This is a genomic window from Streptosporangium sp. NPDC000095 (assembly GCF_042899335.1).
GTDB lineage: Bacteria > Actinomycetota > Actinomycetes > Streptosporangiales > Streptosporangiaceae > Streptosporangium.
The window spans coordinates 185,766-243,436 of sequence record NZ_JBIAZS010000005.1 but is presented as its reverse complement, the minus strand read 5'-3'; the positions used below and the strand labels follow the sequence as shown (position 1 = coordinate 243,436).

Here is a 57,671-nt window from a genome sequence, read left to right as displayed (position 1 = left end):
ATCACGCCCTCGGCGCGCTGCTGCGGCTGCCGCACGTGCGGCGGCTGCTGCTGCGCGGCCTGGCCGAGGAGGAGATCCGCGAGTATCTGGGACGGGCGGGCGCCGACCCGGACCTGGCGGCGGAGATGGACAGGCTGACCGCGGGCAACCCGTTCTTCCTGGGGGAGGTGCTGCAACTCGGGGAGACCCCCGAGGCGCTGTCGGACGTCGTGCGCGGCCGGATGGCCGGTCTGCCGCCCGGCACCGAGGAGGTGCTGACCGTCGCGGCACTGCTCGGCAGGGAGGCGGCGACCGACATCCTGACGCGCGTGGCGGAGCTGCCGGAGGAGCGGATCCTCGACATCGTCGACGCCGCCGTGGGCGCCCGGTTGCTGGTGGAGGGGGACGGGCCGAGCTGCCGGTTCGTTCACGACATCGTCCGCGACGTGCTGCGCGAGGCGCTGCCGCCCCTGCGCCGCAGGAAGCTGCACGCGCGGATCGCGGAGGTGCTGGAGGAGCGCAGCGGGACGCGCCTCACCGAGATCGCCCACCACTACCGCGAGGGCCTGCTGAACTCCCGGATGGCGGGTAGGGCGATCGGCTACACCCGGCGCGCGGCGGCCCAGGCGACCGCGCAGTTCGCCCACGAGGACGCGGTGGAGAACCTGGAGCGGGCGATCGCGATGATCGACCGGCTGCCGGGCCCCGACGACGCGCTCCGCTGCGACCTGCTGCTCGACCTGGCCGAGGCGCAGGCCGCGGCGGGGATGAGCGCCGCGGCCCACGCCTCCCTGGAGGCCGCCGCGGAGATCGCCGAACGGTTCGGCGACGACAACCGGCTGGCCAGGGCGGTCCTGGGGTTCTCCGACCCGATCTCTTCCGCCATGTACGAGGAGATGACCGGCATCGCCCGGCTGGCCGAGCGCATCGACCGGGTCCTCGCCTCCGGCCTGGCCGGGGACTCGCCGTGGCGGGCGCGGCTGCTCGCCGCCGCCGCGCTGACCGGCTCCACCGTACGGCCCGTCGAGCGGAGCACGGAGATGGCGGAGGAGGCGGTGCGGATGGCCCGCCTCACCGGTGACGAACGGACCCTGTCCAGGACGCTGATCGCCCTGCAGATCCTGCTGCGCTCCGGCCACGACCACGGGCGCCGTGAGGCGGTCGCCCGCGAGATCGCGGAGATCGGCCGCCGCGGCGGGGACCTGGTCGTCGAGTGGATCGGCAGGGAGAACGAGTACGTCGAGCTGAACGCGAGCGGGGACAGTGGGGACACGGAGCGGGCCGTGGAGCTGCTCGCCTGGCTGCGGGAGACCGCGGAGCGGCTCAGGCTTCCCTCGATGATCAGCCTGGCCGCCTGGCAGACCGCGGTGCACGCCTACCTGTCCGGACGCTTCGACGACGCGCTCGCCGCGGCCGACGCCTCCGGTGCGGCCCACCCGGAGGGGGCGCTGGGGCGGGACGACGCGTCGTTGCGCCGGGAGATGTTCCGCTTCCTGGCCCTGCGGGCGGCGGACAAGGGCGATGGGCCGGATCGGCCGCACGAGGTGGGTGCGGGGCACGGGCCGGGCGGGGCTCACGAGGTGGGGAAGGGGCGCGACCGGGGCAGGGCGGACGAGGCGCTCGCGCTGGCCGACGCGATGCTCGCCCGGCGCCCCGGCCAGAAGCCCTGGCGCGTCCTGCGCTGCCTGGCCCTGATCGACCTGGGCCGCACGGCCGAGGCGCGCGACGCCTTCGCCGAGCTCTCCCGCGACGGGTTCGCGGAGATAGGTCCCGAGTTGTCCTACCGGTTCGTCCCCGACGCGGTGAGCGAGGTCTGCGCGGCGCTGGGCGACGAGGCGGCGGGGAAGATCCTGTACGGCAGGCTCGCCCCGCACGCGGGCCGTCTGCTGGGCTGGTCCCTGACCGACCTGTGCCTGGCCAGGCTCGCCCTGCTCGGCGGTGACGAGGATCAGGCGAAGGCCCACCTACGGGCGGCCGAGGCGTTCGCCGCCGGGGCGGGGACACGCGTCTACGAGCCCGCGATCCGCGCGCTGGGCGAGAGGCTCCGCTCGCCGTGACGTCTCGCGGTCCGCTCGCCGGGCCGGTACGTTTCGCCCGTGACGAGCGGGTTAGGTGATGAAGGTGCGAGGAGGTTCACGGCCGGGCAGAGATCACCGTCACAGGAATGGGAATGTGCGCATGGCCACGCGAACATGGGGCATATCTCTCCACCGCCGAAAGGCGGTGCGTTGACGTCCTCCCCACCGGCCGAGTCCGCTCATACTTTCGAGAGAAACCGCAGTACGGCGATGCGCCGTGTTCCCTCCCCCGCCTGAAGGCGGGGGTCACCACGCTCAAGAGGGACTGATGATCGAGATCTGGCCGGGTGACCCTTATCCTCTCGGGGCCACTTACGACGGCGCGGGAACCAACTTCGCGCTCTACACCGAGGCCGCCGAACGCGTCGAGCTGTGCCTGTTCGACGAGGAGAACAAGGAGACCAGGGTCACCCTCACCGAGTGTGAGGGCTTCGTCTGGCACGGATATCTGCCGGGCGTCGGCCCGGGACAGCGGTACGGCTACCGGGTGCACGGCCCGTACGACCCGCCGAGAGGGCAGCGGTGCAATCCCGCCAAGCTCCTCCTCGACCCGTACGCCAAGGCGGTCGAGGGGGATGTGAAATGGGACGAGGCGGTGTACGGCTACCGCTTCGGCGAGCCCGACAGCCGCAACGACGCCGACTCGGCCGACTTCGTGCCGCGCTCCATCGTGATCAACCCGTTCTTCGGGTGGGGGCACGACCGGCCGCCGAGCACCCCGTACCACGACACGGTGATCTACGAGGCGCACGTCAAGGGCCTGACGATCAACCACCCGAAGATCCCCGAGCGGATCCGCGGCACGTACGCCGCGATCGGCCACCCGGAGATCATCGATCACCTGACCGCGCTCGGGGTGACGGCGATCGAGCTCATGCCGGTGCACCAGTTCGTCACCGACCACGTTCTCGCGGAGCGGGGCCTGACGAACTACTGGGGCTACAACAGCATCGGGTTCTTCGCGCCGCACAACGCCTATTCGAGCACCGGGCAGCGCGGCGGGCAGGTGCTGGAGTTCAAGGCCATGGTCAAGGCCCTGCACGAGGCGAACATCGAGGTCATCCTCGACGTGGTCTACAACCACACGGCCGAGGGCAACCACCTGGGTCCGACGCTGAGCATGCGCGGCATCGACAACGCCGACTACTACCGCCTGGTCGACAACGACAAGCGGTACTACATGGACACCACGGGCACCGGCAACAGCCTGTTCATGCGCTCCCCGCACGTGCTTCAGATGATCATGGACTCGCTCCGCTACTGGGTGATCGAGATGCACGTGGACGGCTTCAGGTTCGACCTGGCCTCCACGCTCGCGCGTGAGCTGCACGAGGTCGACCGGCTGAGCGCCTTCTTCGACCTGGTCCAGCAGGACCCGGTGCTGTCGCAGGTCAAGCTGATCGCCGAGCCGTGGGACGTCGGGCCCGGCGGCTACCAGGTGGGCAACTTCCCCGCCAGGTGGACCGAGTGGAACGGCATGTACCGCGACACGATCCGCGACCTGTGGCGGGGCGAGCCCGCCGCGCTGCCCGAGTTCGCCTCCCGGCTGACCGGCTCCAGCGACCTCTACCAGGACGACAGCCGCCGCCCCGCCGCTTCCATCAACTTCGTCACCTGCCACGACGGGTTCAGCCTGCAGGACCTCGTCTCCTACAACCACAAGCACAACGAGGCCAACGGCGAGGACAACCGGGACGGCGCCGACGACAACCGCTCCTGGAACTGTGGTGAGGAGGGGCCCGCCTCGCTCGCGATCGAGTCCCTGCGCGAGCAGCAGAAACGCAACTTCCTGACCACGCTGTTCCTGTCCCAGGGTGTTCCGATGATCTCCCACGGTGACGAGTTGGGCCGCACCCAGCGGGGCAACAACAACGTGTACTGCCAGGACAACGAGCTGAGCTGGGTCGACTGGTCCGACATCAGGGAGAACTGGCTGCTGCTCGAGTTCACCCGGCGGCTCGCCAAGCTCCGCGCCGACCACCCGGTGTTCCGCCGGCGCCGGTTCTTCTACGGGCGGCCCGTACGCGGTTCCGAGGAGAACCTCAGCGACATCGCCTGGCTCACTCCGAGAGGGGAGAAGATGACCGACGCGGACTGGAACGTGGGGTACGCCAAGTCGCTCGCCGTCTTCCTGAACGGCGACGCCATCACCGAGCCGGACCGCCGGGGCCGGCAGATCGTCGACGACTCGTTCCTGCTGCTGTTCAACGCCCACCACGACGTCATCAAGTTCACGCTTCCGAAGGACTACGGCGAGATGTGGCTGACGGAGATCGACACGGCGATGCCGATCACGGTCGACACCCGGGTCTGCCGGGCCGGAGAGAGCGTGCCGGTGGTCGGCCGCTCGGTGAGGGTGCTGCGCCGTGTCTGAGCCGACGACCCAGCCGGTCCCCGAGCCCGTCCCTGAGCCCGCTCTGCCGCCGGATCCGCTGCCCGAGCCGGTGCCCGAGCCCGCTCTGCCGCCGGATCCGCTACCTGAGCCGATTCCCGGGCCCGGCCTGCCGCCGGACCCCCTGCCCGATGTCCGGCCCGGTTCGGTGCCGCCGCAGGTCGGCCATGACGAACTCCTCGCGGACGCCGCCCTCGGGACCGGCGGGGACGTGACCGACCCCTTCGAGCTCCCCGAGGAGGCGCCCGCGCCTCCACCGTCGCCCGGCTCGTACGAGGTTCCGGTCTCGACCTACCGCTTCCAGCTCACCCCCGACTTCGGGTTCGACAAGGTGGCCGAGCTCGCGCCGTACCTGCGTGATCTGGGAGTGAGCCACGTCTACCTGTCGCCGATCCTGCAGGCCGTGCCGGAGTCGCGGCACGGCTACGACGTGACCGACCACTCGCGCGTGCGCGAGGAGTTCGGCGGCGTCGAGGGCCTGCGGGAGCTGTCGGCGACCATGGCCCTGCACGGGATCGGCATCGTCGTCGACATCGTGCCCAACCACATGACGATCCCGGTGCCCGAGTCGGGCAACGCGCAGCTGTGGTCGGTGCTCAAGGACGGGCCGGGCTCGCCGTACGCGTCGTGGTTCGACATCGACTGGTCCGTCGAGGACGGTGAAGGTGACGGCGACGGCGGGGTCGGCAAGGTGAACATGCCGGTGCTCGGTGACGAGGGCGAGACGGTGGCCGACGGCGACGTGCTGCGCTACCACGACCACGAGTTCCCGCTGCCCGACACGTACTACCGGCTGGTCGACTGGCGGCGCGGCCCCGGCTACCGCCGGTTCTTCGACGTGTCCTCGCTGATCGGGGTGCGGGTCGAGGACCCCGAGGTGTTCGACGCCACGCACGCCGTCATCCTCTCGCTGGTGGAGGAGGGGGTGATCCAGGGGCTGCGGGTGGACCATCCCGACGGGCTCGCCGAGCCGCGCGGCTACCTGTCGCGGCTGCGCGAGAGGTCGGGTGTGTGGACCGTGGCGGAGAAGATCCTGGTCGGCTCCGAGCGGCTGCCCGCCGACTGGGAGTGCGACGGCACCACCGGCTACGAAACGCTCAACCGGATCACCGGCCTGTTCGTCGACCCGGCGGGCAGGGAGCCGCTGGTCGAGCTGTTCACCCGGCTGACCGGGGTCGGCGGCGACTACGCGGCGGTGGTCCGCGAGTCCAAGGCGGAGGTCCTGAACCTGTTCTTCGGCGCCGAGATCGACCGGCTGCACGCCGTCGTCGGCTCCGACCGTCAAACGCTGGTGGAGTTGCTCGCCGCGATGCCGGTCTACCGGGCCTACGCGGTGCCTGGGGAGCCGGTGCCCGAGGTCTCGGCGAGGATCGTCGAGGAGGCGGGGCGGGTCGCCGCCGGACGGCTGCCGGAGGGCGCCCCGGTGGCGGAGGTCGTCGAGCGGGTCCTGACCGGGCCCGCCGACGCGGTCACCCGCTTCCAGCAGACCTGCGGCCCCGTGATGGCCAAGGGGGTCGAGGACACCGCCCTGTACCGCTGGTACCCCCTGTCCTGCCTGAACGAGGTGGGCGGCGAGCCCGACCGCTTCGGCGGGTCCCTCGAGGAGTTCCACGCGTTCTGCCGGGAGATGTCACCGGGCACGATGACGACGCTCTCCACGCACGACACCAAGCGTTCCGAGGACGTACGGGCCAGGCTCGCCGTGCTGTCGGAGATGCCGGAGGAGTGGGCGGCCGCGGTCGGCGAGTGGTCGTCGAAGGTCTCCTTCGACCCGGCCCTCGACTACCTGGCCTGGCAGAACCTGATGGCCTCCTGGCCGATCGGGCCCGACAGGTTCTTCGACTACCTGTTCAAGGCGGCCCGCGAGGCCAAGACCTCGATCTCCTGGGCCACCCCCGACCCGGCCTACGAGCGCGGCATCCGCGATTTCGTCGGCCGGGCCGTCGAGGAGTGCGGCGCCTCGGTCGCGGAGTTCGCCGCGAGGATCGAGCCGTACGCCAGGTCCAATTCGCTCGGCCAGAAGATCGTCCAGCTCATGCTGCCGGGCGTGCCCGACGTGTACTGGGGCAACGAGATCACCGACTTCTCCCTGGTCGACCCGGACAACCGGCGCCCGGTCGACTTCCAGCTGCGCCGCCGGATGCTCTCGGCGGCCCAGGCCCACGCGAGCCAGGAACACCCGGACGAGCCGCACCCGAGCCCCGCCGCCACGGCCGCCCTCAGCTGGGACGAGGCCAAACTGGCGATCACCGCCCGTGCCCTGGACCTGCGCCGGAGGCTGGACCCCGAGGCGCCGTACGTCCCGATCGAGGCCGGGGAGCACGCGATCGCCTTCGCGAGGGGGGAGCGGGCCGTGACGGTGGCCACCCGGCTGCCCGTCGGCCTGGAGCGGCGCGGCGGGTGGGGGAGCACCACGCTCACCCTGCCGCATGGCACCTGGCGGGACCTGCTGTCGGGTACCGAGTACACCGGCCGGATCCCGCTCGCCCACCTGCTCTCCGTTCACCCTGTCGCGCTTCTGGAAAGGGTCTGACCGATGTTCGAGGTATGGGCGCCGTCGGCGACGGCGGTTGACGTGGAGATCGGCGAGGTCCGCTACCCGATGTCGTCGGCGGGCGGCGGCTGGTGGGCGGTGGAGGTCCCCGGCGCGGGGCACGGCACCGACTACCGGTTCCGGCTGGACGGGGGCGAGGCGCTGCCGGACCCCAGGACGAGGTGGCAGCCCGAGGGGATCTTCGGGCCGAGCCGGGTCTACGACCACGGCCGCTTCGAGTGGGGCGACGCGCTGTGGCGGGGGCGTGACCTGCCGGGCGCGGTCATCTACGAGCTGCACATCGGCACCTTCACCCCCGAGGGCACCTTCGACGCGGCGATCGGCAGGCTGGAGCACCTGGCGGAGCTCGGCGTCGACTTCGTGGAGATCATGCCGGTGCCGCCGGTGCCCGGCGGACGCAACTGGGGTTACGACGGCGTGGACCTGTGGGCCGTCACCGAGACCTACGGCGGCCCCGACGGGCTCAAGCGTTTCGTGGACGCCTGCCACCGGCGCGGGCTCGGCGTGATCCTCGACGTCGTCTACAACCACCTCGGCCCCTCTGGCAACTTCCTCGCCCCCTTCGGCCCGTACTTCCACTCCAGTGCCTCCTCCTTCTGGGGGCAGGCCGTGAACCTCGACGGCCCGGGCTCCGACGAGGTGCGCGCCTACTTCGTCGGCAACGCGCTGCAGTGGCTGCGCGACTACCACATCGACGGCCTGCGGCTGGACGCCGTGCACGCCCTGCACGACAACCGGGCCGTGCACCTGCTGGAGGAGATCGCCGTCGAGGCGGAGGCGCTGTCGGCGGCGGTGGGCAGGCCGCTCACCCTCATCGCCGAGTCCGACCTCAACGACCCCCGGCTGATGACCCCCCGCGAGGCCGGGGGGTTCGGCCTCGCGGCGGCCTGGAACGACGACGTCCACCACGCCCTGCACGTGGCGGTGACCGGTGAGCGGCACGGCTACTACGACGACTTCCACGGCGCGCTGCCCAAGGTGCTGGCTCGCGCCTACTACCACGACGGGACCTACTCCTCCTTCAGGGGGCGCTCGCACGGCCGCCCGGCGTCCCACGTGCCCGGCTACCGCTTCGTCTGTTGCGCGCAGAACCACGACCAGATCGGCAACCGGGCCGAGGGCGACCGGATGGCGCCCGAGGCGCTGCGGCTCGCCGCGGGACTCCTGCTGACCTCGCCGTTCACGCCCATGCTGTTCATGGGGGAGGAGTGGGGGACGCGATCGCCGTTCCTGTTCTTCACCGACCATGTCGAGCCGCAGCTGCGCGAGGGCGAGGGGGATCGGCGGCGGCGGGAGTTCGTCGGCTTCGGTTACGACGACTGGGCGGACAAGGCCCCCGATCCCGGTGAGGAGATGACGTTCCTGCGCTCCAAGCTCGACTGGAGCGAGCTGGACGACGACGCCCACCGGGCACACCTCGACTGGTACCGGGCGCTGATCGCGCTGCGTCGCGCTCACCCGGAGCTGACGGACCCGAGGCTGGACCGGGTGCGCGTCGATCACGGCGAGTCCTGGCTGGTCGTGCACCGGGGAGGGCTCAGGGTGGCGGCGAACCTCGGCCCGGTCGCGCTCACGGTGAGGCTCGGGACGGGCAGGGCCGCACCCGGTCACATCCTGCTCGCCTCCGGCCCGTCGGCGACCGTGGAGGGGGAGGAGCTCTTCCTGCCTCCCCGATCCCTCGCGATCGTGCGGCTGGATCCGGTGCTCTGACCGGCCGGTGATCCCCTGATCCGCCTGACCGTCGGGCCGTCGCGTCGGCGGTGACGGTCAGGCGGCCACGTGGTTACGCAGCCGGAGGTCCTCCGGGTACGGGGAGAAGTAGGTCTGGTCCCGTACGTAGTCGGCGGCGAGGCTCTGGGCGTGGTGGCGGATCAGGGTCGCCGGGACGCTCAGCGCCACCTGCCCGGCCCGGTAGGAGGCGATGATCTCCGCCAGGTCGGCCCGGCGTGCCGGGTCGAGCGCGTCGCCCACCATTCCCACGCAGTGCTGCAGGACGTTGACGTGCCGGCCGATGCTCGCCTTGGTGGCGAACGCCGTGTCGAACACCCGGGTGTAGTCGGAGGCCAGCTCCTCACGGGGCCGCGTGCCCGCGCCGGCCACCAGCCGGCCCGCCTCCCTGAAGGCGACGGGGTCGTGGGCGAGTAGCTGCATCTTGTGCCGGGCGTGGAAGGACACCAGGTCGCGAGGGCGCCAGTCGCTCTCCAGCAGGGCGCGGAGCCGGGCGCGGGCGAAGATCCGTTCCACGAAGTTCTCGCGGAGCAGCGCGTCGTTGAGCCGTCCCTCGTCCTCGACGGGCAGCAGTGGATAGGCGTCGAGGACCACGCCCGCGAACACCCCCCTGCCCTTGCGGCCCACGGTCGTGCCACCCGCGTGGACGGGGATGCCGTGCACCCCGCAGCTGGGGCTCTTGGACTTGAGGATGTAGCCGTCCACCTCCAGCAGGGCGGGAACCCGCTGGGCGGCGAGGGCGGTCATCCTGTCGGTGAGGTCCACCCGGCTCTTCCTGGTGACCAGCCGCGTGCCCTCCGGTGAGCGCTCCAGGCGCAGCGTCTCGCGCGGGCTGCCGAGGCCGATCTCCATCTCCGGGCAGATGTGCACCCACTCGACGTGCTTGTCCAGTTCGTTGTTGAGGAACCGGTTGCGGCTGTGTCCGCCGTCGAACCGGACCGGCTCGCCCATCAGGCAACTGGACACCGCGACCCTCGGCCTGACGGCCCGCCGGCCCACCTCGCCGGTTCCATTCATCTCGTCCATCTCGCCCACCTTGTCCATCTCGTCCATCGCGCTCGAACCGCTCGCGCCACGCACGGCGGACACTTTCTCCCGGTGTGGTACGGCGTCCCGGTCGCGCGTCGTGGCGGTGCCGAGGATGCCGGACAGGCGGCGCAGACCGCGTGCCGTACGGGCCTTGATCGTGCCGAGTGGGATGCTCAGCTTCTCGGAGATCTCCCGCTGGGTCAGGTCGTCGTAGTAGGCCAGCTCGATCGCCTGGCGCTGCGGCTCGGGCAGCCTGGCGAGTGCCCGTCGCACCTGGTCGCGCTCCGCCAGCTGCTCGCCGTCGTCCCGGCCGTCGTCGCCGACGGGGTCCGCGATCACATCCAGCGGCACCGTTTGGAAGGTGCGTACCCGCAGCTGGTCGACCGCGCGCTTGTGGGCGATCCCGAGCATCCAGGCGGGGAGGCTGCGTTCCGGGTCGAAGCGGTGCCGGGAACGCCAGACCTCCGCGAACACGACCTGCTGAAGATCCTCCACATCCTGTGGCCGAACGAATCGCCGCAGGTAGGAGCGGATGAGGGGCCCGTGGGTGCGGAGGCACTCGGTCAGGGCCGCCTCGTCGCCCTCGGCGAACCGGGTGTTCAGGTGGTCTGTCATGATGCCCCCCTTGCCTCAATAACCTACTCAAAACTTATTCATAGCCGCTCGACGGCGGTGATCGCAAGTGGGGGCAGGGAGATATCCGCAGGTCCGGCGGGTCCGGCGGGGAGTTCGGTGAGGAGAGGACGACACCACGCGACCGGGAGCGAAGAAGGCGGGACGTTTCCGAAAGGTGGCCCCGCGTGACAGGAGGAGGCGACGCGGGACGGTCAGGAGAGGGCGGGCCGAGGGAGCCGAGGGCGGAGGACGGCGTGCCGGGAAGGGGTCAGGCGAGGGCCGCGGTGGTGACGCGGGTGAGGGCGTCCTGGAACGACGTGACCCGGGGGACGGACGCGGGCAGGCTGTCCCACCAGCCGGGGCCGCCGGCGACGATCAGGCTCGACGGGCGGAGCGTGGGCAGAGAGGCGAGGGGGGCGGGGTCGCCGGTCTCGAGCTGCTGGGACCAGACGAAGACCACCGAGGGACGCAGCCGCCGCATCGCGTCCGCCAGCGCCGGGTACGGGGTCCTGGCGCCCAGCACCCTGGTCTCCACGCGGTGGTCGGTGGTGAGCGCCGCGGCGAGCGCGTAGAGCGGCAGGCTGTGCAGGTCGTTCTCGGCGCAGGCGAGCAGGACGGGGCGGTCACCCGCCGGCCGGGCGGGGCGCTCGGTGAGGGCGATCAGCGCGGCGAGCAGCCGGTCGGAGAACAGGTGCTCGATCTCGATGCTCGCCCCGTTCTCCAGCTGGCGCCTGCAGATCGTCTCGAAGACCGGCAGGGCCAGGCACTCCCAGGTCCACCGCACGCCGTGTCTGGCCAGCGCCGCGCCGATCCACTCCTGGACGGCCCCGCTGTCCAGCGTCATCGCCGCCCGCGTCAGCATCGCCACCGTCGGCACGCTCGGCGGCCGCGCCGCAGGGAGGGACGGGATCTTTTCGCGGGCGGGCCGCCCGGACTCCCGCTCCGCCGGAGGCGGTGGAACGGTCTCGATCTTCAGGACCTCCCGTGCCGCGTCGGAGGCGGGCACCCCGCTCCTGATGAGCCGGTTCATCTCCTCCAGGCGCCACAGGTCGCGGGCGTCGTAACGACGGTGCCCCCCCGGGCTCCGGCGGCTCGGACCCACGCCGTAGCGTAGGTTCCAGGTCCGCAGTGTGGGGGCGGGTACTCCAAGGCGTCGAGCTACGGCCCCGATGCCGTAGCTCGGTTCCTCTACGGTCGCCACCTGACGCTGCTCATCCATCCCGTCCCATTTTAGGCCTGCTACCTGTCGTACCAGCCTGACAGGCGGCGCGAGCGGTCGCTCCATGAACACCTATTCGATTTCCGGGCCCCTGGTGGATGCAACCAGCGGAGTGTGACCGGGCGAAAGGAAATCGTGACCGATACTGTGATCGTTTTGTTCAGCCGCGATCTCCGGGTGCACGACCACCCGGCGCTCGCCGCGGCGTGCGAGCACGCACGTCATGTCGTCCCCCTCTTCGTCGCGGATCCCTCCGTGCCCGGGGGCGACCGCCGGGGATTTCTCGCCGAGTGCCTCGCCGACCTGCGCGAGTCGCTCCGTGAGCGGGGTGGTGAGCTGATCGTGCGCCGCGGTGATCCGATCGCCGAGACGATGCGCCTGGCGCGGGAGACGGGGGCACGGGCCGTCCACGTCAGCATGGACGTCAGCACCCTCGCGCGACGCAGGCAGCGGCGCCTGGCCGAGGAGTGCGAGCGCGCCAGGACGGCGTTCCACATGTTCCCCGGTCTGACGATCGTGCCCCCCGACGCGCTCAGGCCGTCGGGCGGAGGCGACCACTACCGGGTCTTCACGCCCTACTGGCGGGCCTGGGCCCGGCAGCCGCGCAGGGAGGTGCTCAAGGCCCCCGGTGTGGTGCGCGTTCCCGACGGCGTGTGGGCCGGGAGGCCGCCCGAGCCGGGGCGCGCGTCGCGCGAGCTGTTCAGGGGCGGTGAGACGGTCGGGCGCCGGAGGATGAGGCAGTGGCTGAAGCACTGCGTGGACGACTACGCCGACGGCCACGACGACATGGCCGGTAACCGCACCTCCAGGCTCAGCCCCTACCTGCGCTTTGGCTGCGTCTCGCCGCTGGAGCTGGAGGCGCTCGCGAGGGAGGTGGGAGGCGTGGGAGAGGGCGAAGGCGGGGGTGCCGAGGAGTTCGTCAGGCAGCTGTGCTGGCGTGACTTCTTCTACCAGGTGACGCGGGCCTTCCCGCGCATCAACCGCGACGACTACCGGCCGCGCGGGCACGAGTGGCGCGACGACGACCATGCGGCGCAGGCGTGGAAGGAGGGCATGACCGGGGTCCCGATCGTGGACGCGGGGATGCGGCAGTTGCTCAGCGAGGGATGGATGCACAACCGGGCCCGCATGATCGTGGGCTCGTTCCTCGTCCGGCGGCTCGGCGTCGACTGGCGCGTCGGCGCCGACCACTTCTTCGATCTGCTGCTCGACGGCGATGTCGCCAACAACTACGGCAACTGGCAGTGGGTCGCCGGGACGGGCAACGACACCCGGCCCAACCGGCCCGTCAACCACATCCGGCAGGCCAAAAGGTACGACCCGGAGGGCGAGTACGTCCGCCGTCACGTCCCCGAGCTCGGCACCGTGCCCACGAGGATGATCCACGAGCCCTGGAGGCTCCCCTCGGGTGTCCCGGGCTATCCGGCGCCCCTGGTGGCCATGGACTGAGCCGGCCGGGTCGTCGCCCGCCGAGGCGCGAGCCCTCGCGACGGAGCCTCACGATGAGAAGCCCCGGCGGCAGTGGGCTTTCCCGGCCGAGGCGCCTGGCCGGGAAAGCCCACCACCGCCGGGGTGGCGGGGTCGTTCTCAGTGCTTGTGGTCGTGACCCGCGTGGTCGTGGTCTGCGTCCTCGTCGTCGTCCTCGTCCGAGGGGCCGTCGGAGGGCTCGACGCCCAGCACGGCCTCGCGGGGCTCGATCTGGTCGACGTGCTCGATCAGCCCAAGGACGTGGTCCGGCTCGATCAGCCACTGCAGTGCGGTGGCGCCGGTGTCGTCGGCCGAGACCAGCTCGGCCTGCTCCTTGCGCTCGTCGTCGTCCAGGTCGGCGTCAGGGTGGCTGATCTCCTTCAGCGCGGCGGCCTGCAGGGCGGCGATGTCCTGCACCTCCACGGTCAGCTCAACGGTCAGACGCAGGTAGCGTTCGGTGCCCGATACATCACTCATGGTGTGAATCCTAGTGCCTGGGTGGGGTGGGCCGGCCTAAGGGAGTTTCCACTCCACGGGGGCGGTGCCCTGCTTCTCGAGAAGTTCGTTCGTCTTGCTGAACGGGCGGGAGCCGAAGAAGCCGCTGCGGGCCGACAGGGGACTGGGGTGCGCCGACTCGATGGCCGGGACGGAGCCGAGCATCGGGCGCAGGTTGCGGGCGTCGCGTCCCCACAGGATCGCCACCATCGGCTTGTCGCGGGCGACGAGGGCCTTGATGGCCTGCTCGGTGACCTCCTCCCAGCCCTTGCCCCGGTGTGAGGCGGGCTTGCCCGGCATGACGGTGAGCACCCTGTTGAGCAGGAGTACGCCCTGCTCGGTCCAGGGGGTGAGGTCGCCGTTGCTCGGCATCGGCAGCCCGAGGTCCTCGGTGAGCTCCTTGTAGATGTTGCGCAGGCTGCCCGGGATCGGGCGCACGTCCGCGGCGACGGAGAAGCTCAGGCCGATCGGGTGACCCGGCGTGGGGTACGGGTCCTGGCCCACGATCAGCACTTTGACCTGGTCAAACGGCTGTTGGAAGGCGCGGAGCACATTGGCGCCCGAGGGGAGGTACTGCCTGCCTTCCGCCACCTCCCTCCGGAGGAACTCGCCCATCTCGGCGATCTTCTCGGCGACGGGTTCGAGGGCCTCGGCCCACCCGGCTTCCACGACTTCGTTCAAGGGACGTGCGGCCATGTGCAGGACCCTATCGAGGTTTTAGGCCCGGTACGGCGCGTGCTGGGAATCAGCGCGTGCCGCACCGGGCCTGCCCCTGTTAACTATTTCACCGAGCCAGCCATCATCCCCTGGACGAAATACCGCTGGAAGGCGAAAAAGAGGATCAACGGGATAATCAGCGACAGGAAAGCACCCGGCGCAAGAATGTCCACGTTGGTCCCGAATTGCCGCATTTGGGACTGTAGGGCCTTGGTCATCGGCTGGTTCTCGGTGTTGGCGAAGACCAGCGAGACGAGCAGGTCGTTCCAGACCCAGAGGAACTGGAAGATGCCGAGCGAGGCGACCGCCGGTTTGGCCAGCGGGAACACCACGGTCGAGAAGATCTTCCATTCCCCGGCGCCGTCCATCCGCGCCGCCTCCAGCAGCGAGCGTGAGATGCCCGCGAAGAAGTTGCGGAGCAGGAAGATGGCGAAGGGGAGGCCGAAGGCGACGTGGAAGAGCACCACGCTCGCGATGGAGCCGAAGATCCCGGCCGAGCCGTACAGTTTCGCGATCGGGATCAGCGCGATCTGGGTCGGCACCACCAGCAGGCCGACCACCACCAGGAACAGCGCGTCCCTGCCGGGAAACTCCATCCAGGCGAACGCGTACGCCGCCATGGCGGCGATGCCGATCACCAGGATGGTCGAGGGCACCGTGATGAACACGGTGTTCCAGAACGACGCGGTGAACCCGGTGGCGAGCAGGTTGGAGTAGTTCTCCAGGGTCAGCTCGGCCGGCTTGGTGAGGATCGTCCACCAGCCGCTGGAGTTGTTGGCCGCCTCCTCGCGGATCGAGACCACGAACAGGCCCAGGGTGGGAACCAGCCAGAACAGGCCGACCAGCACCAGTACCGCCTGGACCAGGCCGTTGCCCAGCCGGTCCACGATCCTGCCGAGGACGCCGCGAGGTGGGGTGCCAAGGGTGGAGGTCGTCACTGGTTGTCCCTCCTGAACCGGCGGATGTTGAGAATCATGAAGGGAAGGACGAGGAGCAGCAGGAAGATGGCGAGCGCGCTGCCGAGCCCCTGGTTGCTGCCTCCGCCGAACGAGACCCGCCACATCTCCAGCGCGATCACATTGGCCTGCGGCTGCACCGATCCCGGTGCTATGACGAAGACCAGGTCGAAGACCTTCAGGGTATTAATGATCATCGTGACGAACACGACGAGCAGTACCGGGGAGAGCAGCGGAACGGTGATCTTGCGGAACACCTGCCATTCGGTGGCCCCGTCGATGCGGGCCGCCTCCAGCGCGTCGCGCGGGATGGCCGCGAGCCCTGCCGCGATCAGTACCATCGCGAATCCGGCCCATACCCAGACGAACGCGCCGATGATCGCCGGAGTGATCAGTGTCGGGCCCAGCCAGGGGATCCCGCCGAACGCCGCCTCGAAGTTCGACTGCGGCAGTCGCACCTGGTAGTCGCCCGGAGCGAGCCCGGTGAAGCGGAAGGTGCCGTCGGCCCCGCTGGTGGCGGTGGCCTTGACGGCGCCGTCCTGCACCGCCTCGACCGTCATCCCGGCCAGGGCCTTCTCGGTGCCGTCCACCTCGTTGGCCGCGCCGCCACCACCCTGGGTGAAGTCGACCCAGACGGTCCCCGCCAGCTCGCCGGGACCCGGCTGGACCGCCTTCGCCGTGGAGGCCGAGGCGAGGGTGTCGGGCTTCACGCCCACGAGCGGCAGGAGCACCGCCTGCCCCGGCTGCGCGGGCTGCTTGGTGACCACCCCGCCGCCCTGTTCCGCGGTGACGGGGGACTGGTCGTTCTCCCTGGGGCGGGCGTCCGGGTAGCCGTTGCCGGAGCCGAAGAGACCGGTCACCGAGGTGATCACCGCGTTGGCCACACCCCGGTCGGGGGCCTGCTCGTAGACGAGGCGGAAGATGACGCCGGAGGCCATCAGGGAGACGGCCATCGGCATGAACACGACCAGCTTGAACGCGGTGGCCCAGCGGATCCGCTCGGTCAGCACCGCGAAGACGAGGCCGATCACGGTGACCAGGGCGGGAGCCACCGCGACCCAGATCAGGTTGTTCCTGATCGTGGTCAGGGTGGAGGAGTCGCTGAAGATCGTCGCGTAGTTCTCCGCCCCGACGAAGGTGCTGCCGCCGGCGTCGTAGAGGCTACGGAAGATCGAGTAGATGATCGGGTAGATCACCATCACGCCGAGTACGAGCGCGCCCGGCAGCAGGAACCAGATCGCCATCCTCGGCGGCGGCCCCAGCCGGGTGGCCCCGGCGGGCACCTTCGCGGGCGTGGCCGCCGGGGCGGCCGCCCCCGCCGTGGCGAGCTCCGGCTCGGCGGCCGGTGCGGCCGGGTCGTCCGACCTGACGTCGGCGAGGGCCGGGTGACCGTCCCCGCCGTCCGTCTTCTCCGAGGTCTCCGAGGTCTCCGGGGTCTCAGGGGTCCCGGAGGTCTTCGAGGGCTCGTCGGCGGACGGGGTGGCGTCAGAGGTGTGGGGGGAGCCGGCGCCTCGCGCCGGCCGCTGGGTGTCGTCAGGTCCGGAGGAGGGACCGCGGGCGGCGTCGTCGTCGCCGCCACGCGAACCCTGCGGGCCGTCTAACCGGTCGGTCACGGCCTTACTCCCCTACTTCCAGGCCTTCTTGGCCTCGGCCTCAAGCTTGTCCTGGATGCCCTTGATGTCCGAGGGGGTGCGCACGAAGTCCTGCAGGTACTTCCACAGGGCCTTGCCGTCGGTGCCACCGAAGGCGCTGGGCGCGAGGTCGGACATGTCGTAGCGGACCGTGTCACCGGCGGCGATGATCGTCTCGGCGAGCTTCTTGGTCATGTCGTCCGGGTAGTTGTCCGGCGAGACGTTGCGGTTGGGAGAGAGGTAGCCGGGAAGCTTCGCCCAGACCTCGCCGCCCTCCTTGGAGGCGAGGAACTCCAGCAGCGCCATCGAGCCCTCGGACTCCTTCAGCGCCACCGCGATGTCGCCGCCCAGCACGACCGGCTCGGTGTCGCCGACCTTGGGGAACGGGAAGTACTTGGCCTCCTCGCCGAGCTTCGCGCCCGACTGCTCGGCCGTGACGCCCACGAAGTCCGCCTCGATGACCATCGCCGACTTGTCCTGGCCGTAGACCTGGGTCACGCAGGTCGGGAAGTCGGTCTGCAGGGCGCCGGCGGAGCCGCCGAGCAGGAACTCCTTCTTGCCGACGAGCTGCGCGATCTTCTCCAGCGCGGTGGTCACGCTGGGGTCGGTCCACGGGATCTCGTGCTTGGAGAGCTTGGTGTAGTTCTCCGGGCCCGCGGAGGACAGGTAGACGTTCTCGAACAGGTCGGTCAGGGTCCAGCCGGAGGCGCCGCAGAGGGAGAACGGCGGGGTGCCCGAGTCGGCGATCGTCTGGGCGGCCTTGATCAGGTCGTCCCAGGTGGCGGGGGGCGTCACACCGGCGTCCTGGAAGGCCTGGTCGCGATACCAGATGAGCGACTTGTGGGCCGCCTTCACCAGCACGCCGTAGGCCTGGCCGTCGGCGGAGCCGAGCTCCTTCCAGTACGGGGTGTAGTTGTCGTCGATCTGCTTCTGGACCTCGGCGGTGAGCGGCTTGAGCGCCTTCTGGTCCGCGTACTGCTGGACCAGGCCGGGCTGGGGCAGGATCGCGACGTCCGGCGGGTTGCCGCCCTCGATGCGCGGCCCAAGGTAGGCGCCGGTGTCCTCACCGGTGGAGGCATAGGTGACCTTGGCGCCGGTCTTCTCCTCGAACGCCTTGAGCACCTGCTCGAAGTTGGTCTGCTCGGCGCCGGTCCACTTGGCGGCGACCTCGACGGTCACCCCTTCGAGGTTCTTGGCGGCCGGGGCCGACGCGGGCGCGCTGTCACTCGTGGCCGGTGCGGGGGCGGCCGATTCGCCGCCGCCGCACGCGGCGAGTGCCAGGGCGAGTCCCGCCGTCGTCACCGCTGCGATGGTTTTGCGCATACTGAACAGACCTCCTGAGACATTGAGGCTTGAAATCGGGATATGTAGGACGAACAACCAGCCGAAATGGGGATGACGGCTTCTGCCGGGGGATGCCCCGGCCTCATTGGGCCCGGATTATCTCTTCGAGTTGGCCCTTCATGGAGGAGACGACGTCGTCGCCGTCGCCGTCCTTCGCGAAAGGCGGTGTGAGGGCGTTGGAGACCGCGCTGGCGATCACCAGGCTCACCTGGTTGTAGTTGGCGCCGGCGGGCCTGGGCCGAGCGGAGAGAATGCTCTGCTTCAGGACCGGCAGGTAGGGAAAACGCCTGATCAGATCGGGATCGTCGTACAGTTCGGCCCACACGGGCGGGAACGAGCCGTCGGCGAGCACCCGCCGCTGGTTCTCAAGGCCGGTGAAGTAGCGGATGAACTCGGTGGCCGACTTCTGCCGCTTGGAGAAGGCGCTCACCGCGAGGTTGTAGCCGCCGAGCGAACCGGTGCCGGGGCCGTCGAGACCGGGCAGCCGGGTCACCCCGAACTTGCCGGCGACCGCCGAGGTGGTGGCCGGTCCGTAGGCGTGCGGCCAGTTGCGGGCGAAGGCGAGCCGTCCCTCCTCGAAGGCGAGCTGCGCCTCGTCCTCCTTGTAGGAGAGCGACTCCTCCGGGATCCAACCCTCCCGGAACCCGTCCATCAGGAAGTCAAGGCCGGCCTTCGCCTTGGCCACGTCCATGGTCACCTTGGTGCCGTCCAGGCTGAGAATCTGCCCGCCCGCCGACTGCACGGCCTCGGTGAAGTTGACGGTCAGGCCCTCGTAGGCCAGGAACTGCCCCGCGTAGCCGCCGATGCCGTACTTGTCGTGCAGGGCGCGCGCCTGGGTGCGCAACTCCTGCCAGGTCCTCGGCGGCTTGAAGCCCTCCTTGGCCAGCAGGTCCCTGCGGTAGTAGAGGAGGCCGGCGTTGCTGGTGTAGGGAACCGCCCAGAGCTTTCCCCGGTAGACCGCCGTGTCGACGACCGGCGGCAGGAACCGGTCGAGCGGGAACATCGTGCGCTCCAGCGGCAGGATCCAGCCGGCCTCGGCGAACTCGGCGGTCCAGATCACGTCCAATCCGATCACGTCGTATCGGTCGCTTTTGGCCTGGAGGTTGGCGACCATCTGCGCCCGCTGCTCGTCGGCGGCCTCGGGGAGTTCGAGCAGGGTCGCCCGCTCCCCGGGGTGGGCCTGGTTCCAGCGGTCGAGCAGTGGCTGCAGGTAGGCGGTCGCGGGGCGTCCGATCACCAGGGTGAACGGACCGGTCCCGCCGAACCGCTCATCCTCCTGGGCACCGGCCGCCGAACATCCCGCCAACCCCGCCACGAGAAGCACGGCGAGCGCGACGGGGATGAGTCGGCGCACCATGACCTCCCGATTTCCAGTTGGTTACATACGTGTTAGGTAGATGCATGCATGTTATGCATAGCGGTATCATCACCGTCAACGGATAACCCCGTAACGCTCACGTAACGAGCTCTCCGAGGAGGTGGGGCGTGCGGCTGACGCTGCTGGCGCTCCTCGCGAAGGAACCTGCCCACGGCTACGAGCTCAAACAGGCACTTGAACAGATCTTCGGCAGCGCCTACCCTTCACCGAACATCGGGCAGATCTACGTCACGCTCGGCCGTCTGGAGAAGGACGGTCTGGTGCGCGCCGTGGACGTCGAGCAGTCCAACCGGCCGAACAAGAAGGTCTACTACCTGACGGCCGCCGGCCGCGAGATCCTCGACACGTGGGTGGACGAGCCCACCGAGGGCCCCAGGGTCCGGGACGAGTTCTTCATGAAGCTCGTGCTGGCCCCGATGACCGGCATCGCCGACAGAATGGCGATGATCAATCGCCAGCGCCGTCACTACCTCGGACTCATGCGTGACCTCAACGAACTCGCCGAGCGGACCGACCCGGAGAACCAGGTCGCGCTCCTGCTGGTCGAGGGGGCCATGCTGCACCTCCAGGCCGACCTCGACTGGCTCGAACGCTGCCAGGAGGAGCTGAGTTGACCTCTCCCGTGGTTCCCGTGGTCGAAACCGTCAACCTCGTCAAGATCTACCAGGACGGCGGGGTGCCGGTGCCCGCGGTGCGAGGGGTCGACCTGCGGGTGAGCCCGGGGGAGTTCGTGGCGGTCATGGGCCCCTCCGGCTCGGGAAAGTCCACGCTGGTCCACATGATCGGTGGTCTTGAGGCGAGGACCAGCGGCGAGATCTGGCTCGACGGGCAGCGGGCCGACACGCTCAGCGAGAGCGCCTGGGCGCTGCTTCGCCGCCGGAGGATCGGTTTCGTCTTCCAGTTCTTCAATCTCGTCGCCAACATGACCGTGGCCGACAACGTCGAGCTGCCCGCGCTGCTGGCGGGGGCCTCCACGCGCGAGGCCCGCCGCCGCCGCGAATACCTCCTCGGCGAGCTCGGCCTCACCGCCCGCGCCGACGCCGCCCCCTCGCAGCTCGCCGGGGGCGAGCAGCAGCGGGTCGCGCTCGCCCGCGCGCTGGCCAACGAGCCGAGCCTGCTGCTCGCGGACGAGCCCACCGGCAACCTCGACAGCCGCAACACCCGCGACGTCCTGCGCCTGATCGGCGAGGTCCACCGCGAGGGCCAGGCCATCATCCTGGTCACCCACGACGCCAGGGTCGCCAGCCTGGCCGACCGGGTGGTCTCCCTCCTGGACGGCCAGGTCGTCGACGACGGGGGCGCCGGGCTGGTCCGCCGCCGCCCCAAGGGCAGTGCCGGCGACGTCGTCGAGCTGAGAGGCTGACGGTGCGCCTTCTGCCCTCCCCGTCCGAGGGGCCGCTCCGTCCCGTGCTCCCCAGGCTCTTCCGGGTCGGTGACGTCGTCGCTCGCGGCATCACGGGTTCGCCTCCGCCGGTGCCTTCGGGGCTCGCCGGTCCGACGGCCCCGCGGGCTCCGGGGGCCCCGCGGGTTTCGCGAATCATGCGAAAGGCATCGCGGTGAGCACCGTCCGCGCCTCCGTGAGGTGGATCCGCGCCGACATCAGGGCCCGCAGGGGCCAGGCGCTGCTCACGCTGCTCGCCGTCGCCGGGATCGTCACGGCGCTGATCACCTCCGCGACCCTCCTGGAGGACGGCACCAACCCGTGGCGGGGGCTGTTCGCCGAGTCCAGGGGCGCGCACGTGTGGATACACACCAAGGACGCCCCCGACCCGGCCGCGCTGTCGAGGCTGCCCGGCGTGGTCCAGGTCGCGGGCCCCTACCGGTCGGCTCCGGTCACCCTCACGCTGGACGGCAAAAGGTCGCCGGTGGCGCTGCGGGAGATGTCCGCGACGCCGCCCCGGGTCGCCGCCCCGCTGATCCGCGAGGGGCGCCCGCTGCGCTCCGGCGACACCGACGGCGTGGTCGTCGAGCGCTCCTTCGCCAAAGCGCTCGGCCTGAGGGTGGGCGGAGCCTTCCCGGTGACCGCGCTCAACGGCGCCACCCACCCGCTCATCGTGGTCGGCCTGGCCGACACCGCCGACCAGGGGTTCTACCCCGAGTGGACGCCCGGCCTCGCCTGGACGCTCGCGCCCGTGCTGGCCAGGGTCGAGCCCGCGCTGGGGCGCAGCGAGTCGGTCACCGGGCTGCGCCTGGCCGACGGGGAGGCCACGCTGCCCGCCGTCCACGGCGCCGTCACCCTCCTGGACGAGCAGATCCAGCGGATGTCCACCTGGCGTGAGGTCCGCGCCTCGATGGAGCTGGACAACCGGTTGCTCGGCCTGCTGCTCGCGCTGTTCGGAATCACCGGGCTGGTGGCCGCCGCGCTCGCCATCGCCAACGCGGTGGGCGGCCGGGTGCTGAGCCAGACGCGCGACATCGCCACCCTCAAGTCCCTCGGCTACACCCGGGGCCAGGTGTTCGGCGTGCTCATGGCCGAGCACGGCGCGCTCGGGCTGCTCGGCATCGCCCTCGGACTGGTCTGCGGGCAGATCGCGGCCTCGTTCGTCCTGGACGGGGTGCCGATACTTCCGCTCTCCCCGGTCCCGCTGCTCGCCATCACCGGCGGCACCGCCGCCGTGGTCCTGATCGCGGTGGCACTGCCCGCCTGGCGGGGCGGCCGTACCCCTCCCGTCCCCGCGGCGCCCGTCGCGCCGCCCAGGAGGCACCTGTCCCGGCTGGCGCGCCTGGCGCTCCTCGTACGGCTGCCTCCCGCCCTGGTTCTGGGCACCCGGGACGCCTTCACCCGTCGCGTCCCGGCGTTCCTGAGCATCTTCGGCGTCGCGATCCCGATGATGATGATCACTATTGGGCTCGGCTGCTGGGCCACCCTGGACGACTTCCTGCGGCACCCGGAGCGGGTCGGTCAGGCGGCGGCGCTCACGGTGCGCCCGGACAAGCTCTCGGCCGACGACGCCCTGCGGATCGCGAGGGCCGACCCCGGGGTGCTGGCGGTCTACCCCGGCACCGAGGTGCCCGCGCTGGAGCCCGAGCAGACCAGGAGCGTGCTGGCCCGCGCCGCCGGAACCTCCGCCGAGCCGTACCCCTTCTCGGTCGTCGAGGGGCGGATGTACGCCGCCAGGGGGGAGGCCGTCGCGGGGCAGGGGCTGCTCGACCTGCTGGGCGTGAAGATCGGAGACCGGATCCGGCTCACCGTCGGCGGCACCCCGCTGATCGTGCACCTCGTGGGCCGGGTGGTGGAGCCCGACCAGGACGGCGAGGTGCTCTCCTTCGGGATCGACAGCCTCGCGGCCAAGGACGCGGTGCCGCCGCAGTTCTACAGTCTGGTGCTCAAGCCGGGCGCCGACCCGGCGGAGGTGAGGGCACGGCTGATGGTCGCCTCGGGAGAGGCCCTCGAGGTCCGGCGGGTGGTGAATCCGGCGGAACGGCTCGCGATCATCCGCGTGGTGATCGTGGCGCTGATCGTCGTGCTCGCCCTGCTCGGCCTGGCGAACCTCCTGACGGCGAGCGCCCTCGGCCTGCGCGACCACGCCCTCGACCTCGCGGTGCTCAAGGCGATGGGCCTCACCCCCCGGCAGGTGGCGGCCACCCTGGTCACCGGGACCGGCCTGCTGATCGTGCTGGGGGTGGTCGCGGGCACCGCGGCCGGGGCCTCACTCGTCGGCGGGCTGATCGACCTGCAGGGGCACACCAGCGGCGTCGGCGCGGGCATCGGCCGTACGCCCTCGGCCCTGACGCTCGCCGTCGCGGTGCTCGTCGCGGTGGGGAGCGCCCTGCTGGTGACGCTGATCCCGGCGGGGTACGCGGCCCGCGCCCAGGTCCCGGTCACCGCGAGATGACCCTGAACCGTCGGCGTTCACCCTGGACGGCCCCGGGACGATGACCGTCCCGGGGCCGTCCAGGAAAAGGGGGGTTCAGCCGTCGATGCCGGGGACGTCGGCGTTCTTGAGCGAGAACCAGTAGAAACCATGGCCGGGCAGGGTGAGCAGGTACGGCAGGGTGCCCACGGGGGGGAACCGCACCCCGCCCCTCGCCTCGACGGGGATCATGCCCGCGAAGCGGCGCAGGTCGAGCTCGACCGGCTGCGGATACTTCGAGAGGTTGTTGACGCACAGCATCAGGTCCTCGCCGTCCTCGCGGACGAAGCTGAGCACCGCCGGGTTGCTCGACCACAGCTCGTTGTAGACGCCGGTGCCGAAGACCTGGTGGCTGCGGCGGATCGCCAGCATGTTCCTGGTGAAGTGGAGCAGCGAGGCGGGGTTCTTCTGCTGCGCCTCCACGTTGACCGCCTGGTATCCGTGGATCGGGTCCATGACGACGGGCAGGTACAGGCGTCCGGGGTCGGCCGTGGAGAAGCCCGCGTTGCGGTCGGGGCTCCACTGCATCGGGGTGCGGACCGCGTCGCGGTCCTCCAGCCAGATGTTGTCGCCCATGCCGATCTCGTCGCCGTAGTACATGACCGGGGAGCCGGGCAGCGAGAGCAGCAGCGCGGTGAACAGCTCGATCTGGTCGCGGTCGTTCTCCAGCAGCGGGGCGAGGCGGCGCCGGATGCCGAGGTAGGCCCGCATGCGCGGGTCCTTGGCGTACTCGGCGTGCATGTAGTCGCGCTCCTCCTCGGTGACCGTCTCGAGCGTCAGCTCGTCGTGGTTGCGAAGGAAGATGCCCCACTGGCCGCTGTCGGGGAGCTTCGGGGTCCGCGACATGATCTCGGAGATCGGCTCGCGGCTGCCCCGTCGCACCCCCATGAAGATGCGCGGCATGAGCGGGAAGTGGAAGGCCATGTGGCACTCGTCGCCGCCGGTCGCGGGGTCGCCGAAGTACTCGACCACGTCCTCGGGCCAGCCGTTGGCCTCGGCGAGCAGCACCCGGTCCGGGTAGAGACGGTCGACCTCGGCGCGGATCTTCTTCAGGTAGGCGTGGGTCTCCGGCAGCCCCGAGCAGTCGGTGCCCTCGCGCTCGAAGAGGTAGGGCACCGCGTCGAGCCTGAAACCGTCGATGCCCAGGTCCAGCCAGAACCGCAGGACCTCCAGCATCGCCTCCTGGACCGCCGGGTTCTCGTAGTTCAGGTCCGGCTGGTGGTGGAAGAAGCGGTGCCAGTAGTACTGCTTGCGGACCGGGTCGTAGGTCCAGTTGGACTCCTCGGCACCGATGAAGATGATCGGCGCGTCGGGATACCCGGTCGGGGTGTCCGACCATACATAGAAGTCGCCGTACGGCCCCTCGGGGTCGTGCCGGGACGCCTGGAACCAGGGGTGTTTGTCGCTGGTGTGGTTCATCACCAGGTCGGTGATGATGCGCAGGCCCCGCTGGTGCGCCGACTCGATCAGCTCCACGAAGTCCCCGAGGTCCCCGAAGTCCGGAAGGATCTTCATGTAGTCGGAGATGTCGTATCCGCCGTCACGTAGGGGAGATTCGTACAGCGGAAGGAGCCACAGGCAGTCGACGCCGAGCCACTCGACGTAGTCCAGCTTCTCGATGAGACCGCGCAGGTCACCGGTGCCGTCGCCGTTGGAGTCCTTGAACCCGCGGACCAGCACCTCGTAGAAGACCGCGCGCTTGTACCACTGGGGATCCGCCGAGACGAAGTCCTCGGCCACGGACTCCTGGGAAGGGGAGGGGAGGGGGGATGGGGTCATCGTGTTCTCGCTCACGGTGATGAAGGGCAGGACGAAGTCACCGGATGCTCCGGCTGATGATGTTTGGTGACCGCGCCGGCGGGAGCCGTCATCCCCACGAGCTCCATGGCCGCGGACAGGACGAATTTGTGATTCAGGGCTGTCCGTTGTGGCGCTTTCTGGGCCGAACACTACCAGCCACCTGGGACCCCCGAAGCCCTCTTGGCGTGGTACATCGCCCCCGCCCCACGGAATTTTCGCGCGCATCGCGCCACGACCGCGTAATCGTCGCGTCGCTGATTGTTTTCCTGCCTGAAACACGACACGCCGTAGAGGGGTGACCTCGTCCTATGCCCGGGGATCCGGCCGATACACGGACCCTCCCGCGCGGCCAGGAGCCGGTCCTTTGCGCGGATGTTGCGCATCGGGTCCCCGAAGCATTCCCGAAAGCATTCTCAGGGCACTCCGGGGGCACTCCGGGGCACGGAGAAACCCTCACGGAACGGACGCCTCGGAAAGGGCCGGGGCGGGCACGGGACGGACGGAGACCGCTCCCGACGCGGAAGGGGAGGGGATCAGTTCCAGGGCGGGGTGAGGTCGGGAAGGTGGTCCCGGTAGTCGCCGAGCCAGGCGCCGAACAGCACCAGGCCGCGCACCCAGAATCGGTCGTTCCAGCCGTTGAACCGCGCCAGCGCGTCGGGGCCCTCGGCGACCACGGCGTGGAGCTGCTCCGACAGCAGCGAGGGCACGGCGCCGGCGACCCGGGTGAGCATCAGGTGGCCGTACTCCCTGGCGGGTGCGGCGGCCGAGCGGAGCGGGACCCGCTGGAGCGGCTGCTTGACCACGTTGGTGGAGGGCAGCGCGGCCACGCGCGGGTTGGCCGCGTACAGGACCTCGCGGTAGAAGCGCCCCTGGTCCTTGCGGTGCACGCCGACCGAGAGCGCCGCGTCGAAGAAGGCGGGGTGGATGAACGGTGCCGCGAAGGACGCCTCGGGGCCGACCAGGTTGACCGGGGAGCGGGCGATGCCCCGCGCGGTCCTGGTGTGCAGGACCGAGAGCGGCAGCTCGGCCCGGTGGCCGTTGAGCATCGCGGTCGACTGGGTGAAGGCGTGCCTCACGCTGTCGGTGATCCACGCCTCGGCCCCCTCCGACAGGAACGGCACGGACGGGGAGCCGAGCGCGAGCGAGCCGAGCAGCGCGGCCTTGCGCTCGGCCTGCGTGGAGGCGCCGAGCGCGGCCCCGCTGACCATGAAGTTCTTCAGCAGCGGCCCGCCGGCCAGCCCGTCGACGAGGGTCCGCCCCGCCCGGTGCACCTCGCGGGCGAACGGGGTGTACCAGGCGTGGTGCGGGGTGAGGAACTCCAGTCGCCGCGCCGCGGCCAGCGCGTCGTCGGGATAGGCGTCGGCGTCCTGGGTGATCACCCTGTGGCGTACGCCCAGCTCGCGGGTGATCGCCTTGGCGAAGACGATGTCGGTGTCGGTGCCGTCGTCGGGGCTGGTCGTCCACGACTCCACGTCGGCGCCGCGCGCCACCGCCACCGAGCACAGCAGCCGTGAGTCGTAGCCGCCGCTGACCGGGACCAGCAGCGGGCGCCCGTCGAACTCCTTGTAGACCTCGTGCAGGATCTCCAGGATCTCCCCGGCGGTCCTGCCCGCCTCGTAGGGCTCCTCGCGCAGCCAGCGGGGCAGCATCCGCTCGACGCCGATCCGGTCCGACGCCCGGTCGAAGACGAGCGCGCTCGCCCCCGCGAGCCGTTTCACCTGCGTGTACGGGGTGTCGTCGCGCAGCGGGAAGGTGAGCTGGATGATCGAGGCCCAGGCGTCCCAGTTGATCTCGTAAGGCGTGCGCGCGAGGGAGAGCAGCGGCTCCAGCAGCGAGGAGAAGTAGACGGCCCCGCCGTAGGACAGGTAGTAGACGTCCACGAGGCCGAGACCTCCGGTGTGCAGTGTGATCCGCTCACCGTCGTCGATCAGGCCGGGTGTCTCGTAGGTCTCCGCCACCGTGATCCACGGCGCCGCGCCGCCGGGCCTGCGCTCGCCCCAGGCGAAGGCCCAGGTGCGCTCGTCGCGCCGGTACGGGGGCAGCGGGGAGGAACTGAACAGGGCCGCGTTCTGAGCCTGGACGGCGGGTCTGACCCGCGGCCCCGCCTCGCGCAACCTCTCCAGGACGGCCTCGTCGAGGTGTCCGATGCCGCCGCAGACGTACGGCCTCACATTGAACGTCGGCCACTGCACCGTGCTGACTCCTCTGTGTCGCGATTGACCAAAGGGTATCCTTTCGCCCGGCTCACGAAACGGAGGACGGCGTGGCGGGCGAGCAACTCGAAAGCACACGACAGGCGTTGCGGGAGGCGGTGGCGCACGCGGAGAGGGCTTCCGAGCTGGCCCGCCTGCTCGACGCGGCACAGGCCAAGATCGCCGATGCGGAACGTGCGGCCGAGGAGCTGCGCGGGGTGAAGGAGCTGCTGAGCGAGACCGAGGAGCGCCTCGAGGCCGCGAACGCGGCCGAGGAGAAGCTCCGCAAGGAGCTGGCGGAGCAGCGCTACCAGGCCGAGGTGGCCAAGTGGAAGCTCTCCTCGGTGCAGGTGGCCCGCTGGTCACGGCTGGGCGACGCGATCAAGACGGGCAAGAGCAACCCGGTGCGGCTGGCGCGCGGCCTGCGTGGGGCGGCCAAGCCGGCCAAGCGCCCGACCGCTCCCAAGCGCCAGCCGGTGCCGCGCAAGGCGGGCGACAAGGCGCCGGTGCCCGGGGCGTCCTTCCAGGCCACCAGCTCCGTCAGGACCGTCGGCGGCAGGCCGGTGAAGCTCAAGCCGTACCGCGTCCCGACCGGCCCGAACACCCGCCCGCACCTCACCGCGGCCGTGATCGCCGCGCCGCACGGCGAGGCGCTGCTGCGCTACGAGTGGCGCCAGACCACCGGTTTCACGCCGAAGGACTTCGCCAGGGTGCTGGCCGCCGAGGTCCCGCACCTGCTGCTGGTCGAGTCGGTGACCGAGGGGCCGTGGGCGGAGGAGCTGCGCCGGCCCGGCCAGGGACTGCACGCGCTGCTGGCCTGGTGCGCGGAGCGGGGCATCCGCACGGTCTTCTGGCACACCGGGGGCACGCCCGCCGAGTTCGTCGCCGCGGCCCGGCTGTTCGAGCACGTCGTGACCGCGCTGCCCAAGTCCGTGGGGCCGTGGGGCGCCGCGCTGGCGGCCCAGGAGCCCGAGCAGGGACGCCGGGCGCCCTCGCTGGGAATCCTGCCCTTCGCGATCCAGCCGCGCGTGCACAACCCGTTGCCGCTCGCCGGGGACCGGTTCGAGCGGGTGCTCTCGCTGGAGGAGCTGCTTCCGGGGCACCTGTCGTACCCGGACGTCCTCACCTCCTACCGCTGGCCCGTCGCGGTCGACTGCCCGCCGGGCACGGAGCCCTGGCGGATGGCGGAGCTCGCCGCCTGCGGCACCCCCATCGGCACCGAGCCCGACGCGCGCCGCGCCCACCTGGCGCTCCGCCAGGCGTACGCCTCGGGCACGATGACCAACAAGGTCGACGACCTGCTGGACGCGATCGGCCTGCCCAGCGGCAGGGCCACCCTGAACATCTCGGTGATCATGATCGACCGGGGCGACCTCGACTACGCGCTGGCCCAGGTCGCGCCGCAGAAGGGCGTCGTGCAGCTGGTGCTGCTGTCGGACGCCTCGGACGCCGCGGCGCGTGCCCGCGACGCGATGCCCGACGGCGTGCACGTCACGGTGCGCCGCCCCACCTCCAACCTGACCACGGGCGGCCTGCTCAACCGGGCCCTCGACCTGTGCCAGGGCGACCTGGTGGCGGTCATGGACGCCCGCGACCGGTACGGCGAGCACTACCTGGCCGATCTCAGCCGGGCGTTCCTGTTCGCCAGTGCCGACATCGTCGGCAAGGCGGCCTACTACGCCCACCTGCGCGACGTCGCGGCGACCGTGCTGCGCCAGCCCTCGGCCGAGTACTCCTACCTGCCCGACGTCGCGGGAGCCACCCTGCTGGCCCGCCGCGCGGTCCTGCGGGACATCGGCTTCGCCGACGTCTCGGACAACTGGGCCGACGTGCTGATGCGGCAGTGCCGCGCGGACGGGATCAAGGTCTTCTCCGCCGACCGCTTCGGCTACGTCTGCCTCCGCGACCGTGACCGCTGGCTGCTCGGCTCGGCCCAGCTCGTCGACTACGGTCCGGCCGACCCGCACGCCCTGGTCTGAACACCGGCGACCGTCGGGCGGTCGGCGGCGCCACCGACCGCCGGCCGCCCCCGTCGCCGCCTGACGACCTCACCGGGAAGTCAGGCTGCCGGGTTGACTTCCTCTCCGGGGCCGAAGCCCGGGGTCGCCACGCTGGAGGGATTTCGATGACGCCCGGCACGCTCGGCGAGGTTCTCGGCCTGCCGCCGATTCCCAGGGGGACGTGGGCGGGGGAGGCGGTCTACGTCTCCCCGGTCGCGCTGCGCAGGGGCGAGGACCCCGAGGAACTGGCGGAGCGGCTGCGCGCGCTGCCGGGGATCACGGCCGTCCGGGTACGGCCCCGGGGTTTCCTGGAGATCGTGGTGGCCGTTCCCGGCGAACTCGTCACGGAGATCGGCGCGACCGTTCCCGTGCCCACGGGCGAAGAGCCCGTTCCCGCGAGGGAGGTCCCCGTGGCCCCCGGTGACACCTCCGTCGTTCCGGTGGCCGAGGGCGGAGTTCCCGTGGACACGCTCGGGGGAGGGTCCGCGTGGGGGGATCTGCCCAGGACGTGGGCCAACCCCGGGTTCGTCGTCAGGTACGCGCACGCGCGGGCGGTCGCCGTACAGCGCTGGGCCGTCGAACTCGGCGTCGGCGGGGATTTCAGGCCCGAGTTGCTGGAGGACCGCAGGGACCGGGCGGTGCTCAGGCTGCTGGCCGAGATCCATGGCAGGCGGGTGAGCCGGGACCCCGGGTGGGCCGCCTACGCCGAGCAGCTGGCGCTGGCGTACCACGACGCGTTCGAGGGGGCCGCCGCGCTTCCCTCGGGGGACGAGGAGCCGTCGGAGCTCCACACCGCCCGGGTGCGCCTGGCGCGGGCCGTGCGGGACGTGCTGGCCGAGGCGTTGACGGCGCTTGGCGAGACGGCGCCCGAGAGACTGTGATAGACCCTCCCAAAGGAGTTCAAAAGGATCAGGGGAGAGGTGAATGGTCGGGCCTCGTGACTGGGAGGCGCACGAGCCGCGCCGATCAGGGGTGGTCCGGCGGACGCTGCCGACCCTGCTCGCCTTCGCCGTCATCCTCGGCGGGCTCGCCTATCTCGGCGGAGACCTCAGGGAGCTCCTCGGCACCGCCCCCGGCTCGCCCATCTCGGCCGCGGCCAAGCATCGCCTCTACGGGGACACCGAGCCGGTCGACGGCCGCTGCGACACCCTGCCGAAAGACATCGACGCCGACGTCAGGGCGTCGTTGGAGGCTCTGGCCGGCTGCCTGGAACGGATGTGGGCGGCCACCCTGGCGCGGGCGGAGATCGACTACGAGCCGCCGGGGGAGGTGCGGCTGGTCGACGCTCCCGAGGAGGCCGCGTGCGGGATCGACGACTACGACTGGGCCGGGATCTACTGTCCGGGGCCTCGCGTGGTGAACGTGCTGGTCGAGGGCGAGCGGGCCTTCCCGATGATGTTCACCCTCGCGCACGAGTACGCCCACCATGTCCAGGAGGTGAGCGGGATCGCCGACCAGAGGGGTTCCGAGGCCTTCGACGAGGCGTGGTCGCGGCGGCTCGAACTGCAGGCCGACTGCCTGGCCGCGGTGGCGCTGCGAGGCGTCGCACCGCGCCGGCTGGAGAATTTGCGCCTTCTCGCCGGGCGCGGCCCCGGCGCGGACGAGGGGGCGGAGGCGGGCTACCGGCAGTCGCACGGCTCGGGGACGAGCAGCGCCGGGTGGATGCTGCGCGGCCAGAAGGGCGGCACCGTGGGGTCCTGCAACACCTGGGGCGCTCCCGCCGAGCAGGTCTCCTAGGCTCGGCGGGCCTTCGCCGGGCTTCCCGCCGTACCCTCCGCACCCGAGCGCTCGGTCCGGCTCCCCGGCCTGTCTTCCGCGCCGAGCGCGGCGCGTTCGGCTTCCCGCCGTACCCTCACGCTTGGCTCGGCGCGTCCGGCTTCCCGCCGTACCCGCCACGCCGAGCGCTCGGTCCTCCGGCCTCCGGGAACGCGCTCACCCGGTCTCTCCCGAGGATCGTGTCGCGGTGCGACCTTAAAATATGTCGCCAAAACGGCCCATAACGTAAAAAGTTCGCGTGTTCGAGCAGGATCGCGTCTCGATGGGTGGGCAATCGTCTCAGGGGGATCACCGGGTCCGATAGCCTCGATCGGGTGAGTCGATTCGTCCACCCCGCCGGTGACCGGCATGCAGAAGTGCTGCCCGAGGAGCGCCCTCCGCACGCACCCGCAAACCTGAACGCGCTCGATCCGACCATCTGGCCCCGAACGTCGAGCCGCGCCGACGGCTCGATCACGATCGGCGGCGCGGACGTGAGGGACCTGGTCGCGGAGCACGGCACCCCGCTCTACGTGGTGGACGAGGAAGACTTCCGCTCCCGCTGCCGTGACTACGCGAGCGCGTTCTCCGGCGGCGAGGTCCACTACGCGGGCAAGGCCTTCCTGTGCCGCGAGGTCGCCCGCTGGATCATGCAGGAGGGCCTCGGCCTGGACGTCTGCAGCGCCGGGGAGCTCGCCGTCGCGCTCAGCGTCGGGTTCCCGCCCGAGCGGATCACCATGCACGGCAACAACAAGTCCCTCGCCGAGCTGGAGAAGGCCGTCGAGGCCGGGATCGGGCACATCGTGGCCGACTCCTTCGAGGAGATCGCCCGCCTGGGCTTCCTCGCCGACAAGCACGGCACGCGTCCCAAGGTGATGATCCGCGTCACCGTGGGCGTCGAGGCCCACACCCACGAGTTCATCGCGACCGCCCACGACGACCAGAAGTTCGGCTTCTCGCTGAGCAGCGGCGCGGCGGCCGAGGCGGCACGGCGGATCCTCGCCCTGCCCCAGCTGGAGCTCGTCGGCCTGCACTCCCACATCGGCTCCCAGATCACCGACACCGCGGGGTTCGAGGTGGCCGCGGCCCGCCTCGCCACCCTCCTGGTAAAGATCAAGGACGAGCACGACGTCGTGCTGCCCGAGCTCGACCTCGGCGGCGGCTACGGCATCCCGTACGTCGAGGGCGACACCGCGCCCGACGTCAAGGAGATCGCCGACAACCTGCGGGAGATCGTGAGCAGGGTGGCGAGGGGCGCCGGCCTGCCGGTGCCCAAGCTCACCGTCGAGCCGGGCAGGGCGATCGCCGGGCTGGCCGGCGTGACGCTCTACGAGGTCGGCACGATCAAGGACGTCGAGGGCCTGCGCACCTACGTCAGCGTCGACGGCGGCATGAGCGACAACATCCGCACCGCCCTCTACGGTGCCGACTACACCGCGCGCCTCGCCTCCAGGGAGAGCGACGCCAAGCCGATGCTCTCCCGCATGGTCGGCAAGCACTGCGAGAGCGGCGACATGGTCGTGCGCGACCTGTGGCTCCCGGCCGACCTGGCCACCGGCGACCTGATCGCCGTCGCGGGCACCGGCGCCTACTGCCGCTCGCTCGCCAACAACTACAACTACCTCCCCAAGCCCGCCGTGGTCGCGGTCAAGGACGGGGTGTCTCGCGTGATCGTCCGCAGGGAGACCGAGGACGACCTGCTGAGAGGACAGCTGTGAAACGACCCGGAGCGGCCGAGAGCGCCGTCCACGGTGTGAGTGACAAGGGGGCGTGACCGGATGGCACTGAAAGTCGCACTTCTGGGATGCGGCGTCGTCGGTTCCCAGGTGGTCAGGCTCATGCACGAGCAGGCCGACGACCTCGCCGCCCGCGTCGGGGCGCCGCTGGAGCTCGCCGGGGTCGCCGTACGGCGCCTGGGCCGCAGGCGGGACGCCGACGTCGACCCCGCCCTGCTCACCACGGACGCCGAGGCCCTGGTCACCCGCGACGACATCGACGTCGTCGTCGAGGTGATCGGCGGCATCGAGCCCGCCAGGGCACTCATCCTGGCCGCGCTGAACAGCGGAAAGTCGGTCGTCACGGCGAACAAGGCGCTGCTCGCCGAGCACGGGGCGATCATCCACGCCGCGGCCAGGGCCGGTGGCGCCGACCTCTACTTCGAGGCGGCCGTCGCGGGCGCGATCCCGCTGATCAGGCCGCTGCGCGAGTCGCTCGCCGGTGATCACGTGCATCGCGTGCTCGGCATCGTGAACGGCACCACCAACTACATCCTCGACCAGATGGACTCCAGCGGGGCCTCGTTCTCCGACGCGCTGGAGGAGGCGCAGGCGCTGGGCTACGCCGAGGCCGACCCCACCGCCGACGTGGAGGGCTTCGACGCCGCGGCCAAGGCCGCGATCCTCGCGGGGATCGCCTTCCACAGCCGGGTGACGGCCGCCGACGTGCACCGCGAGGGCATCACCGAGATCACCGCGACGGACGTGGCCAGTGCCAAGGCGATGGGATACGTCATCAAGCTGCTCGCGATCTGCGCCCGCTCCGAGGACGGCAGGTCGTTCGGCGTACGGGTGCATCCGGCGATGATCCCCAGGACGCACCCGCTGGCCGGGGTCCGCGAGGCGTACAACGCGGTGTTCGTCGAGGCGCGCTCCGCCGGGCAGCTCATGTTCTACGGCGCGGGCGCGGGCGGCGCCCCGACCGCGAGCGCCGTGCTCGGCGACATCGTGGCCGTGGGACGCAACGTGCTGGCGGGCACCCGGGGACCTGAGGAGTCAACGTACGCGGACCTGGTCGTGCACCCGATGGGCGAGACCGTCACGCGCTACCACGTCTCCCTGGACGTCGCCGACAAGCCGGGCGTGCTCGCGAGGGTCGCCGACATGTTCGCCAAGCAGGACGTCTCCATCCAGACCGTGAGGCAGGAGGGGCACGGCGCGGACGCCCAACTGGTGCTGGTCACCCACCGGGCGAGCGACGCCGCGCTCTCCGCCACGATCGAGGGCCTGCGCGAGCTGGACATCGTCCGCGACGTGGTGAGCGTCATGCGGGTGGAGGGCGAGGACGCCTCCTAGCGGCATCCGTCGGACTGTTCTCCTCCGCGTGTCCGCGTGGGCGGCGGGTCGAGGGCGGGGACGCGCCTCCTGGCGGCACCTGCCGGTCCGCCGTGGCCGGCCCCCCCGCCCGAGCCTGTTCGGTGTCGGCTCGGTGTCGGCCCGCTCGGCCCGCGCCGGTCCGGCGCGGGCGCGGACCGCTGTCGGTCGGCACCGTCGCCGACATTGCCGAGGGCTCTCCCGGCACTCGCGGTGATCATGCCGTGTCGGCTCGGCATCGGGTTCCTGGGCATTTGATAACGGTTCATTTGGTGGCCTTTGCCGACTTATAGGGTTCTTTCATGCCCTGTCTGCCGTTCTGCGAAAGGGAGTCCACCGTGAAGGTCTTCCACCGGGTGGTGGCGTTCGCCACGGCGCTGGCCGTCGTGGCGACGCTGAGCCCGGCCGCCCACGCGGCGACCGCGCGTCCCTCGAAGAAGATCAAAACGATCGTCGCGCTCACCTTCGACGACGGCGACTCCACCCACCCCGCCGTCGCCCGCATGCTGGAGAAACGCGGTATGCGTGGCACGTTCTACATCAACACCGACACCGTCGGCGGCGAGGAGAAGCTGACCCGGCGCGAGCTTGCCGCGATCGCGAAGAAGGGGCACGAGATCGGCGGTCACACGCTGACCCACGTCCGCCTCACCGAGCTCACCCGGAGCGAGCAGGAGGGTCAGATCTGCGACGACCGCAGGGCGCTGATCGCGTGGGGGTACCGGCCCACGACCCTCGCCTACCCGTTCGGCGCGGTCGACTCCGACGCCAAGGCGGTGGCGCGGCGGTGCGGCTACGACGCGGCCCGCGGGGTCGGCGGGCTCAAGGAGTGGGGCTGCCCCGGCTGCCCGGCCGGTGAGCCCTTCCGCCCGCAGGACCGCTACGACATCCGCACCTCCGGTTCCGTCCGCGAGGACACCCTGCTGCGACACCTGAAGCAGCAGGTGCTCAACGCGGAGAAGACCGGCGGCGGGCTGGTTCCGCTCGTCTTCCACCGCGTCTGCGACGACTGCGGCCTCTACTCGACGACTCCCAGGCTCCTGAATCAGTTCCTCGACTGGCTGGGGACCAGGAAGTCGCACGGCACGGTCGTTCGTACCCTGCAGAGCGCCGTCGGCGCCCGCTACCGGAATGTGGGCTAGTGCTCCGGCCTTTGGGCCGGAGGTGAAGGCCCGCGCGGGAGTGCCCGCTAGGGTGCGAGTGTGCCCTGACCTGAGCGGTTTCGCCGTCAGATCAGGGGCGATGCGGTAATGTGTTCGAGTCGCCGCCGGACGGGCGGAGACGCTAAACGCCCGTGGAGGCCCGGTAAGACCACCGCTCGCGGTGGCTCAGGTCGACGAAGCAGGAAGCCTCAGAGGTGCCGCGTGAACGCGCGGCGCGGGCTGAATCCCCGGCCTTCAGGCAGGGGAGCGCGTCAACGCCCCCTGCCCGTGTGGGAGTGAACGCGGCCGAGACCGCCCGGAGACATCCGGGTGTCCTCGGCGGCGGCCAGCCTCGGCGAGACGGTGGGGCGTCAGGTGCCCTCGGTGAGCCTGCGGAGGCGGCGGGCGGCGCGGGAGAGCAGGGAGCGCTGCTGGGCCTGGCGCAGGGCGACGGCCTCCAGGCGGCGCTGCTCGGCCTTCTCCTTCCACCTGAGGGTGTCCCGGCTGCCCTTGGCGGCCTTGGAGCGCAACTCCTTCAGTTCGGCCTTGAGGGCGGCGACCTGCCGCTTGGCCCGCTCGGCCTCCTTCGCCCGCGACTCGGCCGCGGCCTTCCAGCGCGCGGCCTCCCTGTTGCGGTTGACGGCCCAGTAGGGGTAGGCCTGGGCCGCGGGCCGCAGCTTCCACGACTCCGCGTCCAGCCAGGTCGCCCCGTGCAGGTCGGCGATCACGTCGTCGAGCCGCTCGCCCTCGCGGGCCACGCGCATCGCCCTCGCGACGGCGGAGGTCCGCTCCAGGCGGGCGGCGAGGACCCCCGACTCGTCCTCGTCCAGCGCCACGAGCAGCAGGCCCTCGTCCTCCTTCTCCGCCCGCTCGATCAGCGTGGCCAGCGAGTCCGCCCCCGGCACCCATCCGGCGGGGCAGAGCAGGCGGAACGGTGCGGGCGCGGAGGTCGCGGGGACGTGCTCGGCGAAGGAGACGCGGCCGTCGTGGGCGTACTGGCCGCGCAGCAGCCGCAGGTCGAGCAGCGGGTCGTCCAGCGGGGCCGGGCGTTCGCCGGTGAGCGACCCCCATGGCCCGGTGAGGGTGACGCGCACGTCGGGCAGGGTGCTGGCCAGCGCCCCGTCGACGCTCGCCCTGACGTCCTCGAAGGAGGCGCCCTCGGCGTCCACCACGACGTCGACGTAGGGCACCAGCCACTGCCTGCCCGCGTCGGTGCGCAGGTGGCGCCGGTACGGGATCCGGTCGGCGATGAACGGGTCGTTGTGCCGCCTGACGTCCGCGGGCCTGCGCATCGCCGTCGTCGTACCCAGGTGCCAGCTCAGCGCCTCGGCGTCGGGGACGAACACCGCGCCCGTCTGGGTGAGCCGGTAACCCAGCTCGGTGTCCTCGCCGAGGGCGAGGGAGGTGTCCAGCCCTCCCGCCTCCCTCAGCAGGGCGGCGGGCAGCGAGACCGTCGCGCCCACGTGGACGCGGTGCAGGAGCGAGCTGGGCGCGTCGCGGAAGTCGCGGTGGGTGGCGACGAGCTCGCCGATCCAGTCGTGCCCGTGCTCGGGATCCTCCTCGAAGAGGGAGTCGGCCCTGTCCTTGGCGACGGCGATCTGGACCTCGGCCGGGGTGGGCGGGGTGCCGGCCATGGCGGTGAAGCGCAGTGTCCCCGTCACCACCAGGTAGCCGGCCAGATGGTGCCAGCGCATGTGCGCCTCGACGTGCTCCCGGTAGGAGACGATGTCGGCGTCCATCCGGTGGATCACCTCGCCGTCCGCGACGGCCACGCCGGTCTCCAGGGCCCAGGCGATGCCCCGGCGCCCCGAGGCGTTGCCGACGAGCCGGGTGTGTTCGGGGGCGATCTCGGGGAGCCGGAGCGGGGGCGCGCTGCCGTCGTCCACGACGATCACCTCAAGGAGGTGGGAGGGGTAGGTCTGGGCGGCGAGTGCGGCCAGCGTGAGGTCGAGCCTGTCCTGCCGTCCCCTCGCGGGGATCACCACGCTCACCGGCAGGCGCGGCTCCCACGTGCCGGGCGCGGGTGCGGGCAGCACCCCGTAGTCGTTGCCCGGAATCCGGGGCGTGGCGACGGCGTCGCCGGCGAGGGCCCGCGACGTGCCCGCAGCGCCTTCCGTGGCCGGAGCCGGAGCCGGAGCCGGGGACGGGGCCGGAGCTGGTGTCGATGTCGGTGTCGGGTACGGCGTGCCGGGGACACGCCGTGCGTCGGAGGGGGGCGGCGTGCTCACGGCGTCTCCGTGGAGAGTTCCATGAGCGCGCTGGGCCGGAAGCCGCGCCACTGGCGCTTGTTGCGCCGCAGGAACGTGCCGATCGGCTCGCGCCAGGTGTGGTTGGCGACGTTGCCGCGCCGCAGGATGTAACCCAGTCCCTGAGTGCGGTAGATCTGTCCGCCCGCGGCCTGCACGGCGTGCTGGAACTGGGCGTCGATCGTTCCCGGCAGGGGACGGAAGCCGCCCACGGCCTCGAATGCGGAGCGTTCGGAGAAGATGGTTCCTCCGGCGATGAAGTTCGTGATCTGCTCGGTGATCTGCTCGCGGTGGACGGTCACCCCGATCGAGGCGAGATAGACGAACTCGGGGACCATGCCCACGACCTGGGCTCCCGAGTAGGAGTGGGCGAGCAGCAGGTCGGAGATGAAGTCGGGCCCGTACCAGTCGTCGTCGTCCATCTTCAGCAGGAACGACCCCGACGCTCTCGCCGCAGCCTGGTTCAGCACGGTTCCGAACACGGTCTGCTGGTCGGCCTCGACCATGGTGATCGGCCGTTCGAAGGACGCGAGGGCCTCGGCGACGCCCGGATGTGTCGCGGGGACGCCGTGCAGGGCGAGGATCACCTCGAACGTGGCGCCGCGCTGCCTGGACAGTTGCCTCAGCGCGAAGCCCACCATCTCCGGACGGCGGGTGACGAGCAGCACCGAGACCGTCGGCGCGGGCGCCACAGGGGCGCCCAGCTGCTCCCATCGGGCGCGGACCCCGTGCAGGCGCAGCGCCTCGCGGCGCAACCGGATGCTGTGCTCCTCGCGCTCCAGGTCGTCCTTGAGCGCGGGCTCGTCGACCGAGGTGATCAGTCTGGCCAGTTCGGGACCGAGGGCGCCCGCCCAGCGCGGCACGGTCTCACAGATCAGGGGAACCCCGGCCGCGGCCAGTCCGGTGACGACCCGCAGCGCGGCGGCAGGGCCGGTGTGGCTGTGCCGCCAGTCCACCCGTACGCACCTGACCTGCCTGATCCGGCTGACGTCCACGTCCGTGACGCGGCCGGAGGCGTCGAAGGAGGTGAGCGTCCCGCCCCCGCAGGTGATCGTCCAGCGCCCGGACTCGGAGGACAGGTCGGCCGTGCCGAGGGTCGGCACGGTGACGAAGTTCATGGGGTTGACCGAGCGGCTGTCGACCGGGGGAATGGTCCAGGGCTCCGACAGGTCGCCGATGCCGTTCTCCAGGATCTTGCCGCCACCGGGGCGGCCGAGTCTCTCCCAGGTCATCAGCTCGGCGACCGGGCGGTCCACCGTGGTCTCGCCGGTGGGATCGGCGCCGGACCAGGGCGGCGGCTCCTCGCCGACCGCGCGCACCACCAGGTCGGCGCCGCGGGCGCCGAACCTGTCGGGAACGGGGCCCGTGAGGGGCGCGGGGGCCGCGTTCGGGTCGCCGGGGCGCCAGTGGGCCGCTCCCGGGCCCGCCAGCGCGCCGACGGGGCCGGCGACGGCGTCCATCCGGTGTCCGCCGAACGCCCGCGCGGTCGCGGCGAGCGTCCGCCCGGCGGGCACCGGTTTGGAGAAGCCCGCCTCGACCACCCAGGCGGGCTGTTTCGGCTGGTGGACGCGGAGCTCCACGAGCGCGCGCCAGCGGTGGGCCGGGGTCGGGGACAGCACCGGCGCGGTGTACCAGTGCGGCGTCTCCAGTACGGCGACGACGACCCGGGGGGCCATGGCGAGCAGCGACTGCAGGCTCGCGGCCCTGCGGACGTCGGTCGCGGTGCGGGCGAGCACCAGGATCTCCGCGGCGCCCTCCTCGGCGCGCGGGAGGCCGTCGAGGTCGCCGTCGAGGTCCATCGCCCCGTACGCCTCCAGCTCGCCGAGCGTCTCGAGGCCCACGCAGTAGACGAGGACGCGTCGCTTGCCGGCGCGCTCCCTGGCGGCGCGGACCAGATCGATCAGAAGGGACATCAGCCGGTCTTCCCCCGCAGCCTGGCCGTTGAGATGATCTTTTTGAGTGGCCCGCGCCGCAGCTCGTCCTCCAGGCGCGCGTTCTTCGCCCGCAGCCGTTCGGTCTCGGCACGGAGGCTCTTCACCTCGCTCCTCAGGCTCTCCGCCTCACGCTTCCGGCGCGCGGAGTCGGCCCGCCATCTCGCGGTGTCCCCGGCGACGGGCTCCGCCTCGCCCGCGGTCGTCACGCCGACCTCGGCGGCGCCCACCCAGAGTGAGCCGAACAGCTCGTGGACGACCCCGTCGATGCCACCGTCGATGTCACCGTCGGGATCACTGCCGAGGCTCCGGCACCCATCGCCGCTCACCAGCGCGGCTCTGGCGAAGGCGGCGGTGCGTTCGAACCTGGCCGACCTCACCCCGGAGGGCCCCTCGTCGAGTGCCACGCTCAGCAGCCCGTACTCCTCGCGTTCGGCGAGCTCGACCAGTTCGGCCAGGCTTTCCGCGCCGAGCGCCCATCCGGCGGGCAGGGTGAGCCTGAACGGCGCGGGAGCGGAGTCGGCGGGCGTCTCCTCGGTGAAGGAGACGCGTGGCTCGTGGGCGTACAGGTTGCGCACCAGGCGCAGGTCGAGCAGTGGCTCGTCGAGGGAGGGGCGGCGCCCGGCGGGGAGGTCCGTCCACGGCCCGACCACGGTGACGGCGACGTCGACGAGGGTGCCCGCGAGCGCGGAGTCCACGCTCGCCCGCACGTCCTCGTAGGAGGCGTCGCGGGCGTCGACGACGACGTGCACGTACGGCACCAGCCAGGTCCTGCGCGGGTGGGTGCGCAGCCATCGCAGGTCGGGAATGAGATCGGGCAGCACCGACCAGTTGTGCCGGTGCACCTCCTTCTCCCGGATCATGACCGTGGACGGTCCGAGATGCCAGCCGCGGGCCCGCGGGTCGGGGATGAAGACCGCGCCCGCCTGCGCGAGACGGAAGCCGAGATCGGTGTCCTCGGCCATGTTCAGGGTGGTGTTCACGCCGCCGACCGAGCGCAGCAGCGTCAGGGGGACCGAGGTGGTGGCGCCGGAGTGGAGCCGGTAGGCCCCGGTGCCCGCGTCCCGCAGCCACCGGGTCTCCTCCAGCACCCCGGCCCGCCACTCGTGCGGCGCGGACTCGTCGAACAGCTTCTCCGCGTCCCGGGCGTTCACGGCCGAGAAGACCTCGTCGGCCGAGGGCCCGATCCCGCCGGGGGTGAAGCGGACGTCGCCCATCACGACGGCGTAGGGGAGGAGATGGTGCCAGCGCATGTGCGCCTCGACGTGCTCGGTGTCGAGGATCATGTCGGAGTCGACCCAGTGCAGGATGTCGCCCGCGGCGGCGGTGGCGCCGGTCTGACGGGCCCAGCCCCGGCCCCAGCGGCCCTCGGGCACCCGGACGAGCCTGGTGTTGGCCGGGGTGATCTCGGGGACGCGCATCTGCGGGTCGCTGCCGTCGTCGACCACGACCACCTCCATGAGGTGCGCGGGGTAGGTCTGCGCGGCCAGCCCGGCGAGCGTGCGGTCCAGGGCCTCCTGGCAGTCGTGCGCGGGGATCACCACGCTCACCCTGAGCCGGGGCTCCCACGTGCCCAGGTCCGGCGGGAGCAGGGAGCCGTAGTCGTTGTGCCTCACCCCGGCGCGCGGGACGGCGGTCCGGTCGTCGCTCGGGTGGGCGGGAGAGGTGAGGGAAGTGGTGTCGGGGGTGGCGAAACCAGTCCCGGTCACGCCTTTCCCTCCACTTTCTCCCCCGCGCCCCGTGCGGTTCTCGCCTCCACCGCGGCCAGGCGCGGCAGCAGGTCGTGAACCATCTCCTCGATTTCCTGATGCCGGGGTACGGAGGCCAGCCGGTCCTCTCCCAGGGAGACCAGGATCGCCTGCAGATCCTCGTCGCGCTTGTGCTCGTGCTTCTTGAGCAACTCGACGATCTCGTCGAGTCGCCGGTCGAGCCGCTGGGTGGCCGCCTTGACCGTGGCGAGTTCCGTCTCGTAGCGCTTGACCCGGGCGTCGATCCGCTGGGCTTTTCCGTCGACCCTGCGTACGGTCGCGACCGCGAGCACCTGGACGGCGAGCACCGTCGCGATCGCGCCGAGCACGATGGCCGCGGTGACCGAGATGATCTCGAAGCTCGCGAGCAGCGTCAGCGCGATCAGGAACACCGGGCCGAGTGTCGCCGCCAGAAGCGTCAGTTTTCGGGGTGTGGACATCCGCGCTTACCTTCCGTGCCGCTCTGTAATCTTTACCTGTCCTTGTCAGTGGTAAATGAGGTTATCGGCTCTTCAAGTGCAAATACGTCGACAAATAAGAAATTCGAAGGTTCCTGTGACCTGTGTGACAGCTGTGAGCCTTTAGCAGTGATCCTCAATGTCAAGTGGGAAGTGTGGTGAGAAGGGATCTTCCTGCCTCGCTATCCTTCGCTCGTGCCCGCGCAGCCGACCTCCCCCTCCCCGCCCTCTCCGGCCACCCCGGCGGGCCTCCCGCGAGTGAGCGCCCACCGCGCCGGCGGCCCGGATCACCCGCCCCGACACCCGGTCCCGAGGCCCCCTCGACGCCGGCTCCCCTGCGTCGCCCCGAACCCGGGACGCGGTCCTCGCCGGACCCCGGCCCTGGAAGTGCCATGACGGCACGGATCACCGGTAACGACTACCGGAGCCTCACGCCGGCCGCCCTGGGCTCCCTGACACCCTCGCTCCGGGTCAGCGTCGTCGTCCCCGCCTACGGTGACCAGGAGAAACTCGACCTCGCGCTCGCCGGGCTGGCCACCCAGACCTACCCCGCGGCCCTGACCGAGGTGATCGTGGTCGACAACGGCAGCAGCCCGCCGTTGCGGCTGCCCGCGCTGTGTCCCGAGAACACCCGCCTGATCGTCTGCCCCGTCCCCGGCCGCGCCCACGCCAGGAACGCCGGGCTGTCGGCCGCCACCGGCGACGTGATCCACTGGCTCGACTCCGACGTCGTCCTGGACCGCAGGTCGGTCGAGGCGCACATGCGCTGGCACCACGCCGCCCCGTATCTCGTGGTCACCGGATACCTGCGCTTCACCCCGGCGGCGCTGCCGGCCCCCGAGGTGGTCGCCGCCGCCGACGACCTGGCCGAACTCTTCGAGCCCGCCGAGCCGCACGCCTGGCTGGTCGACCTCGTCGAGCGCACCGACGGCCTCACCGCCAACCCGCACCGCGCGTTCAGCATGCACGTCGGCGGCGCGACCTCGGTCAACGCCGCGCTGCTCGCCGCCGCCGGGCCGATGGACACCGACCTGATCCTCGGCCAGGACACCGAGATGGGCTACCGGCTCGCCCAGGCGGGCGCCGTCTTCGTCCCCGAGCCGCTGTCGCGCGCCTTTCACCTGGGCCCGACCATGCGCATGCGCGACAAGGCGCCGATCGACCGGGTCAGCCACGCCTTCGTGGCCGACCGGATCCCGTCCTACCGCTGGCTCCGTTCCCACCCGGCCAGACAGTGGAAGGTGCCGTACGTCGAGGTGGTCGTCGAGCCGGGCGGAACAGGAGGGCCCGGGAAGTACGCCTACGACGAGGTCCGCGCCACCGTCGACGCCGTGCTGGCAGGCACCGTGCCCGACGTCGCGGTCACCCTCACCGGGCCGTGGGACCGCGTCGGCGTCGAGGGGCGCGCCCCCCTGAGAGACCCCGACCTGGACCTGGTGCTGATCCGCGGCCACTACGCCCACGAACCCAGGGTCCGCTTCGCCGCCGAGACCGCCGAGACCGCCGAGACCGCCGAGACCGCCGAGGCTCCCCGGGACCGGCCGGGGTCCTCGCCGAGTCCCGCCCCGGCGGTTCCGTACCGTCTCCGGCTGCCCGCGGGGTGGGTGCCGGGCGAGGACACCCTGGCCCGCCTGCTCGACCTGGCCGTGGACGAGGGATACGGCCTGGTCTCGGTACTGCTGGCCGAGGAGGACGGCGCCGGCGTCGACAGCGCTGACGGCACCGACGGCACGGGTTCGGGGCGGGGGGTCGTCGCGGCGCGGCTGGAACGTGCCGCCGCGTTCGCGCGCGCCGCGATCGTGTCGAGGGAGGGGGAGGATCTCGACGACGCCGTGAACGACACCTTCGGCGTGATCTGGGTGGACGCCGAGACCTACGGGTTCGCGCCGGAGGCCCGTGCCCTCACCGGCCGCCGCAGCGCCTACCGGGTCAGGAGCGAGGCGGAGGCCGAGGTGGCGCGCCTCGCCAAAGAGGCGGAACGGCTCCGTGAACAGGTGGTCAAGTGGCGCGACGAGGCGGGTCGCTGGCGCAGGAGCACCGTCGAACTGCGCCGAGAGGTCGGCACCCTGCGCAAGGAGCTGGCGGCGGCCAGGAAGGTCGTCCAGTACGGGCTGCTGTCCTCCGTGAAACGGGTCATCACCCGCCGTCGCTGACGACATGACCGCATCTCGGCCGCCGCTCGTCTCCTGAACGCGGAGCTCCGCGTTCAGGAGACGCCCCGGGGACCTGCGTCCGCGCTCAGCTCCTGAGCGCGGTGCGGAGCCTGCCGAGGAGAGAGCCACGCCCCTCCCGGCGGCTTCCCTCCTGGTGCCGTTCCTGCCCGGGAGCCCGCTCCGCCACGGGTCTCGCGGGTTCCCGTCCCCGATCCGGGGCCGGACTCTCGGACGTGGCCGGAACCCGGGCGGGCGGAGGAGCGGGGATCGGGGAGGCGGGCCAGAACTCCGACCGGTCGCCGCGCCGTACGCCGTGGGTGGCCTCGATCGACGCGGCGACGTCGTCCGCGCCCAGCAGCCTCGCCCGGCCCAGCGCCTCGGTCCGCTCCAGCCTCGCCTCGCCGTCGTCGCCGAGATCGGCGACGAGCATGCCGGAACGGTCGTCCTGCATCACGCGGATCATCCGCTCCAGCGTCTCGCGTCCCAGCGGCACCGAGACCGGGCCCGTGTAGCGGAACGCGATCGGGGCGGGGGTCGCGGAGATCTCGTCGGCGAAGCGTATCCGCTCGTCGTGGGCGAAGTGCTCGCGCAGCAGCCGCAGGTCGAACAGGGGATCGTCCAGCACGGGGCGACGCTCCCCGGACAGTTTCGACCACGGGGCGACCAGGGTGACGATCACGTCGCCGAGTGACCCGTCGAGCGCCGCGCCCACCGCCTCGCGCACCTTCTCCCAGGGCCCGTCGGCGCACAGCACCACCTCCACGTACGGGACCAGCCAGTGACGGCCCCGGTCCTTGCGCAGGTCGCGGCGGAGCGGCACCCGATGGGCCAGGTAGGGGGCGACGACCCGCACCGCCCGCCCCGGGTCGCGCCGCTGGGCGGGAAGCCCCAGGTGGACGGCCTGGGCGGCCATGTCGGGGACGAAGACCACCCCGTGCGCGGCCAGCCGGTAGGCGAACTCGGTGTCCTCACCCCGCAGCACCCCGGGGTCGACCCCGCCCACGGCCTGGAAGATCTCGCGCCGCATCGACACCGTCGGCCCCGTGCACACGTGGTAGGGGTTGCGGCTGGCACGCAGGCCGTCGGTGCGGGAGATCGTCTGCTCGGTGGAGCTGGGCAGGGCGGCCGACAGGTCGAAGAGGGACGCGAGCGAGCCCGCGCGCACGCCCTCGTGGACCCGCGCGGCCGTGAGCGCCGGCTCCTCGACGAACTTCTTCGCACCGATCGTGACCAGGTAGCCGGACAGATGGTGCCAGCGGGCCAGAGCCTCGATGTGCTCGCGGCAGACGACCATGTCGGCGTCGAGGCGCTGGATGATCCGCCCCTCCGCGAGGGCGGCACCGGTGTTCACCGCGTGGGCGATCCCCCAGCCCGAGGAGCCGGTGGTCACGATCCTGGCGCCACTCGGAGCGATCTCCGGCAGCCGCAGCGGCGGGTCGCTGCCGTCGTCGACCACGATCACCTCCATGAGGTGATCGTGGTAGGTCTGCGCGGCCAGGGCGGCGAGGGCGAGGTCGAGCCTGTGCTGCCCGCCGTGGGCCGGAATGATCACGCTCACCGAAAGCTCCGGATCCCACGCGCCGAGCGCGGGCGGGTCCAGGGGTGAGTAGTCGTTGTGCCGGATCGGCGGCAGGTCCGCCGCCGTGCCGCCCGTCATGATGTGGCACCCCTTGTCTCGATTCCCCGTCTGTCAAGCCCTGTCAAGGCTCGCAGACCATATCGGCTGATCCTTAGAGTTCCCTGGAGAGACGCCTGGCTTGTCCATTTGGTGGACATCGCATCCCGGAGCCGAGCGCGTTGCCCGTAGACTCGTTTCCCAATACCGCAGGTAGCACGCGCACGGATCGGCCGTGCGCGGTGAGGAGCAATCATGACCAGGGCGTGGCGTGGCCTCATCGAGGAGTACCGTGACCGACTTCCGGTGACCACGGCGACGCCCGTTGTCACGCTTCTGGAGGGCGGCACCCCGCTCGTCCCGGCGAACCGGGTGTCGGCGCTGACCGGCTGCGAGGTCTATCTGAAGGTCGAGGGCCTCAACCCGACCGGAAGCTTCAAGGACCGTGGCATGACCATGGCGATCAGCAAGGCCGTCGAGGACGGGGCGAAGGCCGTCATCTGCGCCTCGACCGGCAACACCAGCGCCTCCGCCGCCGCCTACGCGGTCCGGGCGGGCCTGACCTGCGCGGTGCTGGTGCCCCGAGGCAAGATCGCGATGGGCAAGCTGGCCCAGGCGCTGGTCCACGGGGCGAGGCTGCTCCAGGTCGAGGGGTCCTTCGACGACTGCCTGGAGATGACCAGGAAGCTGTCGGAGAACTACCCGATCGCCCTGGTCAACTCGGTGAACCCGTTCCGGCTCCAGGGCCAGAAGACCGCCGCCTTCGAGATCGTCGACGCGCTCGGGGACGCCCCCGACATCCACTGCATCCCGGTCGGTAACGCGGGCAACATCTCGGCGTACTGGATGGGCTACACCGAGTACGCCGGGGACGGCGTCGCGACGAGGACGCCGCGGATGTTCGGCTTCCAGGCCAGCGGCGCCGCGCCGATCGTCAACGGCGCGCCGGTGACCCACCCGCACACGATCGCGACCGCGATCCGCATCGGCAACCCCGCCTCGTGGCAGCTCGCCGAGGCCGCCCGCGACGAGTCGGGCGGTGTGATCCAGTCCGTCACCGACCGTCAGATCGCCGCCGCGTACAAGCTGCTCGCCCAGGAGGAGGGCGTGTTCGTCGAGCTCGCCTCCGCCGCCAGCGTGGCGGGCCTCCTCCAGGCCCACGGGCAGGGCCTGGTCGAACCGGGACAGCGCATCGTGTGCACGGTGACCGGAAACGGCCTCAAGGACCCCGACTGGGCCATCTCGGGCGCCCCGACGCCGGTGACGATCCCGATCGACGCGCACGCGGCGGCCACCGCCCTCGAACTCGCCTAGCCGGACCTCAAGCTCGCCCAGTGAACATCACGTGAACCTCAGGAGAAGCGACGTGCCCCTCACGGCCCCCCGAGGACCCCGATGACCGGCGGCACGGCGAAGGTGACCGTCCACGTCCCCGCGACGTCGGCCAATCTGGGGCCCGGATTCGACACGCTGGGGCTCGCTCTCGACCTTCACGACGAGATCGAGGCGGAGCTGTTCGATCCCCAGGGCGGGCCGGACTCCCGAAGCGTCGACATCGTGGTCGAGGGCGAGGGGGCCGCGGAGCTCGACCTGGGCGAGGGGCACCTCATCGTCACCACGATGCGCGCGACCTTTGACGCGATGGGTCTCCCGCGGCCGCGTGGCATCCGGCTGCGCTGTCTCAACCGGATCCCGCACGCCCGTGGCCTCGGCTCCTCGTCCGCGGCGATCTGCGCCGGAATCCTCGCCGCCCGCGCCCTCGCCGCCACCCCGTACGCGCGAGACGACCGTGGCGGGGATCGGTCGCCGGAGGGGCCGCCCGAGCTGACCGACGACGCCGTCTTCGCGCTGGCCACCGAGATCGAAGGGCATCCCGACAACGTGGCGCCGTGCCTGGCCGGCGGGTTCACCGTGGCGTGGACGGACGCCGGGGGCGTGCCGCACCTGGTGCGGCTGCCGCCCCACGAGGCCGTCAGGCCCGTGGTCCTCGTCCCCGCGCACCGGCTGTCCACCGAGGTCGCCCGCGGGCTGCTTCCCAAGGACGTCCCGCACGCCGACGCCGCCGCGAACGCGGGAAGGGCCGCGCTGCTGGTCGCGGCGCTGACCGCCAGACCCGAGCCCGAGTTGCTGCTCGCCGCCACGCAGGACCGTCTCCACCAGGATTACCGCGCACCCGCCATGCCGCGGACCGCCGATCTGGTGCGACGGCTGCGCGAGGCGGGGGTCGCCGCTGTCGTCTCGGGAGCGGGGCCCACGGTTCTTGCGTTTTCAACGGTGAATACGCAGGATTTGATCGCACCGGAAGTGGGTAATGACTGGCACATCCAGCCACTGGATGTCGAAACCAGAGGAGCCCGCGTTGTTTCTCTCGAGACACGCTGACACCTCTTCGACCCTCAGGGAATAGCTGTGTGCGCTGGTGATGTTAGGCTGATAGCCGCACCAGGTGCCCCGCGTTGGGTGCGTGCTTGTCAGCCACACATCGCTGTGCCATGTCTCACCTGGTGAGACATGGGCGCCGCAGTGGCCTCCCCGAATCCGTTGCCTCCGAATGCCCCGTATTTCGGTAGGGGCATTGAGAAGCGGCGTTTAGGGGGGCATGCGCGTTCGAACCACCTCGACATCTGGTTGCCGGTAGCAATCCGGGGGGTGTCCTCCAAGTCCCACCGTCGGCGATTCTCGATGGTGACGGCCTGGATCCGCCCTTCTCCGACAGTGGCGGCGGCTCTCGATGGGCCGTCGAGGATCGCAACGTGCAACCCGACCCGGTCTGTCCCACCGGGTCGATCGCACCACCGGGACGATTGGCTGATCATGGCCACGCCCGACCCCTGGGAAGGACCCATTAGTGAGCGACACCACCGAACTCCTCTCCGACGTCACCGGCACGGCGCCGGCGTCCGGCGACACCCCCACCCGCCCCGCGGCCAAGCCGCGCCGTCGCTCCGGCACCGGCCTTTCCGCCATGGTGCTGCCTGAGCTGCAGGCCATGGCCTCCGGGCTCGGCATCAGCGGGACCGGGCGGATGCGCAAGAGCCAGCTGATCGCGGCCATTCAGGAGAAGCAGGGCGTCTCCACCGAGAGCGCCCAGGCTCCCGCCGCCGTCAAGGAGACACCTGCCGTGGCCGCCCCCGCCGTCGTGGCCGAGCCGGTCGCCGAGCGTCCGGCGCGCACCCGCAGGGAACGGTCCCGTCCCGTCGTGGCCGCCGAGCCCGTCGTGGAGCAGGCGCCCTCCGCCCCCACCCCCGAGCCCGTGGCCGCCGTCGTCGCGCCCGAGCCTGTCGTGGAGCAGCAGACCATCGAGACCGCCCCGGCCGAGGGCCGTGGCGAGCGCGAGAGCCGTCGCGAGCGCGGCGAGCGCCGTGGCCGCAACAGCGAGCGCCGCGAGCGTGGCGAGCGTGGCGACACCCGCCCCGACAACCGGACCGACGGCCGCCCCGACCAGCGCGCCACCGACACCGGCCAGAGCCGTGGCGAGCGGACCAACGACCGTGGCGAGCGGGCCAACGACCGCGGAGACCGTCTCAACGACCGCGGTGACCGCGGTGACCGCGGTGAGCGGACCAACGACCGCGGCGATCGTGGTGACAGGGGCGAGCGAGGCGACCGTGGTGACAGGGGCCCGCAGAACCGAGGCCCGCAGGACCGCAACGACCAGCACGGCGTGGGCGACGACGACGACCGCCGTGGCCGCCGTGGCCGGTTCCGCGAGCGCAACCGCCGTGGCCGCGAGCGGTTCGACAGCAACGAGCCCGTGGTCGGCGACGACGACGTCCTCATCCCGATCGCCGGAATCCTGGACATCCTCGACAACTACGCGTTCGTGCGGACGAGCGGTTACCTGCCGGGCTCCAACGACGTCTACGTCTCGCTGGCCCAGATCCGTCGCAACGGCCTGCGCAAGGGTGACGTCGTCACCGGCGCCGTCCGCCAGCCCCGCGACGGTGAGCGCAGGGAGAAGTTCAACGCGCTCGTCCGCCTCGACACGGTCAACGGCATGGACCCGGAGCAGGCGCGGCAGCGGCCCGACTTCAACAAGCTCGTCCCCCTCTACCCGCAGGAGCGCCTGCGTCTGGAGACCGAGCCGAACATCCTGACCACCAGGATCATCGACATGGTGGCGCCGATCGGCAAGGGCCAGCGCGGTCTCATCGTCTCCCCGCCCAAGGCGGGCAAGACGATGGTGCTCCAGTCGATCGCCAACGCGATCACCCGCAACAACCCCGAGTGCCACCTCATGGTCGTCCTCGTCGACGAGCGTCCGGAAGAGGTCACCGACATGCAGCGGTCGGTGAAGGGCGAGGTGATCCACTCGACCTTCGACCGCCCCGCCGAGGACCACACCACGGTCGCCGAGCTGGCCATCGAGCGCGCCAAGCGCCTGGTGGAGCTCGGCCACGACGTGGTCGTGCTGCTCGACTCGATCACCCGTCTGGGCCGCGCCTACAACCTGGCGGCCCCGGCCTCCGGCCGCATCCTGTCCGGTGGTGTCGACTCCACCGCGCTCTACCCGCCAAAGCGTTTCTTCGGTGCCGCCCGCAACATCGAGAACGGCGGCTCGCTGACGATCCTCGCCACCGCGCTGGTCGAGACCGGCTCCAAGATGGACGAGGTCATCTTCGAGGAGTTCAAGGGCACCGGCAACCTGGAGCTCAAGCTCAACCGGCAGCTCGCCGACAAGCGGATCTTCCCCGCGGTGGACGTCGACGCGTCCGGCACCCGTAAGGAGGAGATCCTCATGGGTAAGGACGAGCTCCAGATCATCTGGAAGCTCCGCCGCGTGCTGCACGCCCTGGACATGCAGCAGGCCCTTGAGCTTCTCCTGGAGAAGATGAGGGAGACCAAGTCCAACGCGGAGTTCCTGCTCCAGGTGCAGAAGACGACGGTCAGCTCCGACCGCGACTGATCGTCCGCCGCACGTCGAACGCCCCGGCCCCTCCGGCCGGGGCGTTCACGTTTTCCAAAGCCCTTGTGTGACCCGGTACTTCGGGATATCCCTACTTCAGGACCCCTTTTCCCCATGACTCTCGTGCCCGGGACGGTCGCGAGTGCGGACGGCACGCGAGGAGGGCGGCGCACCGGGGCGGACGGGCGCGGGGAGACGCCGGGGACAGCGGGAACGGCGGGAACGTCGGGGGCACAGATGACGAGGGTGGGCACCGGGGGCGGAGGAGGCGCATGACGGCCGAGACGCTGGGAGGTACGACCCCGGTCAGGACGCCGCTCAGATGGCGTGTCCCGCTCGGGCCGAACGGTCCCCTGGGCATGCTCGTCGACCCGATGACCTGGCGGGCCGTCCCCTACCTGCTGGTGAGCGTGTTCTACGGTCTCGCCTGCTTCGCGTTCCTCGCGTCCGTGATCCCGGCCTCCCTGGTGATGGTGCTCGTGTGGATCGGGCTGCCGCTGCTCGCCCTGACCATGCTCGCCTGGCGGGGCGCCGCGATGCTGGAGCGCCGGTTCCTGCGCCTGGCCTTCGGCGTCGACATCCCCAGCCCCTACCGGCCCTCCGAGGGCGACAACCTGTTCCTGCGCTGGAAGGACATGTTCGTCGACCCCGCGACCTGGAAGGACCTGCTCTACCTGTTGTTGCTGCTGCCGGTCGGGATCGCGGAGTTCACCGTCACGGCGGTCCTGTGGGTCCTCGGGCTGGGCCTGACGTTCGCGCCACTGCCCCTGCTGCTGGCCGGGCAGCCGATGACACCCATCGGCGGGCTGCCGATCGACAGCGGGCCGAGGGTGCTGCTGTGCGCGTTGATCGGGGCCTGCTTCCTCCTCGCCGCCCTGTACGCGACCCGGGGCATGGCCTGGCTGCACGTCCTGTTCGGCGTCGCCCTGCTGGGGACGAGTGAGAAGAACCGGCTGGCGGCCCGCGCCGCCCACCTGAGGGCCAGCAGGGCCCGCGGGGTGGACGCGGCGGAGGCCGAGCGGCGCCGGATCGAACGGGACCTGCACGACGGCGCCCAGCAGCGGCTGCTGTCCGTGGCGATGGACCTGGGCCGGGCCCAGGCCAAGCTGGACTCCGACCCCGACGCCGCGAGGGAGCTCCTCGCCCAGGCGCACCGGGGCACCAAGGCCGCCATCGCCGAGCTGCGTGACCTCGCCAGGGGCATCCACCCGGCGATCCTCACCGACAGGGGGCTGAGTGCGGCCCTGTCGTCGCTCGCCGCCCGCGCGCCCGTACGGGTGGACCTGTCGGTGGAGGTCTCCCACCGGCCGCCGCCCGCGGTGGAGAGCATCGCCTACTTCGTCGTGGCCGAGTGCCTGAGCAATCTCGCCAAGCACTCCGAGGCCACCGAGGCGTTCGTCCGGGTGAGCCGCGAGGGGCAGCGGGTGATCGTCGAGGTCTACGACAACGGGGTCGGCGCCGCCGTGCCGCGGCCGGGCAGTGGCCTCGCCGGGCTGGCGGACCGGGCCGCGACCATCGACGGCACCCTGAGCGTCGACAGCCCGCTGGGCGGTCCCACGATGATCAGGGCGGAGTTGCCCTGCGAATGGTGAGAACGTGGGACCCATGCGGGTGGTGATCGCCGAGGACTCGGTGCTGTTGCGTGAGGGACTGGCGAGACTCCTGGCGGACGGGGGCATCGAGACCGTGGGGGTGGCGGGCGACGGTCCCGGGCTGGTGGCGGTGGTCGACGAGCACGACCCGGACCTCGCCGTCGTCGACGTGCGGATGCCGCCGACCCATACCGACGAAGGGCTGCGCGCCGCACTGGAGGCGAGGTCCAGGCGGCCGGGGCTGCCGATTCTCGTCCTGTCGCAGTACGTCGAGGAGCAGTACGCCACCGAACTCATCGGCGGCGGCGCCGCGGCGGTCGGCTACCTGCTCAAGGAGCGGATAGCCGACGTGGCCGAGTTCCTCGACGCCGTACGCCGGGTGGCGGCCGGTGGGACGGTCATCGACCCCGAGGTGATCGGACAGCTCCTGAGCCGCCAGCGCAGGGGCGATCCCCTGGAGTCCCTGACCGCGAGGGAGAGCGAGGTCCTGGCGTTGATGGCGGAGGGGCGCTCCAACACCGCGGTCGCCGGACGGATGCTCGTCACCGAGGGCGCCGTGGAGAAGCACATCTCCAGCATCTTCTGCAAACTCGGGCTGGAGCCCGCCGCCGACGATCACCGCCGTGTTCTCGCCGTGCTGGCGTACCTGGGACGGTGACAGCCTGGAGCGCCCGGCTTCCTCGCGGAGGTCCACCTGGCGCGGCCTCCTTGCGGATATCGGGCCAGGCGGGGGCCGTGAGCGGCCTGAAGGGGCAGGTCACGGGGGCGGGGAATGTCTTGTGGCCTGGGATGGTTGGAGGATCTGGCACACTGGTAGCCGAACCGTAGCGGTTCCGGTTCCCGCCCGCGCGCACCTCGGTGTGCTCAGCGCGCAAGCCCTACAGGCGAGAGACAGTGGCGACCCGGCGACCGCGTTTTGGAGAGGAAAAGGCAACATGAAGCCCGACATCCACCCGGAGTACCACGCCACGCAGGTGACCTGCACCTGTGGTAACTCCTTCACCACCCGCAGCACCGCCAAGAACGGCGTGATCCACGCCGACGTGTGCTCCGCCTGCCACCCCTTCTACACGGGCAAGCAGAAGATCCTGGACACCGGCGGCCGGGTGGCGCGCTTCGAGAAGCGCTTCGGCAAGAAGCCCGCGGGCCAGTAGCTCTCATCTCGGCGCCGGCTCGGATAACCCCCTTCGCGGGGCCCGGGTCGGCGTTCGTGGTGATGAGGCAGGCTGACAAGGGCTTTCAAGGAAGGACGCACGGTGAATCTCGACGAGCTGCTCAGTGAGTACGCCGAGCTGGAACTCAAGCTCGCCGACCCCTCCGTGCACGCCGACCAGAAGCAGGCGCGCACCTTCGGCAGGCGCTACGCCGAGCTGACCCCGATCATCGCCACCTACCGCGAGCTTGAGGGCGTCCAGTCCGACCTCGGCACGGCGAGGGAGCTCGCCTCGGAGGACGAGGGGTTCGCCGAGGAGGCGAAGGAGCTGGAGGCCCGGATTCCCGAGCTGGAGGAGAAGCTCAGGCACCTGCTCGTCCCGCGCGATCCCAACGATGACAAGGACATCATCATGGAGATCAAGGCGGGCGAGGGTGGCGAGGAGTCCGCCCTGTTCGCCGGAGACCTCCTGCGGATGTATCTGCGGTACGCCGAGCGGATCGGCTGGAAGACCGAGCTGATCGACGCCACCCACTCCGACCTCGGCGGTTACAAGGACGTCACGATCGCCCTGAAGGCGAGGGGCGACGAGGGCGTCTGGTCGAGGCTCAAGTTCGAGGGCGGCGTGCACCGCGTCCAGCGGGTCCCGGTCACCGAGTCGCAGGGGCGCATCCACACCAGCGCCGCCGGCGTGCTCGTCTACCCGGAGGCCGAGGATGTCGACGTCCAGATCGACCCGAACGATCTCCGTATCGACGTCTACCGCTCCAGCGGACCCGGCGGGCAGAGTGTCAACACCACCGACTCGGCCGTGCGGATCACCCACGTGCCGACGGGTGTCGTCGCCTCCTGCCAGAACGAGAAGAGCCAGCTCCAGAACAAGGAGTCGGCGATGCGCATCCTGCGGGCACGCCTGCAGGCGATCGCCGAGGAGGAGGCGAACGCCGCCGCCATGGCCGAGCGCAAGTCCCAGATCCGCACGGTCGACCGCTCCGAGCGCATCCGCACCTACAACTTCCCCGAGAACCGCATCTCCGATCATCGCGTCGGTTTCAAGGCCTACAACCTCGACCAGGTGCTCGACGGGGATCTCACGGCCGTCATCCAGTCCCTGCTCGACGCCGAGATGGCGGAGAAGCTCGCCGCCCATTCATAGAACGCGCCCATGACCTTTCTGCTGGACGAGATCGCCCTCGCCACCGCCCGGCTCGCCGAGGCAGGTGTGCCGTCGCCGCGCACCGACGCCGAGGAGATCGCCGCGTGTGTGCACGGCGTACGCCGCAGTGAGCTGCACATGGTGAAGGACTCCGACTTCGACGCCCTGTTCTGGGAGGGCGTCGCCCGCAGGGAGTCCCGCGAGCCGCTCCAGCACATCACCGGGCGGGCCTACTTCCGCTACCTGTCCCTGGAGGTCGGGCCAGGCGTGTTCGTGCCGCGCCCGGAGACCGAGGTCGTGGTGGGCTGGGCGATCGATCGGCTGCGGGAGATGGACGTCGCCTCGCCCGTGGTCGTGGATCTCGGCACCGGTTCGGCCGCGATCGCGCTGTCCATCGCCCAGGAGGTCGCGCTCGCCACCGTGCACGCGGTCGAGGTCGATCCCGGCGCCTACACCTGGGCGAAACGCAACATCATCGAACACGGCCAGGGCCGTGTCCACCTGCACCCCGAGGACCTGGCCGACGCCCTCTCGGAGCTGAACGGCCAGGTGGACCTGGTGATCTCCAACCCGCCCTACATCCCGCCGGGCGCGATCCCCCGTGATCCCGAGGTCCGCGACTACGACCCGCACCGCGCGCTGTACGGATCGGGCAGCGACGGCCTCGACGAGGTCAGGGCGGTGGAGCGGACCGCGAGGCGGCTGCTGCGCCCCGGCGGGTTCGTCGCCGTGGAACACGCCGACCAGCAGGGCACTCCGGTCTATCTGATCTTCTCTGAGGAGAACGGCTGGCGCGACGTTCGCAGCCGCCAGGACCTGACTCGCAGGGACCGCTTCGTCACCGCTCGATTCGGCCAGGAATAGGATGCACGCCGTGAGCCGACGTTTTGACTGTATGGATGCCACCCAGCGCGCCACGGGCCTACTCGAGGCCGCGTCCGCCCTCCAGCGGGGGGAGCTCGTGGTGCTCCCGACCGACACCGTCTACGGTGTCGGCGCCGACGCCTTCACGCCCGCCGCGGTCACCGCCCTGCTTGACGCGAAGGGACGCGGTCGTGACATGCCGGTTCCCGTGCTGGTCGGGACCGTCCGGGCCGCGAACGCCCTGGTGGAGAACCTCGGTCCGTACGGCCAGGATCTCATCGACTCCTTCTGGCCGGGACCGCTCACGCTGATCTGCCGGGCGAACCGGTCGCTGTCGTGGGATCTCGGCGACGCCAAGGGCACCGTCGCGATCCGGATGCCGCTGCACGCGGTCGCCCTCGACCTGCTCAAGGAGACCGGCCCGCTCGCCGTCTCCAGCGCCAACCGTTCGGGTGCCCCCGCGGCGACCACCGCTGCCGACGCGGAGAAGCAGCTCGGCGACTCGGTGTCGGTCTATCTCGACGCCGGGCCGTGCGAGAGCGACATCCCCTCGACGATCCTCGATCTGACCACGGCGGTGCCCAGGCTCCTGCGGCGTGGGGCGATCAGCGTGGAGAAGCTGCGCGGCGTGATCGGCTACGTCGCCACGGACGCGGGCCCGGAGCCCGGCGACTGACGGTGAGGGCGGTGTGAGGACACGGGCGAGCGCCTCCACGGGGGCGCCCCGATGTCTGAGCGCGCGTCTCCGGCATATGCCGTGATCCATGCCATCTGATTATCACCGTGACGCCGGGCTGTCTCCCCGGTACCTTGAAGTGGGCCGACACTTCCTGGGAGACGTCCATGGGCAAGTTCGAAGGAATGGACCCCAAGCTGGTCCGCGATCTGTTGTCCGAGGTTCAGCGGGCGGCCGAGCGGATGCGGGACGTCGAAGGCAAGGTCTCGCAGATGATGAGCGGGGCGGGCCTGTCCTCTCAGTCGACCCACAGACCCGTCCAGATCGCCGACGCGTGCGACGTGATGGTCCGCGACGTCTCCGCCCGCGTGGCGCTGCTGGAGAAGAGGGTCAGCCAGAACGGGACGGCGCCCCCCACCGAGCCGAAGGCCGGGGACACGAAGCCCGAGGCGGGTTCCCAGGGCGAGGGCGCGAAGCCGGAGACGGACGCCCAGAACGGTGCCAAGCCCGAGTCGGGCTCTCAGAACGGCGCCAAGCCGGAGAGCGGTTCTCAGAACGGGGCCAAGCCCGAGACCCCGAAGGCGGACGAGCTCAAGCCGGCCGTCGGGGCGGACGACAAGCCCCGCGTCGGCGACCAGTCGGCGGAGGCCACCCAGCGCGACGATCCCAAAGACTCCTCCAAACACGACAGCAAGCCTGACTCCAAGCACGAGTCCAAGCCCGACGGCAAGCACGACTCTCCGAAGGCCGACGAGGCCAAGCCGGAGGCCGGTTCGAAGAGCGACGAGACCTCCCCGCGGGATGAGCGGGACGATCGGAAGGAGACGCGGAAACCCGAGACGTCCGGGGCCGACGACCGGAAACCGGAAACGGGGTCGAAGGCCGACGAGACCTCTCCGCGTGAAGGAGAGAAGGCCAAGGAGGAGCGGGAGGGGGAGAAGTCCAAGGAGGAGCGGGAGGGGGAGAAGTCCAAGGAGGAGCGGGAGAAGCCCAAGGAGACCGCGAAACCGACTGAGACCGCGCCGCGCGAGACCTCCAGGCCCGATCCCACGCCTGAGCCGCCCAAGGCGGAGCAGCCGCGTCCTGAGCCTCCCAGGCCCGATCCGACACCTGAGCCGCCCAAGGCCGAGGAGCCCCGTCCCGAACCTCCCAAGGCGGAGGAACCACGTCCCGAGCCTCCGAAGGCCGAGGAGCCGCGTCCTGAGCCTCCCCGCCCGGACCCCGTGCCGGAGGCTCCGAGGGACGATGCCGTGCCTCCGTCGGAGGTGTACAACCCGGACTCCCAGTCCGTACCGGACGTGCCGAGGGGCGAGGACACCCGGCCGGAGGCCCCCGCACCGGGGCGCGTCCCCGAGATGCCGAACGTCGAGGGCGCGCCCACGCCGGGTGCCCCGAACGCCGAGGGCGCGGAGGTGCCCAGGCAGGATTCCGCGCCCGCGCCGGACGTCCCCAGAACCGAGGGGACGCATCCTGAGACGCCGAGGGTCGAGGATCTGAAGCCCGCGGTTCCCGGACCGGGGGAGAACCCGCAGGGGGGAGGGCAGCCCGTCGACACCGCGCCGCGCGAGACGCCCGACCTCCCGCGTACGCCCGGGGCTCCCAACCCGGACACCGCCCCCGCGCCCGGGGCGCCGCAGGGGGACTCCACGCCCACGCCGGAGCAGCCCAGGGCCGACGACGGGGGGAGGGAGGTCATCAACTCGGGCGACACGACGCCACGCGGGCAGGATTCGACCGGCACCGTGCCGGTGAACGATTC

At 71.2% G+C, this 57,671-nt stretch carries 39 protein-coding genes and 1 pseudogene (1 of these 40 only partly in view); 25 read left to right on the top strand and 15 right to left on the bottom strand.

Features of this window, described 5'->3' with window-relative positions; genetic code table 11:
- From ACFY3V_RS14235 to treZ, 4 genes are all read left to right on the top strand, one after another.
- A protein-coding gene (locus ACFY3V_RS14235; protein ID WP_389773275.1) for a BTAD domain-containing putative transcriptional regulator crosses the window boundary here: on the top strand, positions 1–2,036 show its 3' portion. Its footprint begins 1,303 nt before the window's first position; the window shows 2,036 of its 3,339 coding nt (coding positions 1,304–3,339); its start codon lies off the left edge, out of view; the stop codon is at positions 2,034–2,036.
- A gap of 289 nt (positions 2,037–2,325) precedes the next feature.
- Positions 2,326–4,431 carry a glycogen debranching protein GlgX gene (glgX, locus tag ACFY3V_RS14230; RefSeq protein WP_350948521.1) on the top strand — a complete coding sequence of 702 codons (2,106 nt, stop codon included), beginning with the start codon at positions 2,326–2,328 and terminating at the stop codon, positions 4,429–4,431.
- Positions 4,424–6,982: a malto-oligosyltrehalose synthase gene (gene treY / locus ACFY3V_RS14225; RefSeq protein ID WP_389773272.1), complete on the top strand. Its 2,559-nt coding sequence runs from the start codon at positions 4,424–4,426 to the stop codon at positions 6,980–6,982. The genes glgX and treY overlap by 8 nt, the downstream gene beginning before the upstream one ends.
- Before the next feature lie 3 nt (positions 6,983–6,985).
- A complete protein-coding gene (treZ, locus tag ACFY3V_RS14220) occupies positions 6,986–8,713 on the top strand; it encodes a malto-oligosyltrehalose trehalohydrolase (RefSeq protein WP_389773269.1) in 1,728 nt (575 codons plus the stop codon).
- A gap of 57 nt (positions 8,714–8,770) precedes the next feature.
- On the opposite strand, the gene ACFY3V_RS14215 is transcribed toward treZ, so the two are convergent.
- Positions 8,771–10,375 carry a DUF1722 domain-containing protein gene (locus tag ACFY3V_RS14215; protein ID WP_389773266.1) on the bottom strand — a complete coding sequence of 535 codons (1,605 nt, stop codon included), beginning with the start codon at positions 10,373–10,375 and terminating at the stop codon, positions 8,771–8,773.
- A 268-nt stretch (positions 10,376–10,643) separates the two neighbouring features.
- Positions 10,644–11,594 carry a MerR family transcriptional regulator gene (locus ACFY3V_RS14210; protein ID WP_362897482.1) on the bottom strand — a complete coding sequence of 317 codons (951 nt, stop codon included), beginning with the start codon at positions 11,592–11,594 and terminating at the stop codon, positions 10,644–10,646.
- A gap of 135 nt (positions 11,595–11,729) precedes the next feature.
- Here ACFY3V_RS14210 and ACFY3V_RS14205 point away from each other — a divergent pair, with 135 nt between their 5' ends.
- A complete protein-coding gene (locus ACFY3V_RS14205; protein ID WP_389773262.1) occupies positions 11,730–13,043 on the top strand; it encodes a cryptochrome/photolyase family protein in 1,314 nt (437 codons plus the stop codon).
- A 138-nt stretch (positions 13,044–13,181) separates the two neighbouring features.
- On the opposite strand, the gene ACFY3V_RS14200 is transcribed toward ACFY3V_RS14205, so the two are convergent.
- From ACFY3V_RS14200 to ACFY3V_RS14175, 6 genes are all read right to left on the bottom strand, one after another.
- On the bottom strand, positions 13,182–13,538 hold the full coding sequence (locus ACFY3V_RS14200; RefSeq protein ID WP_350948527.1) for a hypothetical protein: 357 nt from the start codon (positions 13,536–13,538) through the stop codon (positions 13,182–13,184).
- Positions 13,539–13,574: 36 nt separating this feature from the next.
- Entirely contained in the window at positions 13,575–14,252 is a 678-nt protein-coding gene (locus ACFY3V_RS14195) for a uracil-DNA glycosylase (RefSeq protein WP_389773258.1), read from the bottom strand.
- A gap of 83 nt (positions 14,253–14,335) precedes the next feature.
- Positions 14,336–15,211, bottom strand: a complete 876-nt coding sequence (locus ACFY3V_RS14190; RefSeq protein WP_350948529.1) for a carbohydrate ABC transporter permease — start codon at positions 15,209–15,211, stop codon at positions 14,336–14,338.
- Positions 15,208–16,842: an ABC transporter permease subunit gene (locus tag ACFY3V_RS14185; protein ID WP_389773254.1), complete on the bottom strand. Its 1,635-nt coding sequence runs from the start codon at positions 16,840–16,842 to the stop codon at positions 15,208–15,210. The genes ACFY3V_RS14190 and ACFY3V_RS14185 overlap by 4 nt, the downstream gene beginning before the upstream one ends.
- A 12-nt stretch (positions 16,843–16,854) precedes the next feature.
- Entirely contained in the window at positions 16,855–18,183 is a 1,329-nt protein-coding gene (locus ACFY3V_RS14180; protein ID WP_362897487.1) for an ABC transporter substrate-binding protein, read from the bottom strand.
- Positions 18,184–18,286: 103 nt separating this feature from the next.
- A complete protein-coding gene (locus ACFY3V_RS14175; protein WP_362897488.1) occupies positions 18,287–19,561 on the bottom strand; it encodes an ABC transporter substrate-binding protein in 1,275 nt (424 codons plus the stop codon).
- A gap of 128 nt (positions 19,562–19,689) precedes the next feature.
- On the opposite strand from ACFY3V_RS14175, the gene ACFY3V_RS14170 reads away from it, so the two are divergent.
- The 3 genes from ACFY3V_RS14170 (at position 19,690) to ACFY3V_RS14160 (ending at position 23,418) form a co-directional block, all read left to right on the top strand.
- Positions 19,690–20,196: a PadR family transcriptional regulator gene (locus ACFY3V_RS14170; protein ID WP_350948533.1), complete on the top strand. Its 507-nt coding sequence runs from the start codon at positions 19,690–19,692 to the stop codon at positions 20,194–20,196.
- Positions 20,193–20,945: an ABC transporter ATP-binding protein gene (locus ACFY3V_RS14165; RefSeq protein ID WP_362897489.1), complete on the top strand. Its 753-nt coding sequence runs from the start codon at positions 20,193–20,195 to the stop codon at positions 20,943–20,945. Before ACFY3V_RS14170 ends, ACFY3V_RS14165 begins: the two co-directional genes overlap by 4 nt.
- A 193-nt stretch (positions 20,946–21,138) precedes the next feature.
- Positions 21,139–23,418 (top strand): FtsX-like permease family protein, encoded by a 2,280-nt coding sequence (locus tag ACFY3V_RS14160; RefSeq protein ID WP_389773248.1) that lies wholly within the window; start codon positions 21,139–21,141, stop codon positions 23,416–23,418.
- 75 nt (positions 23,419–23,493) lie between these two features.
- On the opposite strand, the gene treS is transcribed toward ACFY3V_RS14160, so the two are convergent.
- Positions 23,494–25,215, bottom strand: coding sequence for a maltose alpha-D-glucosyltransferase (gene treS / locus ACFY3V_RS14155; RefSeq protein WP_389773245.1), 1,722 nt, complete (start codon positions 25,213–25,215; stop codon positions 23,494–23,496).
- Between the two features lie 554 nt (positions 25,216–25,769).
- Complete coding sequence (locus tag ACFY3V_RS14150) at positions 25,770–27,428, bottom strand: asparagine synthetase B family protein (RefSeq protein WP_362897491.1); 1,659 nt, start codon at positions 27,426–27,428, stop codon at positions 25,770–25,772.
- 71 nt (positions 27,429–27,499) lie between these two features.
- On the opposite strand from ACFY3V_RS14150, the gene ACFY3V_RS14145 reads away from it, so the two are divergent.
- From ACFY3V_RS14145 to ACFY3V_RS14120, 6 genes are all read left to right on the top strand, one after another.
- Positions 27,500–29,407, top strand: coding sequence for a glycosyltransferase (locus tag ACFY3V_RS14145; RefSeq protein WP_389773242.1), 1,908 nt, complete (start codon positions 27,500–27,502; stop codon positions 29,405–29,407).
- Between the two features lie 146 nt (positions 29,408–29,553).
- On the top strand, positions 29,554–30,309 hold the full coding sequence (locus ACFY3V_RS14140) for a DALR anticodon-binding domain-containing protein (protein WP_389773239.1): 756 nt from the start codon (positions 29,554–29,556) through the stop codon (positions 30,307–30,309).
- A 43-nt stretch (positions 30,310–30,352) separates the two neighbouring features.
- On the top strand, positions 30,353–31,165 hold the full coding sequence (locus ACFY3V_RS14135; protein ID WP_362897494.1) for a neutral zinc metallopeptidase: 813 nt from the start codon (positions 30,353–30,355) through the stop codon (positions 31,163–31,165).
- 353 nt (positions 31,166–31,518) lie between these two features.
- Positions 31,519–32,901, top strand: coding sequence for a diaminopimelate decarboxylase (lysA, locus tag ACFY3V_RS14130; RefSeq protein ID WP_362897495.1), 1,383 nt, complete (start codon positions 31,519–31,521; stop codon positions 32,899–32,901).
- A 60-nt stretch (positions 32,902–32,961) separates the two neighbouring features.
- Positions 32,962–34,254, top strand: a complete 1,293-nt coding sequence (locus tag ACFY3V_RS14125; RefSeq protein WP_389773235.1) for a homoserine dehydrogenase — start codon at positions 32,962–32,964, stop codon at positions 34,252–34,254.
- 320 nt (positions 34,255–34,574) lie between these two features.
- Positions 34,575–35,414, top strand: a complete 840-nt coding sequence (locus ACFY3V_RS14120) for a polysaccharide deacetylase family protein (RefSeq protein ID WP_389773232.1) — start codon at positions 34,575–34,577, stop codon at positions 35,412–35,414.
- Between the two features lie 371 nt (positions 35,415–35,785).
- Here ACFY3V_RS14120 and ACFY3V_RS14115 read toward each other — a convergent pair whose 3' ends face one another.
- Genes ACFY3V_RS14115 through ACFY3V_RS14100 form a run of 4 tightly spaced genes read right to left on the bottom strand, consistent with a single transcriptional unit; the run spans position 35,786 to position 41,779 of the window.
- Positions 35,786–37,642, bottom strand: a complete 1,857-nt coding sequence (locus ACFY3V_RS14115; protein ID WP_389773229.1) for a glycosyltransferase — start codon at positions 37,640–37,642, stop codon at positions 35,786–35,788.
- Positions 37,639–39,573, bottom strand: coding sequence for a glycosyltransferase (locus ACFY3V_RS14110; protein ID WP_389773226.1), 1,935 nt, complete (start codon positions 39,571–39,573; stop codon positions 37,639–37,641). The genes ACFY3V_RS14115 and ACFY3V_RS14110 overlap by 4 nt, the downstream gene beginning before the upstream one ends.
- Positions 39,573–41,300, bottom strand: a complete 1,728-nt coding sequence (locus tag ACFY3V_RS14105; protein ID WP_389773223.1) for a glycosyltransferase — start codon at positions 41,298–41,300, stop codon at positions 39,573–39,575. The genes ACFY3V_RS14110 and ACFY3V_RS14105 overlap by 1 nt, the downstream gene beginning before the upstream one ends.
- A complete protein-coding gene (locus tag ACFY3V_RS14100) occupies positions 41,297–41,779 on the bottom strand; it encodes a hypothetical protein (protein WP_389773220.1) in 483 nt (160 codons plus the stop codon). Before ACFY3V_RS14100 ends, ACFY3V_RS14105 begins: the two co-directional genes overlap by 4 nt.
- Before the next feature lie 410 nt (positions 41,780–42,189).
- Here ACFY3V_RS14100 and ACFY3V_RS14095 point away from each other — a divergent pair, with 410 nt between their 5' ends.
- Positions 42,190–43,950 (top strand): glycosyltransferase, encoded by a 1,761-nt coding sequence (locus ACFY3V_RS14095; RefSeq protein WP_389773216.1) that lies wholly within the window; start codon positions 42,190–42,192, stop codon positions 43,948–43,950.
- 85 nt (positions 43,951–44,035) lie between these two features.
- Here ACFY3V_RS14095 and ACFY3V_RS14090 read toward each other — a convergent pair whose 3' ends face one another.
- Positions 44,036–45,607, bottom strand: coding sequence for a glycosyltransferase family 2 protein (locus ACFY3V_RS14090; protein ID WP_389773213.1), 1,572 nt, complete (start codon positions 45,605–45,607; stop codon positions 44,036–44,038).
- Between the two features lie 213 nt (positions 45,608–45,820).
- Between ACFY3V_RS14090 and thrC the strand changes: the two genes are divergently transcribed.
- From thrC to ACFY3V_RS14040, 10 genes and pseudogenes are all read left to right on the top strand, one after another.
- Complete coding sequence (gene thrC, locus ACFY3V_RS14085) at positions 45,821–46,879, top strand: threonine synthase (RefSeq protein ID WP_350948550.1); 1,059 nt, start codon at positions 45,821–45,823, stop codon at positions 46,877–46,879.
- Positions 46,880–46,960: 81 nt separating this feature from the next.
- Positions 46,961–47,947, top strand: coding sequence for a homoserine kinase (locus ACFY3V_RS14080; RefSeq protein ID WP_350948551.1), 987 nt, complete (start codon positions 46,961–46,963; stop codon positions 47,945–47,947).
- 466 nt (positions 47,948–48,413) lie between these two features.
- The gene (gene rho, locus ACFY3V_RS14075; RefSeq protein ID WP_389773209.1) at positions 48,414–50,471 is read left to right on the top strand and encodes a transcription termination factor Rho; all 2,058 of its coding nucleotides are present in this window, start codon (positions 48,414–48,416) and stop codon (positions 50,469–50,471) included.
- A gap of 272 nt (positions 50,472–50,743) precedes the next feature.
- Complete coding sequence (locus ACFY3V_RS14070) at positions 50,744–52,063, top strand: sensor domain-containing protein (RefSeq protein ID WP_362897504.1); 1,320 nt, start codon at positions 50,744–50,746, stop codon at positions 52,061–52,063.
- 13 nt (positions 52,064–52,076) lie between these two features.
- The gene (locus ACFY3V_RS14065) at positions 52,077–52,721 is read left to right on the top strand and encodes a response regulator transcription factor (protein WP_350948603.1); all 645 of its coding nucleotides are present in this window, start codon (positions 52,077–52,079) and stop codon (positions 52,719–52,721) included.
- A 277-nt stretch (positions 52,722–52,998) separates the two neighbouring features.
- Positions 52,999–53,217 (top strand): 50S ribosomal protein L31, encoded by a 219-nt coding sequence (gene rpmE / locus ACFY3V_RS14060; RefSeq protein WP_350948554.1) that lies wholly within the window; start codon positions 52,999–53,001, stop codon positions 53,215–53,217.
- A 102-nt stretch (positions 53,218–53,319) separates the two neighbouring features.
- The gene (gene prfA / locus ACFY3V_RS14055) at positions 53,320–54,372 is read left to right on the top strand and encodes a peptide chain release factor 1 (protein WP_350948555.1); all 1,053 of its coding nucleotides are present in this window, start codon (positions 53,320–53,322) and stop codon (positions 54,370–54,372) included.
- A gap of 9 nt (positions 54,373–54,381) precedes the next feature.
- Positions 54,382–55,236, top strand: a complete 855-nt coding sequence (gene prmC, locus ACFY3V_RS14050) for a peptide chain release factor N(5)-glutamine methyltransferase (RefSeq protein WP_350948556.1) — start codon at positions 54,382–54,384, stop codon at positions 55,234–55,236.
- A gap of 10 nt (positions 55,237–55,246) precedes the next feature.
- On the top strand, positions 55,247–55,912 hold the full coding sequence (locus ACFY3V_RS14045; RefSeq protein WP_350948557.1) for an L-threonylcarbamoyladenylate synthase: 666 nt from the start codon (positions 55,247–55,249) through the stop codon (positions 55,910–55,912).
- A 167-nt stretch (positions 55,913–56,079) separates the two neighbouring features.
- A pseudogene (locus tag ACFY3V_RS14040) lies at positions 56,080–57,671 on the top strand (hypothetical protein); the annotation flags it as partial.

Coding starts and splice junctions, on each gene's coding strand:
- ACFY3V_RS14175 (WP_362897488.1), bottom strand. CDS start 19,561: ATGGTGCGCCGACTCATCCCCGTCGCGCTCGCCGTGCTTCTCGTGGCG.
- ACFY3V_RS14215 (WP_389773266.1), bottom strand. CDS start 10,375: ATGACAGACCACCTGAACACCCGGTTCGCCGAGGGCGACGAGGCGGCC.
- ACFY3V_RS14200 (WP_350948527.1), bottom strand. CDS start 13,538: ATGAGTGATGTATCGGGCACCGAACGCTACCTGCGTCTGACCGTTGAG.
- ACFY3V_RS14110 (WP_389773226.1), bottom strand. CDS start 39,573: ATGTCCCTTCTGATCGATCTGGTCCGCGCCGCCAGGGAGCGCGCCGGC.
- ACFY3V_RS14070 (WP_362897504.1), top strand. CDS start 50,744: ATGACGGCCGAGACGCTGGGAGGTACGACCCCGGTCAGGACGCCGCTC.
- ACFY3V_RS14065 (WP_350948603.1), top strand. CDS start 52,077: ATGCGGGTGGTGATCGCCGAGGACTCGGTGCTGTTGCGTGAGGGACTG.
- ACFY3V_RS14210 (WP_362897482.1), bottom strand. CDS start 11,594: ATGGATGAGCAGCGTCAGGTGGCGACCGTAGAGGAACCGAGCTACGGC.
- rpmE (WP_350948554.1), top strand. CDS start 52,999: ATGAAGCCCGACATCCACCCGGAGTACCACGCCACGCAGGTGACCTGC.
- ACFY3V_RS14095 (WP_389773216.1), top strand. CDS start 42,190: ATGACGGCACGGATCACCGGTAACGACTACCGGAGCCTCACGCCGGCC.
- ACFY3V_RS14135 (WP_362897494.1), top strand. CDS start 30,353: ATGGTCGGGCCTCGTGACTGGGAGGCGCACGAGCCGCGCCGATCAGGG.
- thrC (WP_350948550.1), top strand. CDS start 45,821: ATGACCAGGGCGTGGCGTGGCCTCATCGAGGAGTACCGTGACCGACTT.
- glgX (WP_350948521.1), top strand. CDS start 2,326: ATGATCGAGATCTGGCCGGGTGACCCTTATCCTCTCGGGGCCACTTAC.
- ACFY3V_RS14100 (WP_389773220.1), bottom strand. CDS start 41,779: ATGTCCACACCCCGAAAACTGACGCTTCTGGCGGCGACACTCGGCCCG.
- prmC (WP_350948556.1), top strand. CDS start 54,382: ATGACCTTTCTGCTGGACGAGATCGCCCTCGCCACCGCCCGGCTCGCC.
- ACFY3V_RS14080 (WP_350948551.1), top strand. CDS start 46,961: ATGACCGGCGGCACGGCGAAGGTGACCGTCCACGTCCCCGCGACGTCG.
- treZ (WP_389773269.1), top strand. CDS start 6,986: ATGTTCGAGGTATGGGCGCCGTCGGCGACGGCGGTTGACGTGGAGATC.
- treS (WP_389773245.1), bottom strand. CDS start 25,215: ATGACCCCATCCCCCCTCCCCTCCCCTTCCCAGGAGTCCGTGGCCGAG.
- ACFY3V_RS14120 (WP_389773232.1), top strand. CDS start 34,575: ATGCCCTGTCTGCCGTTCTGCGAAAGGGAGTCCACCGTGAAGGTCTTC.
- ACFY3V_RS14125 (WP_389773235.1), top strand. CDS start 32,962: ATGGCACTGAAAGTCGCACTTCTGGGATGCGGCGTCGTCGGTTCCCAG.
- ACFY3V_RS14140 (WP_389773239.1), top strand. CDS start 29,554: ATGACGCCCGGCACGCTCGGCGAGGTTCTCGGCCTGCCGCCGATTCCC.
- ACFY3V_RS14180 (WP_362897487.1), bottom strand. CDS start 18,183: ATGCGCAAAACCATCGCAGCGGTGACGACGGCGGGACTCGCCCTGGCA.
- ACFY3V_RS14090 (WP_389773213.1), bottom strand. CDS start 45,607: ATGACGGGCGGCACGGCGGCGGACCTGCCGCCGATCCGGCACAACGAC.
- ACFY3V_RS14195 (WP_389773258.1), bottom strand. CDS start 14,252: ATGGCCGCACGTCCCTTGAACGAAGTCGTGGAAGCCGGGTGGGCCGAG.